Source organism: Xylanibacter sp. (assembly GCF_057607445.1).
Genome location: NZ_DBLZAX010000022.1, coordinates 1 through 48,182 on the forward strand (window position 1 = coordinate 1; position 48,182 = coordinate 48,182).

At 50.6% G+C, this 48,182-nt stretch carries 33 protein-coding genes, 1 tRNA gene and 1 pseudogene; 29 read left to right on the forward strand and 6 right to left on the reverse strand.

Features of this window, described 5'->3' with window-relative positions:
- Positions 1-532 precede the first annotated feature (532 nt).
- Positions 533-5,407 carry a RecQ family ATP-dependent DNA helicase gene (locus tag ACZMIG_RS13410; RefSeq protein WP_418874888.1) on the reverse strand — a complete coding sequence of 1,625 codons (4,875 nt, stop codon included), beginning with the start codon at positions 5,405-5,407 and terminating at the stop codon, positions 533-535.
- A gap of 400 nt (positions 5,408-5,807) precedes the next feature.
- On the reverse strand, positions 5,808-6,143 hold the full coding sequence (locus ACZMIG_RS13415) for a macro domain-containing protein (protein WP_302331166.1): 336 nt from the start codon (positions 6,141-6,143) through the stop codon (positions 5,808-5,810).
- A gap of 480 nt (positions 6,144-6,623) precedes the next feature.
- Between ACZMIG_RS13415 and ACZMIG_RS13420 the strand changes: the two genes are divergently transcribed.
- The 6 genes from ACZMIG_RS13420 to ACZMIG_RS13445 all read left to right on the forward strand — a co-directional run bounded on the left by ACZMIG_RS13420 (position 6,624) and on the right by ACZMIG_RS13445 (position 13,282).
- Positions 6,624-6,935, forward strand: coding sequence for a hypothetical protein (locus ACZMIG_RS13420; RefSeq protein ID WP_418874886.1), 312 nt, complete (start codon positions 6,624-6,626; stop codon positions 6,933-6,935).
- 260 nt (positions 6,936-7,195) lie between these two features.
- Positions 7,196-7,627 (forward strand): MarR family winged helix-turn-helix transcriptional regulator, encoded by a 432-nt coding sequence (locus tag ACZMIG_RS13425; RefSeq protein ID WP_053397969.1) that lies wholly within the window; start codon positions 7,196-7,198, stop codon positions 7,625-7,627.
- A 256-nt stretch (positions 7,628-7,883) separates the two neighbouring features.
- Positions 7,884-9,215 carry a TolC family protein gene (locus tag ACZMIG_RS13430; protein ID WP_418874885.1) on the forward strand — a complete coding sequence of 444 codons (1,332 nt, stop codon included), beginning with the start codon at positions 7,884-7,886 and terminating at the stop codon, positions 9,213-9,215.
- 12 nt (positions 9,216-9,227) lie between these two features.
- A complete protein-coding gene (locus tag ACZMIG_RS13435) occupies positions 9,228-10,262 on the forward strand; it encodes an HlyD family secretion protein (protein ID WP_418874884.1) in 1,035 nt (344 codons plus the stop codon).
- A 5-nt stretch (positions 10,263-10,267) separates the two neighbouring features.
- Positions 10,268-11,860: an MFS transporter gene (locus ACZMIG_RS13440; RefSeq protein WP_487889691.1), complete on the forward strand. Its 1,593-nt coding sequence runs from the start codon at positions 10,268-10,270 to the stop codon at positions 11,858-11,860.
- A 477-nt stretch (positions 11,861-12,337) separates the two neighbouring features.
- On the forward strand, positions 12,338-13,282 hold the full coding sequence (locus ACZMIG_RS13445) for an NAD(P)H-dependent flavin oxidoreductase (protein ID WP_125104820.1): 945 nt from the start codon (positions 12,338-12,340) through the stop codon (positions 13,280-13,282).
- Positions 13,283-13,479: 197 nt separating this feature from the next.
- Here ACZMIG_RS13445 and ACZMIG_RS13450 read toward each other — a convergent pair whose 3' ends face one another.
- The 3 genes from ACZMIG_RS13450 to ACZMIG_RS13460 form a co-directional block, all read right to left on the reverse strand.
- Positions 13,480-14,904, reverse strand: coding sequence for an MATE family efflux transporter (locus ACZMIG_RS13450; protein WP_021853408.1), 1,425 nt, complete (start codon positions 14,902-14,904; stop codon positions 13,480-13,482).
- An 888-nt stretch (positions 14,905-15,792) separates the two neighbouring features.
- The gene (bamJ, locus tag ACZMIG_RS13455; RefSeq protein WP_125104822.1) at positions 15,793-16,428 is read right to left on the reverse strand and encodes a BamJ family beta-barrel-assembly machinery protein; all 636 of its coding nucleotides are present in this window, start codon (positions 16,426-16,428) and stop codon (positions 15,793-15,795) included.
- The gene (locus tag ACZMIG_RS13460) at positions 16,429-17,970 is read right to left on the reverse strand and encodes a glycine--tRNA ligase (RefSeq protein ID WP_125104823.1); all 1,542 of its coding nucleotides are present in this window, start codon (positions 17,968-17,970) and stop codon (positions 16,429-16,431) included.
- A gap of 1,000 nt (positions 17,971-18,970) precedes the next feature.
- Between ACZMIG_RS13460 and ACZMIG_RS13465 the strand changes: the two genes are divergently transcribed.
- The 6 genes from ACZMIG_RS13465 to ACZMIG_RS13490 all read left to right on the forward strand — a co-directional run bounded on the left by ACZMIG_RS13465 (position 18,971) and on the right by ACZMIG_RS13490 (position 26,602).
- Entirely contained in the window at positions 18,971-21,706 is a 2,736-nt protein-coding gene (locus tag ACZMIG_RS13465) for a DNA gyrase/topoisomerase IV subunit A (protein ID WP_053397976.1), read from the forward strand.
- A gap of 79 nt (positions 21,707-21,785) precedes the next feature.
- Positions 21,786-22,577 carry a DUF3316 domain-containing protein gene (locus ACZMIG_RS13470; RefSeq protein WP_487889703.1) on the forward strand — a complete coding sequence of 264 codons (792 nt, stop codon included), beginning with the start codon at positions 21,786-21,788 and terminating at the stop codon, positions 22,575-22,577.
- Entirely contained in the window at positions 22,574-23,587 is a 1,014-nt protein-coding gene (locus tag ACZMIG_RS13475; protein WP_021853415.1) for a S41 family peptidase, read from the forward strand. The genes ACZMIG_RS13470 and ACZMIG_RS13475 overlap by 4 nt, the downstream gene beginning before the upstream one ends.
- On the forward strand, positions 23,584-24,393 hold the full coding sequence (locus ACZMIG_RS13480) for an ABC transporter ATP-binding protein (protein ID WP_482694052.1): 810 nt from the start codon (positions 23,584-23,586) through the stop codon (positions 24,391-24,393). Before ACZMIG_RS13475 ends, ACZMIG_RS13480 begins: the two co-directional genes overlap by 4 nt.
- A 155-nt stretch (positions 24,394-24,548) precedes the next feature.
- The gene (locus ACZMIG_RS13485) at positions 24,549-25,235 is read left to right on the forward strand and encodes a response regulator transcription factor (RefSeq protein ID WP_021853417.1); all 687 of its coding nucleotides are present in this window, start codon (positions 24,549-24,551) and stop codon (positions 25,233-25,235) included.
- Positions 25,232-26,602, forward strand: coding sequence for a HAMP domain-containing sensor histidine kinase (locus ACZMIG_RS13490; RefSeq protein WP_487889692.1), 1,371 nt, complete (start codon positions 25,232-25,234; stop codon positions 26,600-26,602). Before ACZMIG_RS13485 ends, ACZMIG_RS13490 begins: the two co-directional genes overlap by 4 nt.
- Positions 26,603-26,634: 32 nt before the next feature.
- Here the strand turns inward: ACZMIG_RS13490 and ACZMIG_RS13495 are convergent, their stop codons facing one another.
- Positions 26,635-27,327 (reverse strand): MgtC/SapB family protein, encoded by a 693-nt coding sequence (locus tag ACZMIG_RS13495; RefSeq protein WP_021853419.1) that lies wholly within the window; start codon positions 27,325-27,327, stop codon positions 26,635-26,637.
- A 201-nt stretch (positions 27,328-27,528) separates the two neighbouring features.
- On the opposite strand from ACZMIG_RS13495, the gene mgtA reads away from it, so the two are divergent.
- From mgtA to ACZMIG_RS13580, 17 genes and pseudogenes are all read left to right on the forward strand, one after another.
- Positions 27,529-30,174, forward strand: coding sequence for a magnesium-translocating P-type ATPase (gene mgtA / locus ACZMIG_RS13500; protein WP_418874880.1), 2,646 nt, complete (start codon positions 27,529-27,531; stop codon positions 30,172-30,174).
- Between the two features lie 4 nt (positions 30,175-30,178).
- The gene (locus ACZMIG_RS13505) at positions 30,179-31,228 is read left to right on the forward strand and encodes a carbohydrate porin (protein WP_487889693.1); all 1,050 of its coding nucleotides are present in this window, start codon (positions 30,179-30,181) and stop codon (positions 31,226-31,228) included.
- A gap of 809 nt (positions 31,229-32,037) precedes the next feature.
- Complete coding sequence (locus ACZMIG_RS13510; protein ID WP_021853422.1) at positions 32,038-32,982, forward strand: DUF362 domain-containing protein; 945 nt, start codon at positions 32,038-32,040, stop codon at positions 32,980-32,982.
- A 190-nt stretch (positions 32,983-33,172) separates the two neighbouring features.
- On the forward strand, positions 33,173-35,041 hold the full coding sequence (locus ACZMIG_RS13515; protein ID WP_443982604.1) for a TonB-dependent receptor plug domain-containing protein: 1,869 nt from the start codon (positions 33,173-33,175) through the stop codon (positions 35,039-35,041).
- A 165-nt stretch (positions 35,042-35,206) separates the two neighbouring features.
- Positions 35,207-35,383: a Sec-independent protein translocase subunit TatA/TatB gene (locus ACZMIG_RS13520; RefSeq protein WP_021853424.1), complete on the forward strand. Its 177-nt coding sequence runs from the start codon at positions 35,207-35,209 to the stop codon at positions 35,381-35,383.
- Positions 35,380-36,150, forward strand: coding sequence for a twin-arginine translocase subunit TatC (gene tatC / locus ACZMIG_RS13525; protein WP_484449207.1), 771 nt, complete (start codon positions 35,380-35,382; stop codon positions 36,148-36,150). Before ACZMIG_RS13520 ends, tatC begins: the two co-directional genes overlap by 4 nt.
- A gap of 26 nt (positions 36,151-36,176) precedes the next feature.
- Positions 36,177-37,682 (forward strand): 4Fe-4S dicluster domain-containing protein, encoded by a 1,506-nt coding sequence (locus ACZMIG_RS13530; RefSeq protein ID WP_487889694.1) that lies wholly within the window; start codon positions 36,177-36,179, stop codon positions 37,680-37,682.
- A 47-nt stretch (positions 37,683-37,729) separates the two neighbouring features.
- Positions 37,730-39,133, forward strand: coding sequence for an aldo/keto reductase (locus ACZMIG_RS13535; RefSeq protein WP_487889695.1), 1,404 nt, complete (start codon positions 37,730-37,732; stop codon positions 39,131-39,133).
- Entirely contained in the window at positions 39,126-39,539 is a 414-nt protein-coding gene (locus ACZMIG_RS13540; RefSeq protein WP_487889696.1) for a DUF1893 domain-containing protein, read from the forward strand. The genes ACZMIG_RS13535 and ACZMIG_RS13540 overlap by 8 nt, the downstream gene beginning before the upstream one ends.
- Before the next feature lie 52 nt (positions 39,540-39,591).
- Positions 39,592-40,110 (forward strand): ECF transporter S component, encoded by a 519-nt coding sequence (locus ACZMIG_RS13545; RefSeq protein WP_487889697.1) that lies wholly within the window; start codon positions 39,592-39,594, stop codon positions 40,108-40,110.
- Positions 40,111-40,766: 656 nt separating this feature from the next.
- On the forward strand, positions 40,767-41,159 hold the full coding sequence (locus ACZMIG_RS13550) for a hypothetical protein (RefSeq protein WP_487889698.1): 393 nt from the start codon (positions 40,767-40,769) through the stop codon (positions 41,157-41,159).
- 216 nt (positions 41,160-41,375) lie between these two features.
- On the forward strand, positions 41,376-43,424 hold the full coding sequence (locus ACZMIG_RS13555) for a TonB-dependent receptor plug domain-containing protein (protein WP_487889699.1): 2,049 nt from the start codon (positions 41,376-41,378) through the stop codon (positions 43,422-43,424).
- A gap of 67 nt (positions 43,425-43,491) precedes the next feature.
- Positions 43,492-43,764, forward strand: a pseudogene (locus ACZMIG_RS13560) (heavy-metal-associated domain-containing protein); the annotation flags it as partial.
- A gap of 431 nt (positions 43,765-44,195) precedes the next feature.
- Positions 44,196-45,698, forward strand: coding sequence for a cobyric acid synthase (locus ACZMIG_RS13565; RefSeq protein ID WP_487889700.1), 1,503 nt, complete (start codon positions 44,196-44,198; stop codon positions 45,696-45,698).
- Entirely contained in the window at positions 45,691-46,734 is a 1,044-nt protein-coding gene (locus tag ACZMIG_RS13570; protein WP_487889701.1) for an aminotransferase class I/II-fold pyridoxal phosphate-dependent enzyme, read from the forward strand. The genes ACZMIG_RS13565 and ACZMIG_RS13570 overlap by 8 nt, the downstream gene beginning before the upstream one ends.
- A gap of 21 nt (positions 46,735-46,755) precedes the next feature.
- Positions 46,756-47,688 (forward strand): adenosylcobinamide-phosphate synthase CbiB, encoded by a 933-nt coding sequence (gene cbiB, locus ACZMIG_RS13575; protein ID WP_487889702.1) that lies wholly within the window; start codon positions 46,756-46,758, stop codon positions 47,686-47,688.
- Between the two features lie 223 nt (positions 47,689-47,911).
- Positions 47,912-47,993: transfer RNA gene (locus ACZMIG_RS13580), tRNA-Leu, on the forward strand.
- Positions 47,994-48,182 lie beyond the last annotated feature (189 nt).

A 48,182-nucleotide genomic window follows, 5' to 3' on the forward strand; every position in this document is an offset into this window, starting at 1 on the left:
TTGGATGGCAGCATGAAGCTTACCAAAGACTCTAACATTGAATTTTCCATGATGCAAAGATAAGATTTTTTTTCTTTCCCCACTATTTATCGGGTGAGCCCTTTTTTTCATAGATAAAGTTTTTGTTGTTAACAATTATTGTTTTAATAAAGATTTCAAGCCATATCAAGCTTGATTTTGTTGAGAGGATGCCGCCTGCAGGTGTGTATGCAAAGAGGACTGTGAACTTAAACAATTACCGGTTGAAATGGGAATAAAACCTATTAAAAAAGGAATTTAAAATCAACTATAAAGCAGAAACAACTCCCTAAACCTGGGTAAAGATAAATACAATATTTCAAAGCTGAAATATTTTGCCTGGTAAATCTTATTATTTTAATGTTTTTTAAATTTAACATTTATAGCATTTTTAATTGCAATATGCTATACTTTGTACATATTTATTTACAAACTGAAAAAGGCATGAATAGGCTTTTCTGCCCATTTCTCAATACGACAGCACACATAAAATCGACAAATGGGGCACACAATATCACAAAGAAAGAATCATGTCCGCCAGCAGAACGGCAGTCTCAGCTTCATCCCTCGGAGCATCCTTCGGTTTCCATGCAACAATGAATCTTACCGATGCCGACCTGACACTGTAACCTCTGCTCTCCCACTCCGCAAGCGTCTTCTGCATATTGACAGACAACTTGGCCACAGGCATGCCGGCTGCATTATACAGAAAATGATTACCGTATGTAAGCCTGTCGCCGCTACGCAAGGCAAGAACTTCGCTTTTACGGCCTTTGAAGAACTGCAGATACACATCTTTGTGAGAAAGCTGCAAGACTATCTCCTCTGGCATGGCATACTGCTCTCGGTCTGTCATGTGGCGGTCAGCTCTCAAACGGTCAAAACAGTTGCCGTTGGTATAGACAAAGAGTCGCTGCTTAGCCCGCGTCATTCCTACATAATAGCGGCGCATCAGGCAGTCGTCTTTCGCATAATTGCCGGAGATAAGCATATACACATCGTCAAACTCACGGCCCTTTGCCTTGTGTATTGTCGATACAACGACATCGGCCCCTGACAGGTCGCAGAAATCTTCGACTGACGATTCAAACACAAACTCCTTGAAATCGCTTAGATATTTAGTCTTGCTGGTCTGCTCAAAAAGTTCGATGCAACGCTTCAGATACACCAAACTTTTACTTCTTTCATAAAACGAGAATGTTTTCTGTTTGGCATTTTCCCATAAGTCATCCTGAATCAGCGGTGAAGTAATATGCTTGCTTATGTATTTCATAAAGTATCTCACCTCTACCATGTTCCAAAAGAGCATGCCTTCCATCGACTGTATCAGTTTGCATCTTATGCCGTGTCTGCGCAGAATGGCAACAAGCGTAACCGTTTCTTCGTTTGTCTGTGTGAGTATGCACGACGAACCTTTGCCCTTATACGACATCAAGCAGTCCACGAGCGGCTTATACATATACAAAGAATTGCAGTGGACGACCTCTACCCTACCGTCGCTGTCTTTCATCGACTTTATAGGCGTTACCTTCATTCTCCGGCTTACGTTACGCAAAAAGTCATTAGAGAAATCTACCAAATGACGCTCACTGCGGTAATTCTCCGTCATTTCTATAAAACGGCTCCCCTCTTCCTTTGTCAACTGATACATATATTTAGAGTCAGACCCGCGAAACTCATAAATGTTCTGGTCGTCATCACCAACGGCTATCACGCGCATGTCATCATTGGCATCCATCAGTGCCTTTACAAGTTTATATTCGTCGCCACTCATATCCTGCGCCTCGTCTATAACAAGCACCGTCTTGCCTATCTTTGACGGCTCCACCTCACCGTCGACAATCATCTGGGCCGCACGCCCAACGACATTGTCAACATCATCAAGATTGCCGATACGTCCTAACAAGTCAAAGCAATAAGAATGGAATGTCTTTATCTCAACAAAGTGGGCTGCGTTGCCAATCAGCTGCATCAGCCGCTGCTTAAATTCTGTCGCCGCAGCCCTCGAGAAGGTCAGCATCAAGAGCTGCTCATGCTTCACATCTTCAAGCAACAAAAGCGATGCCAGCTTATGAACGAGCACACGCGTCTTGCCGCTACCCGGACCGGCAGCAACAACAATACAGCGCGACTCTTTATCAGAAATAATTTCCATCTGCCGTTCCGACAGCTGTCCGAAAAGTTGCTTGTATTTCTTTGGCGTAAGATTGCGCTGCAGATCGTTAACTCTCTCACCCTTGAAATATTTTGATATAAACTTTTTATAATCCATCCGGAAATAGTCGCTGACATACTGCAAAGCCGCGTCATAGTCTTTCACCATCAGGTTAGCATATTCGCCGACGATATGCACCTGCTGTATCTTCTGCTTGTAAAACTCATTGAGCATGCGGTAATCTTCCTGTTTGAACCTCGATTTGGTGTCCTTTATTCTTTGTATGTTCATCGCGTTATAAAGGACAAGAAATCCTCCTTCAAGCTTGAGCGCGCCTATCCTCGACAGATACAGCAATGCCTCTTCCACATCATCGAGCTTTACATTGTCTAATTCAGTGAAAAACGACTTTTGTTTTTGCTTTATATAATTAAGGAGTCCCACAACAGAGAACATAACCGGTTTGCAGCCCGACTTGTCGCCGTCTTTATCATCCACCTGTCCGTAAAGCCATTCTATCGCAACCTGGCATATCTCCATACGCTTTTCAAGACGCTTAATAGTCGACTCCATATCGCCCATGCGCCTCAACTCCATATTATGCTGTGCGTCCTCCTTTTTGCGCACATATCCCTTCACTGTCAGAAAATAAAGTAAGGTGCGTATGTCTTTCTCTTTAGACGTGGTTATGCCATAGTTCAAGGCATTGTCGTTAAACTGCTTGCACGATATGCGCAGCGGCTCATCGGGCAGACTGCTCAATATGTATTTCTCAAGTTTCTCAAATCTCGTCAGCAGCAACATTGCCTTACGCTCTGAGTCGCCTGCGTCAAGCAGGTATGCCGAAATATCCCTGCTGTCGGCCAAGATGCCGGCCTGCCGCATACGCTCAACCACAGACACCACTTCGCTCTTGTTCAGTCCTAATATGTCTGCCAGATAGTCAATGCGCGACTCGCCCTCAGCGTCTCCGGCCTTGGCTATGTTTTTCTGCGAAATCAGCGACTTTATTATTCTCACGGCGGTCTCCGTTTCGTCGCTGCCGAACAATACCGACGACGTTATGCGCTCTCTTGCCTCGTCCATGTTTTTCACGGTAATGCCTGTAGCATAAACATGCGGCACGTTGTTGCCCCTTATCAGATATCCGCTCTGCTCCAGCGTGGCGAGAGCCGTGCGCACGCGTGTTTCTATGTCATACACCGAATCGTCCCATCCGGCGCAACGAGCTATCTCCAATGCCGAACAGCTAACCTTAGTGCGGTGCTTTGTAAGATTCTTCACGGCTCTCCACACCTGCTGGATTTCGCTGATGCTCAGCTTTGTCTGATTAAGCAATATGAAATGCTTGTCCAGGTCGTTGTCATTATACAGCACGTAGCAGCGTGCCGTCAGTTCGGGGTCGCGCCCAGCCCTGCCGGCTTCCTGAACATAATTTTCAAGCGAGTCGGATATGTCGTAATGCACGACAAGCCCCACATCTTTCTTGTCAACTCCCATTCCGAAAGCCGAAGTTGCCACTATTATGCGCACCCTGCCGCTCATAAAGGCATCCTGATTGCTTATCTTCTCATCGGCATCCATCTTGCCGTAGAAAGGCAAAGCCTTCAGTCCGTCGGAAGTCAGCTTGCGCGCAAGGTCGACAGTGCGCTTTGTGCGCGACACATATACTATCGCAGGACAGTTGAATTCCGACACGAGCGACCTAAGCTTCAGATACTTGTCGTTGTCGGTTTCGGCATATATTACCGAATAGCGCAGGTTGGTTCTTGAGGCATTAGAGGCAAAAAGTTCAAGATTGATGTTAAGCGTCTTGCTGAAATAATCGCAGATGTCCTGTATCACTTTCTGCTTTGCCGTCGCAGTAAAACACGACACGGGTATAGGCGTCTTGCACCTTTTTCTTTTCTGATATTCGCTGATAAACTTGCCTATGTAGAGATAGTCAACCCTGAAGTCCTGCCCCCATGAAGAGAAGCAGTGGGCCTCATCAATGACAAACCTCACAACATTGCGCGCTGTCAATATCTTTTCGATTGTCTTCGACCTCAGAGTCTCGGGGGAAATATACAGGAGTGAAGCGTCGCCGTCCTGCACTCTTTTTATTGCCAGCGAGCGCGATATAGGGTCAAGCAGTCCGTTAATGGTAACGGCGTCAGTTATGCCACGGTCTGCAAGATTGTCCACCTGGTCTTTCATCAGCGACTGCAAAGGCGAAATTACTACAGTCAGTCCGTGAACGGAACGGCCCTGCATCAGTGCCGGCAACTGAAACGTAAGCGACTTGCCTCCGCCTGTAGGAAATATGGCAAGCAGCGACTTGCCGTCTATCGCAGCCTTGGCAGCCTGCTCCTGAAGCGGCACTCCGTCGTAAGTGCGAAAGCCGTCGTATCCAAAGAAAGTCTTCAGGTTATATCTCACGTTGAGCTTTGTGTTGCAGTAGTCGCAGCCTTCGCTGCAGCTTGTCTCACGCAGCAACTTCATGACAAACTCAACGGCAGGATAATTCTTAAGCACCCATCCGGGAGTAACCGAGCGGTAGTCTGTAGTATCTATCAGCGCCAGCGCATATGCCAGTTCACAGGGATATTGCCTTATCATTAAGTCCACATCTGCATGACCGCAAATCATTCCTTTATATATACTGCGCACAAGGTCAGCCAGTCTGTCGTCGACAGCCGTTGTACCTACCATCTTGAAAAATCCTTCAAACTCACGTTTATCTTTCAATAACGACGCAAACAAAATGCGCTTTTCGTCAGACAGCGAATTCCATTGTGCCACTTCGTCCATCAGCAAGTCTCTTGCCTTCTCGCAGTCGTTCACGGGATTGTTCATCTGATCGCTCACCAGCTTGTCGTCTTTCACAAGTCTGTGATACGGACGCTCGGGAAAGAGCAACGGCGAAACATAGAGCGTGTCTACCAAAATCCATGGGCACGGCTCGTCTTCAAACAGATATTTTATGTCATGGTGTATGATGTTATGGCCGCACAGATAATCGACATCTTTCAGAAAACCGAGCAGTTCGCTTTTGGATGACTTATGAAACACGCCACCGTCATGACGCAGCGCACCAATATCATGCACCTTATGGTCACTAAGCCCAATCTCAGTATCTATCACGGCATAACGCGGAGCATTATTATATGTGTCGGATGCAGTTTTTTGACTGAAGATTCCATTCTTATCCTCAGCCTTAATTCCCCGTATTAGTCTTTCCCATATTTTCATGCTTTCCAACCGTAAAAAATTTGTCAACGGTGCAGTCTGACGGCATCATCAATATGCCTCTATCTGCAAATATCCAATTATCAAGGTTACACTTATCTGATTGCAAGACTTGCAATAATTCTTTACAAAAATACAAAAAACTATTTTATTCACATTAATTCAACAAGATTTTATTCGAATTAATGCTACCAACGCAAATTAACCCAAGCTGCAGCAATAACAGCTAATAATACTTATTATAAAAACCTATGCGAATAAAAATCAACAGGAAACCATGTTGCGTTATCTGAATTTACGAAACATCATACTGCCATATCCTGCCTTTCGAGAAACAAGATATGGCAGTATTATTTATAGAAGAGAGATGCTTTATTGGTAATTTCCGAATCAATTATGCAACCTATTGCTCATTCTCCCCTTGGTAAGCCTCAACCACATATAAATCAACCATGGGATAACTACTTGCCACATGCTCGATACATCTCTTCACGTCATCCCACTTTAAGCCACCCAATCCGGCACCTATCGCCGGCATGGCTATTGCCTTAACATCATTACAGACGGCCAAGTAAAGCATTCTGTCTAACGAACCTTCAATATACTCAATTTCAGCCCGGGTACGCCATGTAACCTGAGTTCCGAGATTATATATGTGTCCACCGCCATAATCATAGTCGAACACATCTCCGGGACAAAATTCCCCTTCTTTACACAACTGCTTATACTTAACATACATATCCGGAAATTTAAAGCACAGAAAGCATGGCTAAAATGTTCACGCTTATTTCCTAAAAATAACTCTATGACTTACGCATAAAAAGTGGCCCACTTTTGAGTGAAAAGTGGCCGAGTTACGGGTCGTAAACAGGCCACTAACAGTTTAAAAGTGAATACACGTTATTTTGTTACACAAACACTATATAAAAAGAACGAAAATATCAACCTCAAACATAACAAGCCGAAAATGTTACGATTTTTACGCACTTTTTTCTTTATGATGAAATTCTGGGCTTGAAATGACGCAAAAATGATAAGGAGAAAGCAGTAAGATGATGTATTGAACGACGGTAAAAACCGACATACGGACATTACTTTCGGCAGGCAAAAAAAGCCATAATAAGAAGATGCTTTACCATAAAGCATGATTATGTTTTTTTACTAAAAAAATCAGAAAGCAATCAGAATTTATTCTATCTTTGCAAAAAAGCACAAGATTATGAAGAAACTCTATTTAATAACATTAATATTCAACGTCTGCATCCTGTCTGCTGCAGCACAAACGTCAGCTAAACAGAATGCACAACAGCCTGCTGACTCTATAAAAATAACAACGTGCAATGCCGGCATGACGACGATAAGAAATGTTCATCTTGGCAAGAAAGATTCTACGCTGCATAAACTAAAGGTGTATAAAATTGACAACAATGCCATAAAGACACCTAAATACGATGCATTCAAGGAGAGCATGAAAAGAAAGCCACAGGCCGTTGACTTGCTAAGAGACATTGCCGGACACATTATTAAATAATAGACAAACGCAGAATTAAATAACCGGTATACGCCGAAACACCAACATCACGGATAAGCCAACAACAGAATATGATGGCATAAAGCGTCGGCGCAAGACTCTTACAGATGATAAAATCCAAAGAAACATACCATGTGCCTATGAGCCGTTCTTGACTTAAGGCATGAAACATGGGCATGAAAGAATTATTTAACACAAAAATTAGTACGCAATAGCAACTAATTCAAAATATAATATTACCTTTGCAAAAAATTTAAATTATGCCAAAGGAACTGTTAGGAACAACAATAGGAAAACTGCGCAACAAGCTGCACCGCCTGATGAAACAGCGATATGCTGCCGAGGCAAGCATAAAACTTACCGTTGAAGAGTTTATACTCTTGACAATGATAAGGGCTAAGACCGACCAGATTCTGCAAAACATTGCCATAGCAACAGGCAAGAACAAGTCGGTTGTGATGCGCATGATAGACTCGCTCGAGAAGAAAGGCCTCGTGAAACGCACCGTAAACCCGGAAGACAGACGCGAGAATCTGCTCAGCACCACAGACATGGGCGAACAGGTTGTTGCCGAATACCACAAAATTGAGAAGAAGCTGTCTTACGAATTACTGAAGGGCATACCCGACGAAAAGGTGGAGGTATTCTTCGAGGTAGTAGAGGAAATATCAAGGCGCACAAACAGTCTTTAACGCGATAAAGGCAAACTATCCGGAAAATAAAGCTCACATCAGCCGTTATATCTCAAATTCAGTCACCTAGAAGTTTAAGTCGTCCACATTGCGCTGACCTCAGAAACGCCAAGGCATACCATGCTTTAACCTGCGGCACGAAAGGCAACAAAGACGGTAACATAAAAGGTGACCGAAACATAACCTTATGTTTGAGCTTATTATTTTATAGAGATAGTTGCTATTGTAAACTATTTATATTATCAATAAAAATCAGATGAAGAATATAATTAAAAATGTTATTACGTGCCTGTTGCTGATTTGCCCGGTATCATTACACGCACAGCAGACAGCACGCATCATGAGTTTGAATGAATTATTCTCACTGGCCGACACGCAGAGCAAGACGATAAAGATTTACGAGTCGGTTGTAAGCGGCGCCGAGAAGGACATCTCGGTAGCAAAGAATGCCTATCTGCCCAGCGTGGAGTTCTCGGCTTCGGCAACGTTCAACGGCAACGCATGGGTGGCCGACCGCGACTTTTCAAACGGACATTCATTTTCATCGCCTCATTTTGGCAACAACTTCGCAATAGAGGCCTCGCAGGTGGTGTTTGCCGGAGGTGCAATCCACTATAACATAAAGGCCCTGGAGATACAAAAGAGAATAAGGGAGTGGGAACTTGCCTCGCACAAGCAGGACGTTTACTTCCTGCTGACAGGCTATTATCTCGACTTGTACAAATACCGCAACCTGCTCACTGTGTATGACAGAAACATGGAACAGACGCGCCAGGTGATACGAGACATGCATGCACGCGAAGCTGCCGGAGTGGCACTGAACAACGATATCACCCGATATGAGGTGCAGTATCAGAATCTGCAATATAAGCGCACTGAGCTTGTAAGCTCGATAAACATCTGTAACGACAAACTGGTAACGATGCTCGAACTGCCTAAGGACACGGAGATATTCCCCGACACGACACTCCTGTCGAGTAACATGCCGAAACCCGGCGAAGCCGAATTTCAGGACATAGCCTACAAGAATTCGCCTATACTAAACAAGAACAGGCTTGCGCTCGACATGCTCAGCAAGAAGGAGAAAGTGATAAAATCGGGCTACATGCCGCAGATAAGCATCATAGCCGGCGACAATCTTAAAGGTCCCATCACATACGAAATACCTGTATTGGACAACAACATCAACACATGGTACGTAGGCGTAGGACTAAAATTCAACATAGGCAACATATACAAGCTGCCAAAAGACCTGTCGCGCCTGCGCTCTTCAGTGGAGCAGTCGCACAACGAACTTGCGTCGGCCGAAGAAAGCGTATCGCTCGACGTAAACGCCGCATATACAAGATATCTCGACTCGTTTGAACTTCTGAAGACACAGGAAAAGAGCCTTCAGCTTGCACGCGAGAACTATGACGTGATAGCAAACCGCTATGCCAACGACCTTGTGCTCGTGACCGACCTCGTAGACGCCGACAACCTCAGACTGTCGGCCGAGGTTCAGTATGTCAACGCACAGATAAACGTAATATACAATTATTACAAGCTCATTTACTCAACCGGTTCACTGAATACGATAATTAAATAATCAAAAATAATTATGAACAGAAAAAACAAAAAGATATTGCGCAACATCATCGTAATCGCAATAATTCTGAGCGGACTGACATGGGTCTGCTCAAAGTTCATACACTTCGGCAATGTTGAATACACCGACAATGCCCAGATAAGACGAAACATCATACCGATAAACTCGCGCGTGCAGGGCTTCATACAGAAAGTATGCTTCGATGATTTCCAGTTTGTACACAAAGGAGACACTCTCGTAATCATCGAAAGCTCTGAATATAAGCTGAAAGTAGAACAGGCAAAGGCAAACTATCAGAAAACACTCATGGAGAACACGGCCATGGGAACGGCAATATCTACCACGGCAAACAACCTTTCGGTTTCTGACGCAAGCATAGAGGAACTGAGAATAAGGATGAACCAGACCGAAACAGACTACCAAAGATATAAACAGCTGTATGCACAAAAGGCCGTTACACGTCAGCAATATGACAACGCAAAGGCCGACTATGAGGCTACGAAGGCCAAATATGACATGCTCGTTAGACAAAAGAAAAGTACATCGCTCGTAAAAGACGAACAAACACAGCGCCTTGAGCAGAACCAGACAAACATAGACGTAGCCAAGGCAGCAAAAAACCTGGCCGAACTGAATCTGTCGTACACCGTGATTGTTGCCCCGTGCGACGGTTACACATCACGCAAGGCCCTGCAGGAAGGACAGTTTATACAGCCGGGACAGACTCTGCTGTCAATAGTTGAATACGACAACGTGTGGATTATAGCCAACTATAAGGAAACACAGACGGCCAACATACGCGAAGGCATGCCCGTAAGCATAAAGGTAGACGCCGTGCCGGGCATTGAATATCACGGCAAGGTAGGCAAGCTGGCCAACGCCACAGGCGCACAGTATTCGATAATACCGCAGGACAACTCTGCCGGAAACTTTGTAAAGATTGAACAGCGCGTTCCAATAAAGATTGTATTCACAAAGGAGAACAGCAAGGAAGCTATAGAACGCCTGCGCTCGGGAATGAACGTAGAATGTGAGGTTAAATACTAAAGCCTATGCCAGCACCTTCACCACAAGAAGTAGCAGCCGCAAGGCGCATAATGGTATGGAAAGACTTTGTGCCCCAGCCTCTGCGCTTTCCGCTGATAATATTTATAATTGTTGTCTACATGTTCTCCGGCGGCATATACATGTCGGCCGTGGCCGAGATGACGGGAACATGGGGCTGGATCAACGAAGACGTAATGATGGCAGGCTATGCCTCAATGACGGGACTTACAATGGCCTTTCCGCTGCTGTTCAGGATACTGTTCAGATTCACAACGCGCGACGTTCTCCTGTTCTCTGGTGCAGTGTTTATCATATGCGACTACATCTGTATGATATGCGACTTTCTCCCGCTTGTTGTTGCCCTGTCATTCATTAGCGGTTTCTTTAGAATTGTAAGCACTTTTGTTTGTTGGAGCAGCATCCAGCTGAAGATTACGCCAAAAAGAGACTTTGCGGTGTTCTTTCCATTCCTGTTCACGTTTGTCCTCGGCAGCGTGCAGCTTGTCAACGTTGCCACAGGATACAGCATTTATGCATTCGACTGGCAGGCCATGCACCGCATAACCATTGGTGCATTCATACTTGTTTTCGCGCTGGTTTATTTATGCATGCGCAGCAAGTTCCGTCAGGGTCCCTACATCCCGTTCAAGGGCATCGACTATCTCGGCGGAATAATGTGGACTCTGTGGCTGTTCTGCATCATATTCATCTGCGTATACGGCGAACACTACGACTGGCTTGACGGCGAACCAATCCGCATAGCCATAGCGTTTGCGGTAATTCTGCTGCTGATGTGTCTGCAACGTGCTGCCACAATCAGGCATCCTTACATAAACATAAGGACGTTTTCGCAACACAACATGCTCTATATATTCATCCTGTTCGGGTGTATGACGCTGATGTCTGCCACGGCTACATCCACCCAGAACATATTTACCAGTTCGATTCTTGGATACGACGCACGCCACAATGCCGACCTCAACTGGGGCATAACGGCAGGAATAGCCGTAGGCACGGGCTTTTTCTTCATGGCTCTGACGAAGTGGAAATGGCGCATTAAGGACATCGTCTTAACCGGGTTCGTTTCTTTTCTGCTTTACCAGACGATGCTGTATTTCCTTATCGACCCTTCAACGGAGAAATACATGCTGTATCTGCCCATGCTGCTTAAGGGCGCCGGAGTGAGCATTGTGTACACATCGCTCACCTACGCCCTTGCCGGCTGCGTCACGTTTGAGTATTATTTCGAGGCCATGTGCGTCATCGGATTTATCCGAACGAGCTTCGGCGGACCGCTCAGTTCGGCCATAATGACCAGGATTTTCAACAACGTCAAACAGGCAAACACAGCCAATCTTGGCAGCTACATCGACCCGATGTACTACAACTGCGAATCGTTTCAGACTCTATACAGCGAATTTCAGCGGCAGATGCTCATGGTCAGCCTTAAAGAGGTCTACGGATGGGCCGTGATAATGGCCGTGATAATCCTGCTCGCCATACTGCTGTCTGACTATCGCGTACACCTTGGTGCAAGGGCTAGTCAGATGCTTAGGCTGTCGCAAATATGGAGGCAAGTGCGCCACAAGTCTGATTAAGGTGTCAAAAGCATAACGGCACGGAGCCTTACAGACGGCAGCACAAGACATGACAAACAAGCCGTCAGCCGGATATTTCTGCCACAAATTACAGGCATGCTCTGAAAATGGCCGAAAAACCGTAACTTTTTCGCCATATATAGTTAAAGATTAAGCATTGGCAACGTCAATAAGCATTATATATTAAGAAAACATCGCAGGTTTAGTTTCAAACCGTTAGTGGCCCGTTTACGACCTGTAAACGGCCCACTTTTCATACAAAAGTGGGCCACTTTTTATCCGCAAACGGCATACTAATTTCAGACTAAATGCAAGTTGATGAAACAAGGGAGACACAACGAGCGGCAAGGCACGCTGCACTATAAATGAAACAAGGACACCGTACACCTAAAAAATAACGGCAAACACACAAGAATATCGCTGCAAAATCTTATCTTTGCAGCGATATTTTTTATTTTAGAAAAACAGAAAATGCTTATGAAAAATAACAGAATAACCGAACTTTTCGGCATTGAATATCCCGTAGTTCAGGGCGGTATGGTGTGGTGCAGCGGCTGGCGACTGGCTTCTGCCGTGAGCAATGCGGGCGGTCTGGGACTGCTCGGAGCCGGATCAATGCACCCGGAGACGCTGCTTGAGCACATAAACAAGATGAAAGCTGCAACCGACAAGCCGTGGGGCGTGAACGTTCCGCTGATGTATCCCGAGATAGACAGACTCATGAAGATGATAATAGACGAGGGCGTAAAGGTTGTGTTCACGTCGGCAGGCAGTCCGAAGAAGTTCACCCCGATGCTTCACGAAGCCGGAATAAAGGTGGCACACGTGGTGTCGAGCAGCAAGTTTGCCGCAAAATGCGAGGAGGCAGGCGTCGACGCTATCGTTGCCGAAGGCTTTGAGGCAGGCGGACATAACGGACGCGAAGAGACAACCACGATGACTCTGATACCGCAGGTGCGCAAGGCAACCACAAAGCCGCTCATTGCCGCAGGCGGAATAGCATCGGGCGAGGCTATGCTAGCAGCCATGGCTCTCGGCGCAGAGGGCATACAGGCCGGCACATTGTTCGCACTCACAGAGGAGAGTTCGGCGTCTGAAGAGTTTAAGAAGAGATGCACAGAACTTGCCGAAGGCGACACCATGCTGTGTCTGAAGAAGATTGCCCCCACCCGACTCATCAAGAATGCCCTATACACCAAGCTGGCCGAAGCTGAAGACAAGGGAGCCACAGCCGACGAACTGCGCGAGATACTCGGCAGGGCAGCATCAAAACGAGGAATATTTGAGGGCGACATGGAGAGCGGCGAACTGGAGATAGGTCAGATTGCCTCAGCGATAAAGACGATAAAGCCTGTGAGCGAGGTGATGAAAGAACTTATCAGCGGCTTTGAAAAGGCAAAAGAAAGAGTTGCACTTCTGTAAGCCTCAACGCTTGTTTATCATCATTTTGCGGCAGAATAAAATGATTCTGCCACAAAATATTATACCCATAAAACAATTCGTCATCCGCAACATCCTTATAAAGCGGCAACAAAAGTCTGCCGCATGATGTTACGGATGACGAATATAATTATCAAACAATATCACGACGGACATCCGTCCGACATCACATATACATCTTATCCCAGCTTTACTTTGAGCCATCGCCCGCTGAACAGGCGCCATAAGAATATTGCGCCGCGGAACGTAAGCTCTATGGCCATCGCCATCCATACGCCGCGCAATCCGTAGATAGGCGCAAGATAAGCCGCAAGAGTAAGGCGCACGAGCCACATGCTGGCAAGGTTCATACAGGCAGGAACAAGCGTGTCGCCTGCACCGAGGCATACGCTGTAAGCCACTATCGAAGCGGCAAACATCGGTTCGGCAAAAGCCTCTATACGCAAGGCACCGATGCCCAGCTGGCGGATTTCTTCCACAGGCGTCATTATTCCAATCATCTGCGGTGCCGTGATATACATCACGACGCTTATGGCCGCCATGACAATCATGCCAAGAAATACGGTGCGGTAGGCAAAGCTGCGCGCCAGGCGCGGCTGACCTGCACCGATGCTCTGCCCCACAAGCGTAGTGGCAGCCTCGCCGATGCCGTATCCCGGCATGTAGCAAAGGCTCTCGGCGGCTATGGCAAACGTGTTGGCGGCTATGGCAAAGTTGCCAAGCGGGGCAACAATCATCGTACTTACTATCTGCGCACCGCTCATCATAATATACTGTGCGCCCATCGGCGTGCTTATCTTTGCTGCGTTGCGCAGATAATCCCACAGCGGTGCAAAGGTCCATTTCTCCTTTTTCAGCATCAGTTCCGACGACCTGAGCGTTGCAAACCATATCAGCATCACACCCGTAACGATGTATGCAAGAGCCGTTCCAAGGGCAGCTCCGGCCACGCCCATGCCCATTCCGGGCATCAGTATGTCGTAGCCAAGCACGGAGACGTGACGCGTGCTGAATATAAGAAAATAGTTGAACACCACGTCCAGAAGACACATCAACACGCTGACGGCACTGGGCACGCGCATGTTTCCCGAACTCTTAAGCATGCTCGACGACAGTATTCCAAGCTGATATACGGGCAGCGACATGCAGAATATGGCAAAATAGCGCGACGCGTCGGGAGCGATATCGGCTCCTCCGCCAAGCCACAGGGGCAACGGACCGGCTATGACAAGGCATATGGCGGTAAGGATGAGCGTGAAGAGCGCCGTGGCCATTATGCCCTGACGGAACACCTGGCGCGCCTTTACAAAGTCGTTGGCACCGATAAAGTGGGCAGCCTGCACCGAGAAGCCCATGGCAGCTGCCGATGTAAGACCACCAAAGAGCCACGTAGTTGACTGTACTATACCTATCGACGCCGAAGCCTTGGCACCAAGCGAGCCAACCATCGACGCATCGATATATACCATCAGGGTGTTTGTCAGCTGTGCCAGAATGGACGGCACGCTGAGCTGGGCTATCAGATTGAGCATCTGACTGCCGTTCATCGTCTGGCCGTTGCGTATCATGGCCAGCAAGTCTTTTCCTTTATTAGCTGAAAACATCGTGCGAAATTACTACTTTTAAGATGAATAAACAAATTACGCGGACAAAAAACACGCGGAAATCTTTTATTAAAGACTTCCGCGCACATTATTCAGTTAATTCAATTTTCTCAAAAAAATGGAGGCTCATGCAATTCGTTTATGCTTTCCCTTACCCCCAATACCTGTTGCTGTATTCACAGCAAACAGGGTTAACATCCGTTACCTTAAACAATCTTTTTTATTTACCTTAATTACCTATGAAAACTTTTTCATGCCTCGCGGCATCTTTGTTATCCTTTACCAAAACAATCTTTCTCTTTACCTTAGCTTTATACCTATGAATTATTAATACCTATTGTTTTGTTTTGACGATGCAAAGATACTGCTGTTTGCGCACACAACCAAACATTTCAAGCATTTTATGCATCAAAACGCATGTTTTTTGACATAAATCAAAATCAGTATACGGGATGTTGATTTTTACATATTATTTGATTACACAAAACGCCACGCTGCGTCAGCACTGCCATGCCGCAACACACATGCGGACAAGAAAGGCAAGGCACGGCAGGACATTGCAATACATAAAGCCGAAAAAGAAAAAGCATGAGAACAAAACGCAAAGACATATACATAATGGAATAAAGGCGCATACATAACAAATTCAAGGTATAGGCATAACCTTCGAACATACCAACGCTTACCAACCGTATATGTTTACATAATAGATTTAAGGTGCATGTATAACAGTAGAACGCACAAACGCTACCGACCATACGTGTTTACATTACAAATTTAAGGTGCATGCATAATAAAATTAAGGCATATACATATATAATATAATGTAAAAGGGACGGAAGCGGCATAATGCCGTCCGTCCCCAGGAACATTATCTTTACGTAAGTGTTATTCTGTTATCCACTTGCCTTTCTTGGCATACCACGGGTCTGGCGTAACTCCCGGACGATAGTAAGCCACGAGGGCTATATCGAACACCAGCGTGCTGTAAGCCGGAATACCGGTGCTTCCGGTTGATCCGTAGCCCAGCTGATAAGGGATATAAACGCGCCAGCGGTCGCCTATGTGCATATACTGCAGCGCTGTGGTGAAACCGTCTATAAGGCCACCAACATACAGCTGGCGAGGAAGAGCTGTCTGAGGATTGAACTCTCCCTCATAGCTCTCGTCGAACACATATCCCTCGGAATAAGAAGTTGAGGGCAGGAGGCGTCCGCGATAGTGCACCAACACAGAGTCGGTGAACATTGGGCATCCGCTGCCTGTTCCTTCCTCGAGCACCTCTACCACGATGTGATCGGCATATCCGGCCGGTATGGTGTCCTCAAGCGAGTAGTTTCTGATAATCTTCCAGCTGCCGTCCTCAATGCCCATAGCCTTCTCGTAGATATTGTCAAAATAGGCCTCGTTGCGGTTTTTCCAGTCGGGAAATTCCTCAACGGTGTCTTCGTTCTCGCTGCAGGCCATGAAGCACAGCGGTGCAATAAGCAGCATCAGAAGGGCAAAAATATTGTACTTCTTCATTTACTGTATCTTTTTAAGAAGACTTGCAATGCTTACCTTATCCTCAATAATGCCGTTGAGCTCGTCGATGCTGACTCTCTCCTGCTCCATTGTGTCGCGGAAGCGCAGCGTAACGGTGTTGTCCTTCAGCGTGTCGTGGTCAACGGTTACACAGTAAGGCGTACCTATTGCGTCCTGACGGCGGTAGCGCTTGCCGATAGAGTCTTTCTCGTCGTACTGGCAGTTGAAGTGGAACTTCAGGTTGTTGATTATCTCGCGTGCCTTCTCGGGCAGTCCGTCTTTCTTTACAAGAGGCATCACACAGAGCTTGACAGGAGCCAGGGCTGCGGGCAACTTGAGCACAACGCGTGTCTCGCCGTTCTCGAGTTTCTCCTCGCAGTAAGAGTGGCACATGATTGAGAGGAACATACGGTCAACGCCGATAGACGTCTCGATGTCATACGGAGTGTAGCTCTCGTTGGTCTGCGGGTCGAAGTATTTGATTGAGCGGCCTGAGAACTTCTCATGCTGCGACAGGTCGAAGTCGGTGCGGCTGTGTATACCCTCAACCTCCTTGAATCCGAACGGCATACGGAACTCGATGTCGGTAGCGGCGTTTGCATAGTGGGCCAGCTTCTCGTGGTCGTGGAAGCGGTAGTTCTCCTCGCCGAAGCCGAGAGCCTGATGCCACTTCATACGTGTCTCCTTCCACTTCTGGAACCATTCGATCTCTGTTCCGGGCTTAACGAAGAACTGCATCTCCATCTGCTCGAACTCGCGCATACGGAAGATAAACTGGCGTGCAACAATCTCGTTGCGGAAGGCCTTGCCTATCTGTGCTATGCCGAAAGGTATCTTCATGCGGCCTGTCTTCTGCACGTTAAGGTAGTTTACAAATATACCCTGTGCTGTCTCGGGGCGCAGATAAATCTTGCTTGCGCTGTCGGCTGTAGAGCCCATCTCGGTTGAGAACATGAGGTTAAACTGGCGCACGTCGGTCCAGTTCTTTGTTCCGCTGATCGGGTCGACGATGCCTTCGTCGAGTATTATCTGCTTCAGCTCGTTGAGGTCCATGGCGTTCATAGCCTCGCTGTAGCGCTCGTGCAGGGCGTCGCGCTTCTTCTGGTTGTCGAGCACGCGTGGGTTGGTCTCACGGAACTTAGCCTCGTCGAAAGCCTCGCCAAACTTTTTGCGGGCCTTCTCCACTTCCTTGTTTATCTTTTCCTCGTATTTTGCTATCTGGTCTTCAATAAGCACGTCGGCGCGGTAGCGCTTCTTTGAGTCGCGGTTGTCGATGAGCGGGTCGTTGAATGCGTCAACGTGTCCCGATGCCTTCCATATCGTTGGGTGCATAAAGATGGCCGAGTCGATGCCCACGATGTTCTCGTGAAGCAGCACCATGCTCTTCCACCAGTATTCCTTAATATTGTTTTTCAGTTCAACACCGTTCTGTCCGTAGTCGTAAACTGCGGCCAAGCCGTCATAGATGTCGCTGCTCGGGAACACGAATCCGTACTCCTTGCAGTGAGACACTATTTTCTTAAAAACATCTTCTTGTGCCATTGTTGTTTATTTACCTTAAATTTTTATTTCACAGAAAAGCCCTCTGCGAGGGCAACAAAAAGTTATCGTATAAACACTTTTGCGTGCAAAGATAATGCAAAGCTACCGAAACACAAAACTTTTTCACACACATTATTATATTTATTTCGTCCTTGGCCCGTGCCGGCGGGTGCCTGCCGCCATGCGGCGCGTTATGTTTATTTAACACGGAGACGGCTGCCGGTTTTTCGTTTTTCTTGACAATATAAATTTGTGAAATAGAAAACTTACGCCGAGAGATATGGGTTCGCGGACGGCATAAACGCCATGAAACGACCAAAAACCGGCATCCTGAAACATGAAATGCGGCCTTTCATGATGCAAAAGCATGCCTTTTGGCTACCGAAACATGGCCTTTTGCAGTGGAAAAAACAGTGTTTTACACCGCAATTTGCGGTATTTTACATTATCTCATGCCGCCGCAGACCGCACAAACAAGTATAAACAACTGACTATCAAATACTTACACAAAACACGATTTATGCCGGTTTTTCATGTCTGAAGCCTGATTCTTGAGCAGCACGGGCATTCTGAGAGCGTTAAACGGACGGCGACGGGCATTTCCGGTTAACTTTATTTAACCTCGCACAGACCGTCCTCAACGGCATCTCAGCATAAGGCCGCGCTGCCGCTCCTTATATAAAAAATAAAATATTTATTTTGCATTGTCTCCGATTTTAGCTATCTTTGCATAAGATAAGCGGCATCTCAGCATAACACTTAAACATGTTTCAGCAAACAAGTTTAGTGGTTCTGCGTTCGATTTGCATTATCTTTGCATAAGATAAGCGGCATCTCAGCATAACACTTAAACATGTTTCAACAAACAAGTTTAGTGGTTCTGCATTCGATTTGCATTATCTTTGCATAAGATAAGCCGCACGAAGGCATCAAGCTAAAACAAGCCGGGCTGCAAAAGCCACACCGATTTGCATTATCTTTTCTACAGACATACATCATCATGGACGACAATATTAAAGACCCCGAAAACATAGAAGAGCAGGACATGCCCGTTCAGGACGACAGCAACGACATCGAACCCGAAAGCCACTCTGACTATAAGCCGGCCAACAGGTTTGACGCCTCTGCCGTGCATCATCTGAGCGGAATGTACCAGAACTGGTTTCTCGACTACGCATCATACGTTATCCTTGAGCGTGCCGTGCCCCACATCGAAGACGGACTGAAGCCCGTTCAGCGACGCATACTGCACTCTATGAAGCGCATGGACGACGGACGCTACAACAAGGTGGCCAACATCGTGGGCCACACCATGCAGTTTCACCCTCACGGCGACGCATCTATAGGCGACGCGCTCGTGCAGCTCGGACAGAAAGACCTGCTCGTAGACTGCCAGGGTAACTGGGGAAACATACTCACGGGCGACCGTGCCGCCGCTCCGCGATACATCGAGGCGCGCCTGTCTAAATTTGCGCTCGACGTGGTGTTCAATCCTAAGACCACCGAATGGCAGCTGAGCTACGACGGCCGCAACAAGGAGCCTATCACGCTGCCGGCAAAGTTTCCGCTGCTGCTGGCACAGGGAGCCGAGGGCATAGCCGTGGGATTGTCGTCAAAGATTCTGCCGCACAACCTCAACGAGATATGCGACGCCGCCATAAGCTATCTGCACGGCGAGCCGTTTACGCTCTATCCCGACTTCCCGACGGGCGGAAGCATCGACGTGAGCAAATACAACGAGGGACAGCGCGGGGGCACGCTGAAGGTGAGGGCAAAGATAGAAAAGCTCGACAGCAAGACGCTCGTGATACGCGAGATACCCTTCGGCAAGACCACAACTACGCTTATCGACTCGATACTCAAGGCCATCGAGAAGGGCAAGATAAAGGCACGCAAGGTGGACGACAACACGGCCGCACAGGTCGAGATACAGGTGCACCTGGCTCCCGGCGTGTCGTCAGACAAGGCCATCGACGCCCTCTACGCCTTCTCCGACTGCGAGATAAACATCTCGCCCAACTGCTGCGTCATCGAAGACAACAAGCCGCAGTTCCTGACCGTGAACGACGTGCTGCGCCACTCTACCGACCGCACCATGGCCCTGCTGCGCAAGGAACTCGAGATACGCAAGCATGAGCTGCTCGAGCAGCTCCACTTCTCGTCGCTCGAAAAGATATTCATCGAGGAGCGCATCTACAAAGACCGCAAGTTTGAGCAGGCTCCCGACATGGACGCAGCATGCGAGCACATCGACAACAGGCTGACGCCGTTCTATCCGCAGATGATACGCGAGGTTACAAAGGACGACATCCTGCGCCTCATGGACATCAAGATGGCACGCATATTGAAGTTCAACAAGGACAAGGCCGAGGAGCTGATAGCCAAGATAAAGGCCGAAGTGGACGACATAAACCATAAGCTGAACAACATGGTTGAGGTTACGGCCGACTGGTTCAGATATCTGAAGGAGAAATACGGAGCCGCACATCCCCGACTGACCGAGATAAAGAACTTCGACACCATCGAGGCTACAAAGGTCATCGAGGCCAACGAGAAGCTGTATATCAACCGCAACGACGGCTTCATAGGCACCGGACTGAAGAAAGACGAGTTTGTGTGCAACTGCTCCGACATCGACGACATCATCATCTTCTACAAGGAAGGCAAGTATAAGGTGGTGCGCGTGGCCGACAAGATATTCGTGGGCAAGAACATTCTGCACGTGGCCGTGTTCAAGAAGAACGACCGCCGCACCGTCTACAACGTTGTCTACCGCGACGGAAAGCAGGGCAAATACTTCATGAAACGCTTCTGCGTGACCAGCATTACGCGCGACCGCGAATACGAGTTCACGCAAGGCACGCCCGGCTCACGCGTGGTTTACTTCACCGCCAACCCCAACGGCGAGGCCGAGGTGATAAAAATTACGCTCGACCCGGCACCGCGACTGAAGAACATCTTTAAGGAGAAAGACTTCTCTGAGGTTGCCATCAAGAGCCGCGGGGCAAAGGGCGTGGTGATGACACGCTTCAACGTGCACCGCATATCGCTCAAGAGCCACGGCCACAGCACGCTGGGCGGACGCAAGGTGTGGTTCGACCCCGACGTCAAACGACTCAACTACGACAGCCACGGACGCCTGCTCGGCGAGTTTAACGAGGACGACAGCATACTGGTGGTGCTCGACAACGGCGACTTCTATCTCACCAACTTCGACGCCAACAACCATTATGAAGACAACATAAAGATTATCGAGAAGTTCGACGAGCACAAGGTGTGGACCGCCGTGCTCTACGACGCCGACCAACAGGGCTATCCTTACCTGAAGCGATTCACCATGGAAGCCACCAAGCGCAAGCAGAACTACGTGAGCGACAACCCGGCAAGCCGGCTCGTGGCGCTCACCGACGAGCCTTATCCGCGCTTCCTCGTAACCTTCGGAGGACGCGACGCCTTCCGCGGCACGATGGAGATTGAGGCCGAACAGTTTGTAGGCGTAAAGGGATTCAAGGCCAAAGGCAAGCGCATAACCAACTGGGAGACGGAGAGCATAGAGCAGCTTGAGCCGGCACAACAGCCCGAACAGGAGCCTGAAGACATCACACCTGAAGAGCAGCCGGCTGAAGAGACACCGCAACAGGAGAACCTCGACCCCGATGCAGGCAAGAGCCAGCAGCAGGTGATAGACGAGATTACAGGACAGCTCAGCCTTTTCAACGACAATGAAGATAATTAAGCTATTAACGCTCGCGGCCATGCTTGCCTCCTCTGCGGCGGCATGTGCCCTGCCCTGCGGCAACGGGCCTGAAGACGGGATGGCGCTGCACGGCAGCCTCAACACAGGCAACGTATATGCCCCCGACACCATAAGAAACAACAAGATAATAACCAACGCCCAGATGATAGGCATCGGGGCGGTGAACATTCTCGACACTTACCTCTCGCCCGAGAAGTATCGCGGCACCGAGCTGCGCTACATTTCACACACGCTGCGCGAGCGCAGGGACAGCCGCTGGTCGCGCCTGATAGTACATCAGGGCAACATGTCCTACAGCGACAACCGCTCGGGCAACGGCGGCGAGATAGCCGGAGCCTACACGTTCAGCTACGGCGTACACTACAACTGGAACTTCTTCGACGGCAGCCTCAACGTCAAGGCCGGCGCACAGGCCGATGTCAACGTGGGCTTTCTCTACAACACGCGCAACAGCAACAACCCTGCGCAGGCACGCCTGTCGCTCAACATATCGCCGTCGGCAGCCGCCACATACCGCTTTCGCCTGTGGCAGCACAACTACTCGCTGCGCTATGAGCTGAGCGTTCCGCTCATCGGCATGATGTTCAGCCCCAACTACGGACAGTCGTACTACGAGATTTTCAGCCGCGGCAACTACGACCACAACATCGTGCCTACCACCTTCGGCAGCACGCCGTCGCTGCGCCAGATGCTCACCTTCGACTTCTCGCTCGGCCGCACCACGCTGCGCCTTGGCTACATGGGCGACTTCCAGCAGGCCAGGGTGAACAACCTGAAATATCATTCTTACTCTAACATGCTGCTCATCGGCATTGTCAGACAGTTCAACATAACTAAAATAGTACCATGAGAAGAGTCTTAAACTTTCTGCTTCCGCTCATCGTGGCACTTGCCGCCGTGTCGTGTGTCGACGAAGAGGAGTACAGCGACGACCCGCGCGGCAACTTCGAGGCGCTCTGGAAGATAATGAACGAACACTATTGCTTCTTCGACTATAAGAACAGCGAGTACGGACTCGACTGGAACGAGGTGTATGCGCGCTACAGCCGGCAGATAGACGACGGCATGACGAGCACCCAGCTGTTTGAGGTATTGGGCAACATGCTCGGCGAACTGCGCGACGGACACGTCAACATGTACGCCTCGTTCGACCAGTCGCGCTACTGGAGCTGGAAGGAAGACTATCCCGCCAACTTCAGCGACTCGCTGCAGCGGCGCTATCTCGGCACCGACTACAAGATTTCTTCGGGCATAAAATACCGCAAGCTCGACGACAACATAGGCTACATCTACTGCGGATCGTTCTCCAACGCGATAGGCAGCGGCAATCTTAACGACATACTGATGGACCTCGCCACGTGCAACGCTCTCATCGTTGACGTGAGAGACAACGGCGGAGGAATGCTTACCTCGGCCGAAACCCTGGCGTCGCGCTTCACCGACGAGGAGATTCTCGTGGGCTACATGCAGCACAAGACAGGCCCCGGCCACAACGATTTCTCCGAACCGGAGGAGCAGAAGCTGAAGCCTTCGAGCGGACTCAGATGGCACAAGCCCGTGGCCGTGCTTACCAACAGGGCCGTGTTCAGCGCCGCCAACGAGTTTGTCAAGTATATGAAATGCTGCCCCGGCGTAACCGTCATTGGCGACAAGACGGGCGGAGGCGCAGGCATGCCCTTCAGCAGCGAGCTGCCCAACGGCTGGTCGGTGCGCTTCAGCGCATGCCCCATGTACGACCGCGACATGAACTGCACCGAGTTTGGCATAGAGCCCGACCATAACGTACAGCTCACCGACAGCGACTTTGCCAAAGGCCGCGACACAATAATAGAATATGCACGCAACATCCTTAACCAATGAACAACAGCAACACTTCTGACACAATAAGGCTCGACAACCTTACCATAGGATACAAGACACACGACGGCATACGCACCGTGGCAAAGGACATCAACGCTTCTATAAAGAGCGGCAAGCTGACATGCCTCGTCGGAACCAACGGCATAGGCAAGTCTACGCTGCTCAGAACGCTGTCGGGCTTTCAGCCACGGCTTGGCGGAAGCATTGTCATCAACGGCAGCGAGCTGTCGGGCTACACGCCGCGCGACCTCTCGCGCATAGTCAGCGTGGTGCTTACGTCGAGGCCGTCGTCGATAAACTTCACCGTAGAGGAGATAGTGGCACTTGGCCGCACGCCCTACACCGGATTCTGGGGAACGCTCAATGATGCTGACAAAGAGATTGTAAGCGAGAGCATCAGGCTTGCCGGAATATCCCATCTGGCCAAGCGCAACGCCATGTCGCTAAGCGACGGAGAACGTCAGAAGATGATGATAGCCAAGGCACTTGCACAGCAGACGCCCGTGATAATGCTCGATGAGCCCACCGCCTTTCTCGACTATCCGAGCAAGGTGGAGACAATGCTCCTGCTGACACGCCTGTGCCGCGAGGAAGGCAAGACGATATTCATGTCGTCGCACGACCTCGAACTCGTCATTCAGCTTGCCGACATCTTATGGGTTATGGAGCAGGGCGGCACCATATCTGTAGGCACTCCCAAGGCTCTCGCCGACGAGGGAACGCTCAGCCGCTTCATCGAGCGCACCGGCATAATGTTCGACAAAGAGGCGATGCGCATAACCGTATGCAAGAGCGGCACCGACTGACATTTTAAGACGATACTAAAACTGCGGGCATACACATTAATATGAATATGTATGCCTTATTTAAAAAATTCCAAGAATTTATATTTTTTGTACACACCTGTGATAAGTCGTGATTAATTATTAAATTTGCATCAGAAACATAAAGTTCATAAGCCATGCAATCCATACTTATCATAGAAGATGACAAAAGAGTGGCCGACCTGCTGAAAGCCGGACTTGAGGAAAGCGGATACCATACGATGGTGGCATACGACGGTGCCATGGGGCTGCGGCTGTTTGCATCCAACAGCTTCAACCTTGTGCTTTCAGACGTTATTCTTCCAAAGCTGGACGGTTTTGAACTTTGCAAGGAGATACGCAAGACCAATGCATCTGTACCCATACTCATGCTGACAGCCCTTGGCTCTACTAACGACAAGCTCGACGGTTTCGATGCCGGAGCCGACGACTACATGGTTAAGCCTTTCGACTTCCGTGAGCTAAACGCACGTATCAAGGCGCTGCTTAAGCGCAACACCAACATCGCGACAGAGCAGCCCGAGGAGCTGAAATATGCCGATCTGACGATAAACCTCAAGAGAAAGGAAGTCTGGCGAAACGGGGTAATGATAAAGCTGTCGCCCAAGGAGTATAACCTGCTGCTGTATCTGACAGAAAATGCCGAGCGCGTTATAAGCCGCACGGAGATTGCGGAGAAAGTATGGAACACCCACTTCGACACGGGTACAAACTTTATCGACGTCTACATAAACTATCTCCGCAAGAAAGTTGACAAGGAATTTGAAATCAAACTAATACACACAAGGCCGGGAATAGGCTTTATCTTCACCGACAAGCCATGAAAATACGCACAGCCCTGACATTAAAGAACACATGCGCCACGGCAGCCGTTTTCCTGCTGTGCACAATATTAATCTATATTGTCAGCGAACATACCCGTAGCAAGACCTTCTTTCATGACCTGAGAAGCGAAGCCATAACAAAGGCACATCTGTTCCTGCAGAACAAGGTTGACCCAAAGACAATGCAGGACATCTACCTTAACAACAAGGAATTTATCAATGAAGTAGAGGTTGCCATTTACACGCCCGACTTCAAGATGCTGTATCACGACGCTGTGCAGAACGATATAATAAAGGAAAACCGCCAGATGATAAGCAGCATCCTGAACAAGAAGGAAATAGAGTTTTATATAGGCAAATATCAGGGCATAGGCATGCTCTACGCCCTCAACGGCAAGAACTACATCGTAACGGCTGCCGCCTACGACGGCTACGGATATGCCAACTTGACAAAACTGAAGAATGCGCTGCTCGTCTTGTTCATCATAGGTCTAACCCTGCTGTTCGCAACAGGCTACATACTCGCACGCACTGCGCTGCGCCCGATAAGGGAGATTGTAAAGGAAGCAGACATCATTACCGCGTCGCAAATATCAAGAAGGCTGCCCGTAAAGAACAGGAAAGACGAACTCGGCGAGCTTTCCACCACATTCAATGCCCTTCTGAACCGCCTAGAAGTTTCGTTCAACGCACAAAAGATGTTCGTCAGCAACGTATCGCACGAGCTGAGAACTCCGCTTGCAGCCCTGATTGCCGAGCTCGACATAGCATCTCAGAAAGAACGCAGCTGCCAGCAATACCGCACGACAATACTAAACGCACTTAACGACGCAAGACGCATGACCAAACTGATTGACGGACTTCTGAATCTTGCCAAGGCCGACTATCAGCAGGAACAGATAAAGATGGAGCACATACGCCTGGACGAACTGCTGCTCGACGTCAGAGAATTTATCCTGAGGGCACACCCTGACTACCATGTAGAAATAATATTCGAACAGGAAGAAGCCGAAGACGACAGTCTGATAACCGTAAACGGCAACCATTATCTGCTGTCAATAGCATTCTCAAACCTCATCGAGAACAACTGCAAATATTCGGCCGACCACTCCTCGTTCATACAAATATCCTATTGGGACAAATGCGCAGTGGTGCGCTGTTCTGACGACGGCATGGGAATGTCTGACACCGACAAGCAGCACCTTTTCAAGCTGTTCTACCGCGGCGAACAGGAGAAAGTGGCCGAAGGTCACGGAATAGGCATGGCACTTTCACAAAAGATTATACGTCTGCACAGAGGCGATATCGCCGTACATTCGGAAAAAGAAAAGGGCACAACCTTTATAGTTGAGCTTCCGCACATATAGCAGTAACCGGAGAAGGGCGCCAGCACGGACAATTACAATTCGCCGCCACGCAGTTCACGGCGATGCCAGCCTGCACTTATAACGCCGGCATGAGCCTGCAGCCGCCGTATTATCAGTTCTGACAAAGTCCTGTCATCACCACGTGCCTCAAAATCACAGAACACGACAAACACGCCATCAGCCTCCTTATAGAACAGTTCATTGACCCTTGCCTCGCCAAAAAGCAAGGTGTTCGTTATAATATTCCTTACGGCGTCAAGCGACTCCTTATCACATTCCACCTTTACGGTCAGCGACGCCGCCCCCTCAAACTTTGTTTCGATAAAATGGCATAAAGGCCTGAAAAGGCAATGAGTGACAAGCACACAGGCAACAAGGACCGCCAGCTCTGAGAAGAAGCCGACTCCGGCAAGAGTTCCGCATGCAGCAGAACACCATATCGTGGCAGCCGTATTGAGTCCTCTCACGTTGAATCCGTCTTTCAGAATAAGTCCTCCGCCCAAGAAGCCTATGCCCGAAACTATCTGCGCCGCAACTCTTGAAGGGTCGCCGTTTTGAGACGTTATGGCATACGACAACACCGTGAAAGCGGCAGACCCTACAGAAACAAGAATGTTGGTGCGCAGTCCGGCGTTGCGCTGCCTGCACTGACGCTCCAGCCCGATCAACGCTCCGGCCAGAAAAGCGCTGCCCATCCTTATCAGATAATCAACAAACAGAATCATAAGTTTTTTATGCAAAGTTAGCCCTGCGGCAGCAGAACGGCTGTTAGAAAATCATTAGACCCGGATTAAAATTTTATTAGAACTTTCTCTAATGATTTTCTAATACCGTTCTAATGACATTCTAACGGCCTTACAGAAAAACATTTCCGACTTTTGCAGCGCAAAAAAACAATAGTATTAATCTAAAAACACGGATACGCTATGTGGAAGAAAACGCGCAAGATGAAATTAGAATTCAATGCCGAGAAGATTTTTCTGGCATCAGAACTGCCTATGAGCTCTGTGTTCAGCTATTTCCAGACAGCCCCGCAGGGCCTGAGCAATGAGGAAGTGGAAAAAAGACAATCGCTTTACGGAAGAAACGAAGTGGAGCATGAAAAGAAGATGCATCCGCTGACAATGCTTATAAAGGCCTTTATAAATCCCTTCATCGGAGTGCTTACGGCTCTGATAATCATTTCGTATATTATTGATGTATATATCGCCGCTCCCGAGGAAAAAGACTTCACGTCGATAATTATCATAGCCTCGATGGTAATACTCAGCACCATTCTCCGCTTCTGGCAGGAATACAAGGCTAGCGTGTCGAGCGAGGCGCTGCAGAAGATGGTCACCAACACATGCACCGCTAAAAGAGACGACGGCACGGAACACGAGATCGGCATATCGTCGCTCGTGCCCGGAGACATCGTGAAACTGGCGGCAGGAGACATGATTCCGGCAGACATACGCATCATAGAGACGAAAGACCTCTTTGTAAGTCAGGGCACACTGACTGGAGAGTCGGAGGCTATAGAGAAGAGAGCGGAGGCAAGCGGAGGCGACAGCCGCGGGCGAAGCATAGTGGAACTTGAGAACATCTGCTTCATGGGCTCCAACGTGGTGAGCGGCTCTGCCACGGGCATCGTTGTGTCCACAGGCAACAACACGTATCTCGGCACCATAGCCCGGAGCATTGCCGGCCACCGTGCCTCTACCGCCTTCGACAAAGGCATTGCCAAGGTGAGCATGCTGCTGATACGCTTCATGCTGATAATGGTTCCGTTTGTATTTCTGGTGAACGGCCTGACAAAGGGCGAATGGCTCGACGCCTTCCTCTTTGCGGTGTCTGTAGCCGTGGGCCTTACGCCCGAGATGCTTCCGATGATCGTAACGGTCAACCTGTCGAAGGGTGCCGTTGCCATGTCGCGCAAGAAGACTATTGTGAAAGATCTCAACGCCATACAGAACTTCGGGGCCATGAACATACTGTGTACTGACAAGACCGGCACGCTGACCTGCGACCAGATTGTGCTCGAAAAGTATATAAACGCCGACGGCACAAGCGACAACAGCAGAAGGATACTGCGCCACGCCTACTTCAACAGTTTCTTCCAGACAGGACTGAAGAACCTTATGGACAAGGCCATACTGTCGCACGTAAGGGAGCTTGAGATGGAGTCTGTCAGGGAGAGCTACAAGAAGGTGGACGAGATACCCTTCGACTTCACGCGCCGCAGGATGTCGGTAGTGGTTGAAGACGTCAGCGGCAAGAGGCAGATAATAACCAAGGGTGCCGTAGAAGAGATGATGCAGATATGCTCGCACACCGAAGTGGGCAACTGTGTTGTGCCCTTCACGCCCGAACTAAGGGTAAAGGCATACGAGATAAGCAAGCGCATGAACCGCCAGGGACTGCGCGTGCTGGCCGTGGCACACAAGAGTTTTCTGAGCAAGGAGAACAACTTTGCCGTTGAAGACGAGAGCGGCATGGTGCTTATAGGCTTCCTGGCGTTTCTCGATCCGCCCAAGCAGTCGGCGGCCGGAGCCATAAGGCAGCTCCATGCCCACGGAATAGAGGTGAAGGTGGTGTCGGGAGACAACGACGCCGTTGTGCGCACGATATCAAGACAGGTGGGCATCGACACGACAAACGTGCTCACCGGTGCGGAGCTGAGCGCCATGAACGACGAAGAAAAGCGTGAGGCTGTGGCCAGGACAAGGGTGTTTGCCAAGGTTACGCCCATGCAGAAGACCGAGATTATAGCTCTGCTGCAGACTCAGGGCAACACGGTAGGCTTTCTGGGAGACGGCATCAACGACGCTGCAGCCCTGCGTCAGTCGGACATAGGCATATCTGTTGACTCTGCCGTAGACATAGCCAAGGAGAGCGCCGACATAATACTTCTGGAAAAAGACCTCATGGTGCTGGAGAACGGCGTGATAGAAGGACGCCGCACCTTCGGCAACATAATAAAGTATGTGAAGATGACCGCCGGCTCCAACTTCGGCAACATGTTCAGCGTGATGGCCGCAAGTGCCTTCCTGCCCTTCCTGCCTATGCTCCCGATACACCTGCTCGTGCAGAACCTTCTGTACGACATGTCGCAGACGGCCATACCGTTCGACCGCATGGACGACGACTATCTCAGCAAGCCGCGCCGCTGGGACGCCTCCGACCTGAGCCGCTTCATGATATACACGGGGCCCATAAGCTCCATATTCGACATCACCACCTATCTGCTCATGTGGCATGTGTTCGGGTGCAGCTCGCCCGGCGCACAGTCGCTGTTCCAGTCGGGATGGTTTGTAGAGGGCCTGCTGTCGCAGACACTCATCGTGCACATGATACGCACCAAGAAGATTCCGTTCATACAGAGCCGTGCGTCGTGGCCGGTGATGTGCATGACGCTGGCGATAATGGCGGCAGGAATAATAATACCCTTCACACGCTTCGGCTCGTGCATCGGCCTTACGCCCCTGCCTCTGTCCTACTTTCCCTGGCTGGCGGCAACGCTCATAGCCTACTGCGTGCTGACGCAGGTAGTGAAGGAATGGTATATCAGGCGGTTTAAGAGATGGCTCTGAGCAGATGAACAAGATTGCATGCCTCATCATCGCGGCGGCGGCATACGGCTGCTGCCGCGCCACGGCACAGGACATCAGCGCGCAACTTACAGCCGAGATGCAGGCCGACGCCGGGGGACACACCAACGTGTCGAGCCTGCTGCGCATTGACTTCACGCAGCCTTTATGCAAAGGCGTAAGGCTCGATATGGCTGTCATAAGCATAGCAAGGACGCGCAGCGGGGGCATAGACGGCAGCCGTCAGGGCTTCTCAAACATCGACGAAGACAACACCACGCTGGCTCCGGCCGTGGCCGGACTGACCTTTACATCGGGCGGCAGCATGCTGTTTGCCGGCATACGCAACATGAACGAAGACTACTTCACGTCGCACTTCATGTCTCTGTTCACCAACAGCTCGTGCGGCATATTCCCAACCATATCGGCCAACTACCGCATAGCCAACTATCCGCTGGCGTCCATGGGCATTCATCTTGAGCGGAAAATAAGGGAGCTGACCGTAATGGCATCGGTCTACAACGGCGTGGGATACAAGAGTTTTTCGGGCCGTCAGAATGTTTTCAGGCTTTGTCCTGAATCCGACGGACTGTTTTCAATATTATCCGTAAATTATCAAAACAATGGCAGCACTTTTAATATTGGAGCTAACCTGCATTATGGCAATAACGTGTCTTATGAGGAACTTGCAGGCACCGCGACGGCAGAAAAGGCGCAGAAAACGCAGAAGAAGACAGCAACAGGGGCTGTATGGGGATATGCCGAGCTGATGATTGCGCCACGGATGTGCGCCATCATGCAGTATTCGGCCAACCCGTCAAAGGGCGTCATCTGCCGGAGATATGCAGGCATAGGACTCGTAAGGACGATGCGCAATGCCGAACTGGGCGTCTTTGCCGACCGCGCCGTGTATAAGGACGAAACCGAATGGGCGGCGGAACTTACGTGCCGGATAAACTGCTTAGGCAGGGGATATCTGCAGCCTGCGATACATCTGATAAAGAACTCTGACGGGGCTTACTGCGCAGGACTGCTGCGGATGAGCTACACGATATGAACCGACGATGCTGACCGTGGCGGCGGAGCATGGCGGCTGTATAACGCCACGCATCATCAGCTGCATGTCAGCAACAGAAATGCGTGCCGTAGTGCATGTCTGAAATGCGAAAAAAACGTACAAAACGCCAACCGGTTAACGCTTCCAGAATAGCGATGCTCATCACGGCGCTGCTGTTTTGGCTAAAAAACGGCCAAAATAAGCATCTTCAGTTAAGTCGTTGATATATTGCGCTTTACATATTTTGCGCCGTCAACCGGCAGCTTTTAAAAGTGGAAATCAGGCATTTTTTATGCCAAAAGCTATGCTTTTGCAACACAAAATGTGCCCTTTGGGCATTCAAAACGTATGCTTTCATGGCGCGAAAAGTGCCTGTTCTGCATCATCATCACGCCAAAACGCAAACAGATGTTAACAAAGCAGCATCCTACGCCCTACCCGTTTAATCTTCATTAACTTTCAATTTTCCAGATAAGAAAAAACTTTTGTCCTGATATTTTACTTACGGACATGCCGGCGGCTGCATAAATCTGCAACGCGAATGCAACGGTCTGAAGCCGGCAGCGGCACACATATGCCATCAGCCGGTGAGGCAGACCGATGCATGCCGTTATCGGTAAAAACGACGCAAAAATAGGCATTTATGTAAAAATGGTACTTTTTTCTGTAATACGGATAGCGCGTCAACGGGATAATAAATATAACTTTGCAGAGCAAAGAGCAGCCGGAGCATGCACGGCAGACAGGCATACGGCGGCGCAACCGCTACCGGCAGGGACTGAAAAAACAACAAATAACACTATATGTATATGAAAACGTTAATAGCATTGGCAGCCGCGCTGCTGTTCAACTTGTGCGCGCAGGCTCAGCCTAAAGTTTACTTTACCAAAGAGATTTCGCCCGAAGCACTCGTGCGCATATACAAGGCCCTGGGCAAGGAGGCCAAAGGCCGAGTGGCCGTAAAGATAAGCACGGGCGAGGCCGGAGGCAACAATTATCTTAAGCCTACGCTCATACGCAACCTCGTAGACGAGGTGGGCGGCACCATCGTAGAGTGCAACACGGCATACGCCGGCAGCCGCAACACGTCAGAGGCTCACTGGAAAACGATACACGAGCACGGCTTCGACTCTATCTTTGCCGTCGACATCATGGACGAATACGGCGACATAAGGATTCCGGTGAAGGACAAGAAGCACATAAAATACGACATCGTGGGCGCACATCTGGCCAACTACGACTTCATGATAAACCTGGCCCACTTCAAGGGTCATGCCATGGGAGGCTTCGGCGGAGTGCTTAAAAACCAGTCGATAGGCGTGGCATCGAGCGCAGGCAAGGCGTACATACACACCGCAGGCAAAGTGCAGAGCCAGGAGGAGCTGTGGAACAATCTGCCCGCACAAGACTATTTTCTTGAGAGTATGGCGGCAGCTGCCCAGGCCGTGGCCGACTATTTCGACGGAAACATCATATACATCAACGTGATGAACAACATGAGCGTCGACTGCGACTGCGACAGTCATCCTGCCGCTCCGGCCATAAAGGACATGGGCATAATGGCATCGCTCGACCCCGTGGCACTCGACCAGGCATGCCTCGACAAGATTTTTAACCACAAAGCCTCTGCCGGCGACGACAACAAGCCGCTCATAGAGCGCATCAACCGCCAGCACGGCACCTACATAACCGACTATGCGGAGAAGATAGGGCTTGGCAGCAAGACCTACACTCTCGTAGATATAGACAATTAATAACTTCTTCTACAACTGAATGAGCCGGACGGGACCCGGCAGAACACCTGCTCCAATAGCCAGAATCGTTGAAATACCGACTGACAAGTCGAATCCTAATTTTGTCCTCCAACAACGGCTGACCGCAGGAGCCGGCATCTGCCTGTCCCACCGGCTTTTATCACAGACACATCATCAGCAAGACAAACTTATGAACAAGACATTTTTTTCAGCCTTATTCATCGCCTTAACTGTTACAACATCACACGCACAGACCGACTCGCTCACATATCAGCTCGACAACATTGTCGTAACGGGCACGCGCAGCACAGCCAGCATAGGACATCTGCCTGCCACGGTTACGGTGGTAGGCCGCGAGACTCTCACAGAGACTCAGCGCACAAGCGTGCTGCCCACCCTTGCCGAATATGTGCCCGGACTGTTTGTCACCTCGCGCGGAATGCTCGGCTATGGCGTAAGCGACGGTGCTGCCGGCACGATCTCTATGCGCGGACTCAGCAGCTCGCAGGGCCGCTTCATGGTGCTCATCGACGGCCATCCGCAATATCAGGGCATCTTCGGCCACTCCATAAGTGACTCTTATCAGACCATGCTGGCCGACCATGTCGAGGTGATGCGCGGCCCGGCCTCAACGCTCTACGGATCCAACGCCATGGGCGGAGTTATAAACATCGTAACCAGAAAGATGAAGTCAGACGGCGTAAAGACCGACGTACATCTCGGCGGAGGCTCTTACGGCACGTTCCAGGGCGAGCTGACCAACCGCATAAGGAGCGGCAGGTTTTACAGCGTTGCATCAGGACAATATGCCCGCACCGACAACAACAGGCCGCGCATGGGCTTCGAGCAATATGGCGGATACGTCAAGCTGGGCTACGACATGTCGCAACATTGGTCGGCATACGCTGACATCAACCTCACCCACTTCAACGCCTCTTATCCCGGAAGCGTGCAGGTGCCCGTCTATGACGCACGCCAATGGATTACGCGCGGCGTGGCATCTGTAGTTGTGAGCAACGACTACGGCAGCACATCGGGAGCCGTCAGCGCCTACTACAACTTCGGACGGCACAAGATCAACGACGGATATGAGGACGGCGAGCAGCCCAAGGACTATTACTTCAGGTCGGACGACGCCCTTGCCGGACTGTCTGTATACCAGAACATCAGGCTGCTGCGGGGCAACCTGACCACCATAGGACTCGACTATCAGCACATCTACGGCAAGGCCTGGAACCGCGACAGGGCTTCGGGCGAAACCACTTCAGTCATAGGTCATGAGAATGAGAACGAGATAGCAGGCTACGTTGACATAAGCCAAGACCTGCTTTCGTGGCTCACACTGAGTGCAGGAATACGCCTCGACCACCACTCGCAGTCGGGCACTGAGTGGATTCCGCGCGGCGGCATTGTGTCGAGAGTTATAAGAAACGGCGAGATAAAGGCCATGGTGAGCAAGGGTTTCCGCAATCCGTCGATACGCGAGATGTATTTCTGGAAGCCCGCCAACGACGAGCTGCGCCCCGAACGCATAATGAACTACGAGCTGTCGTGGTCTCACAAGCTGCCGTCGGCAGGCCTAAGCTACGGCGTCAACCTCTATTACATGAAGGGCAGCAACATCATCCAGCAGCAGATGGTGGACGGACGGCCAATGAACGTGAACACGGGAGCCATTGAAAACAGCGGCGCCGAACTCGACCTTAGCTGGAGAATAAACAGCTGCTGGCAGGTGAACGGCAACTACAGTCTGCTGCACATGCACAATCCTGTTGTGGGAGCGCCCGAGTCTAAGCTGTGGCTCGGAGCTAACTATAAGTCGGGACGATGGAACGTAAACGGCGGACTGCAGTATATCAGCGGCCTTTACACCCAGACCGGCGCCGACGAAGTGAAGGAAAACGTTGCCCTGCTCAACGCCACCGTAAGCTACAGAGCTTGCCGCATGATGCAGCTGTGGGTAAAGGGCGAGAACCTTCTGGCACAGAAATATGAAATCAACTACGGCTACCCTATGCCAAAGGCAACGTTCATGGCAGGCGTAAACCTGTCTTTCTGAATGTAGCCGCCAGCCCGGACGATATCCCAGACATTCACTGCCGGCTAAAAGCGGATTACAGAATAATAAAAAAAATATAAACTTACACCGCCTAATGGGCGCAAAGAGAGAGAATAAAAAGAATTTATATTATTTTTGCATTGCGAACAAAACAAGAAAAACATTATGATTGGAACACCTGAACTTATTTTAATCGTGCTGGCGCTGGTGCTGCTCTTCGGCGCAAAGAAGATACCCGAACTGATGAAGGGTCTCGGACAAGGCGTCAAGAGCTTTAAGGACGGCATGAACGGCAAGATAGACGACACTGCTGAAGACAAGGAGAAGAAGAAGGACGAATGAGCAACGCTGAAAGCAACAGCGGCACGCCGCAGACGTTCTGGGATCATCTCGAGGAGTTAAGGGGGTGCATCCTGCGCATGCTTGCGGCGGCAGCAGCGGCAGCGGCCGCAGCCTTCGGCTTCAAGGAAGAGCTGTTCGGCATAGTGCTTGCTCCTGCCGACCCTGACTTCATAACCTACAGGATACTGGGCGCGGAGCCGTTTAAGTTTCAACTGATAAACACGGGGCTGACAGAGCAGTTCATGATACATCTGAAGACGGCGCTGGCCGCAGGTCTGCTCATAGCCTCGCCCTACATTCTGTATCTGCTGTTCAGATTTGTGTCTCCGGCTCTGTATGACAACGAGCGGCGCTACTCTGTAAGCATCACCCTTTGGGCCTACGCCATGTTCCTCATGGGCGTTGCCGTCAACTATTTTGTAGTGTTTCCTCTCACCGTCCGTTTTCTCGGCACCTATCAGGTAAGCGCTGCAGTGATGAACATGCTCAGCATAAGCTCGTATATGGACACCCTCCTGGGCATGAGCCTCGTCATGGGCGCCGTGTTCGAGATACCGGTGATAAGCTGGCTTCTGGCCCGCTTCGGACTTCTGAAGGCCCGCTGGATGTCACACTATCGCCGCCACGCCATAATAGTGACACTCATCCTTGCCGCCGTGATAACGCCTACATCCGACATGTTCACCATGCTTATTGTCTCGCTGCCTATATGGCTGCTCTATGAGGCAAGCATAATGATAGTGAGAATTACCGAAAAGAAACAATAATAATCTGAAAACAATATCTATAAACCATGCTAAGGAAAATAAGAATCTTGCTGGCAGCAGTAACCTTCACTCTGATTACGCTGCTCTTTCTCGACCTGACAGGCTCGCTGCACGCATGGCTCGGATGGCTGGCCAAGATACAGTTCTGGCCTGCCGTGCTGGCATTGAACGTGGCTGTAGTGGCCGGTCTTCTGATTTTAACACTGATATTCGGGCGCATCTACTGCTCCGTAATATGTCCGCTGGGCATAATGCAGGACCTCATATCTGCCCTGCACGGCAGACGAAAGCGCAATCGCTTCAGCTTCTCGCCCGAAAAGCGCTGGCTGCGCTACGGCGTGCTGGTGGTGTTTCTTGCGTCATGCGTTGCCGGAATCAACGTAATCGTGTCGCTGCTTGCGCCCTACAGTTCTTACGGCCGTATGGTCAACAGCATCTTGCGCCCCGTATGGACGGCAGGCAACAACGTGCTGGCATCGCTTGCCGAGCGCATGGACAGCTACGCTTTCTACAGCGTTGACGTGTGGATGCGCAGTCTGCCTACGCTCATAATTGCCGCCGTAACGTTCGTGATAATTGCCGTGCTGGCATGGCGCGGGGGCAGAACTTACTGCAACACGATATGCCCCGTGGGCACAATTTTGAGTTTCTTTGCACGTTTCTCGTGGTTCAAGATCAGCATTGACGGCGACAAATGCGTAAGCTGCCGCCTCTGCGAGAAGAACTGCAAGGCGTCGGCCATCAACGTAAAAACCGGCCGCATTGACTATAGCCGCTGCGTGGTGTGCGGCAACTGCATAGGCAAATGTAATAAGGATGCCATAAGATATGTTCACCCGGCTAAAGCTGAGGCACGCAAAGCAGAAGCCAAGCATGAAGGAGGAGACGAAAGCAGCAGCGTTGACAGCGGCAGAAGATCGTTCCTGCTCGGTGCAGCAATGGCAACTACGGCTGCCGCGCTGGCTCAGGAGAAGAAGAAGGTGGACGGCGGACTGGCTGTTATTGAGGACAAGGTGCAGCCCGAACGCGCCACACCGATAACTCCTCCCGGCTCTATGTCTGCACGCCACATGGCCCAGCACTGCACGGCATGCCAGCTCTGCGTGTCGGCATGCCCCAACGACGTGTTGCGCCCGTCATCTGACTTGTCAAAACTGATGCAGCCTACAATGTCGTATGAGCGCGGCTACTGCCGTCCCGAATGCACCCGATGCAGCGATGTGTGCCCTACGGGTGCCATCAAGCCGATAACACGCGAGGACAAGTCGGCCACACAGATAGGACATGCCGTGTGGATAAAGAAAAACTGCGTGAGCGTTACTGACGGCGTTGCCTGCGGCAACTGTGCCCGCCACTGCCCCATGGGAGCAATAACGATGATACCGCTCCACCCCGGCACCGACTCAAAGCTGACCATTCCTGCCGTGAACGAGGCGAGATGCATCGGCTGCGGAGCGTGCGAAAACCTCTGTCCGGCACGTCCGTTCAGCGCCATATATGTTGAGGGACACGAAGTTCACCGCACAGTATAGCTTCACCCCGATGTCTCTTTATCAACAACTAAAAAACAATTACCGTTATGAGTAAAGACATAAACAGAAGAAGTTTTCTGAAACTTCTCGGAGGCGGAGCCGTGGCCACATCGGCACTGCTCACCGCCTGCAAGGGCAACGACAATAAATCCACTGCCGCCAAGGAACCGCCCAAGGGCAAGATGACCTACCGCACCAACCCCAAGACCGGCGAGAAGGTGTCTATCCTGGGTTACGGCATGATGCGCCTGCCGGTGGTGGGAGGCAACGCCAAGAAGAAAGGAGGCGAGATTACGCCCATAGACCAGGAAATGGTGAACCGTCAGATTGACTACGCGCTGGAGCACGGCGTCAACTACTTCGACACGTCACCAGCCTACTGCCAGGGACAGTCGGAGCGTGCCACGGGCATTGCCCTGAAGCGCCATCCGCGCAACAAATACTTCATTGCCACCAAGCTCTCCAACTTTAACCCCGAGACATGGACGCGCAAGGCATCTATCGAGATGTTTGAAAACTCACTGAAGGAGCTTCAGACCGACTATGTCGACTATATGCTGCTGCACGCCATCGGTGAAGGCAAAGACTCGCTTGCCACATTCAACGGCCGCTATATGGACAACGGCATACTCGACTGGCTCGTGGAGCAGCGCGAGAAGGGACGCATACGCAACCTCGGCTTCTCTTATCACGGCGATGTCAAGATATTCGACCTGATGCTAAAATGGCACGACGAAGGCAAGTATCATTGGGACTTCGTGCAGATAGAGCTTAACTATCTCGACTGGAACTACGCCAACGAAATCAATCCCGTGAACACTGATGCCGTATATCTATACAACGAACTGAAGAAACGCAACATACCGGCAATAATCATGGAGCCGCTGCTGGGCGGACGACTCGCCAACGTGCCCGACCCTATCGTGGCCAAGATGAAGGAGCGCGAGCCCGAGAACAGTGTGGCCAGCTGGGCATTCCGCTTTGCGGGCACTCCCGACGGCGTGCTAACCGTGCTGAGCGGCATGACGTATATGGAGCACCTGAAAGACAATCTCTGCACCTACTCGCCGCTGAAACCGCTCACAAAGGAGGAAGAGGCGTTCCTGATGGAGATTGCTAACGACATATACAACCTGGACACTATACCCTGCAACGCATGCAACTACTGCATGCCCTGCCCCTACGGCATAGACATACCGGCGGTGCTGTCTCACTATAACCGTTGCATTAATGAAGGCAACATACCCAACAAGGGCAGCCAGGACCCCGACTACCGCCGTGCGCGCCGCGCCTTCCTCATAGGCTACGACCGCAGCGTGCCGCGCCTGCGCCAGGCATCCCACTGCATTGGCTGCGGCCAGTGTGTTGAACATTGTCCGCAGGGCATCAAGATTCCGGAAGAGATGCACCGCATTGACAAATTCGTGGAGGAGCTGAAGCAGAATGGATAAGCTCATCAGCATGCTCGGCCATGACGGCTGCCGCGGAGTGATGCGCTCACCGGGCGGCAAGACCATTGTGTTCAGACGCAGGGGAGTGGTAGACCTCTTCGATGCCGTAACCTCTCATCCCGACCTTACACAGGGCGCCTCGGTGGCCGACAAGGTTATCGGACTTGGTGCGGCTTTCCTGCTCGTCAAGGGCGGCGTGGCCGAAGTATATGCCGAAGTCATTAGCCGGCCGGCTGTCAGCAAACTGCAAGATGCCGGAATAAGCCTTAGCTACGGCAAGACTGTAGACCACATAATCAACCGCGAAGGCACCGGAATATGCCCCGTTGAACAACTGACATCTACAGCCCAATCGGCCGACGAGGCATGGAAACTGATTAAAGAATTCATAAAGCGTAATTCATAATTCACAATTCATAATTAATAATTCATAATTAATAATTCACAATTCATAATTAATGGAAACAACAATATCACAGATACAACAGCTCAGCTACCGCGAGGGCAAGACCTACGCCCTGGCTGCTGCGTTCGTGGCAGGCAACATCCTGCTGCCTCAACTGTGCCACATGCTGCCGCAGGGCGGACTGGTGTGGCTGCCTATCTACTTTTTCACGCTCATTGCAGCCTACCGCTACGGCATCACCGCCGGACTGCTCACGGCCATAGCCTCGCCGTTGGTAAACAATATGATGTTCGGCATGCCGCCGGCACACATGCTGCCGATAATATTAATAAAGTCGGGCCTGCTCGCCCTTGCCGCTGCAGCCGTTGCTTCGCGCTGCAAGAAGGTAAGCATAGTAGCCGTGGCAGCAGCTATTGTGATATACCAGGCCATAGGCACAATGGCCGAATGGGGCATGACTGGCTCGATGGCTGCCGCCCTTCAGGACCTGCGCCTCGGCTGGCCCGGTCTGCTCGTTCAGCTGTTCGGCGGATTTGCCCTGCTGAAACTCATGGCACGCAAGGCCCGTTGACAAGACAACGCACAGCATATCGCAGACAAAAAGACAAGATAATAGGACAAGAAGTCTTTTTAGATAAAAACCTGCCACTCGCCACATCTGCAAGTAACTCCCCAAAAAGTTGCTTAAAGATGTGGCGAGTTGTTTTTTACTCCATCACGAAACACCAAAAAGACGCCTGCCAAAACAGCCTGTCATATAAAACGGCAAAAAATCATAAGAAAAACGCACCGTTTTCATTAACAAACACTCAAAACAAAAGCAAATAAAACGCCGACCGTAAGCAAAACAAAGTGTATTGCTTTCAAATCATTAACCTATCGTTTACGGGTCGGAAACGGGCCACTTTCACATCAAAAGTGGCCTGTTTTTTCATCAAAAACAAGTGCTTTATAACTCCCCAGACACACGTTCTCAAAATATGCCCGAGCTGCCTGCAATTAATACGCAATCTGCATATACCATTTTCTCACTGCATCCGCAATATTATCAGCACAAAACAGCTATACCGAAATCATTATTTTGTCTGTGAAGTTTATAAAAAAAATTAATTTGCTTTGCATTGTAAGGCTCATGCTATATATTTGCACAAAAAATTTTCATTAACGCAGCAAGGGCTGAAGCAACATCCCGGCTTGTTTAACACTGTCACATAACGCACAAAAGAAATGATGAAACGCCAAGGCAACATACTGATATGCATGCTGCTGTCACTGATGATGGTGGCCGGCGGGGCTGGTTTTGTGATTGTGAAATGCTGCTGCAAGGGCAACACGGTGCAGACCGAATGCCGCAGCACATGCTGCCGGCAGTGCGACAGGCTGCACATGGAAGCCAAGTCGTGTGCCGAAACAGTGGTGATGAAGCTGTGGCCGACAACCACGGGACAGCAAAAGCCGGCAAGCGTGCCTGACGCTCAGGCCACGATGCTGCCGCCATACAGCATTGCCTCATACTGTCAGGCGCCCGCTTCAACATATCTCATCTGCCGGTATGCGCCAAGACTGCTGCACGCTCCGCCACGGCTATATCTGGCCATGATAAGAGTGCTGATAATCTGATTTTATCCTGTTTTTTTATCATAATATTTTTTACTTACCCTTAAGTCAGGCGCCCAAGCATGCGCGCCTGACCATATCATGCCTGGCTGAAGCCTCTGCTGCTACGAGGCAGCACCAAGGCACGACGGGGCGACAAAGACATAACGGCTGAGGCACAGACAGCACGCAGCCGAAAACTAAAGAACAATAAAAAACGGATAAAAGCAAGAATTACAGATGAACATAAGACTTACAGCTGCAGGAGCCGCACTGGCAGCCTGCACCACAATATGCGCCGGCAACGGCACGGCCTCACTGGCCACAGACAGCATAAGCCATAATGACAGCATACACCGCGAAAGCTCGCTGGGCGAGGTGGCTGTGGTGGCGCGCCGCGCCGGAACGACACGTATGGGCGGAGCCGTAAACGGATTCAACCTGAACCGCGAGGAGCTGTTCCGCGCGGCATGCTGCAACCTTGGCGAGAGCTTCACCACCAACCCTGCCGTAGACGTGAGCTACAACGACGCCACGACGGGCGCAAGGCAGATAAAACTGCTGGGACTGGCCGGCACCTACGTGCAGATGATGACCGAAAACATGCCCAACTTCCGCGGTGCGGCAGCGCCCTATGCGCTGGGCTACGTGCCCGGCCCCTGGATGAAGGGCATACAGGTGTCTAAGGGTGCGGCGTCGGTGAAGAACGGCTACGAGGCCATAACAGGACAGATAAACGTAGACTACAAGAAACCCGAGGACGAAGAGGGCATAGAGGTAAACCTCTTCGGCGACACAAAGAGCCGCATAGAGGCCAACGCCGATGCCAACCTGCACATAAACAAGCAGTTGAGCACGGAGGTGCTGATGCACTACGAGAACAGCTTTGAGAATCACGACGACAACGGCGACGGCTTCTACGACAAGCCGAAAGTGGAGCAGTATAACCTGCAGAACAGATGGCTCTGGGCAGGAGAAAAGTATATATTCCACGGAGGCATAGGCGCACTGAAAGAGCACCGCAACGGCGGACAGACAGGCCACCGCGGCAACGACGGCGCCGAACTGTTCAGGATAGGGCTCGACACGGAGCGGTATGAAGCCTACATGAAGCACGCCTTCATCATAGACCGCCACAAGGGCACCAACATAGCCCTCATGGCATCGGGCTCGATGCACATGCTCGACGCCGGATACGGACACAAGACGTATGACGTGAACGAGAAGAACGTGTATGCGTCGCTGGTGTTTGAGACCAACTTCACAAAGATGCACAACTTGTCGGCCGGACTGAGCCTCAACCACGACTATCTGGGACAGACCGTGCGCATGGTGAACGACAAGGAGGCATCGCCCGTAAGGATGAACGAGAAGGAGACCGTGCCCGGCATATATGCCCAATATACATTCAACCTCGACCACCGGCTGACAGCCATGGCGGGCATAAGGGCCGACCACAGTTCAGTGTACGGCACATTCGTAACGCCGCGCCTGCACCTGAAATACATGCCCAGCGACATGCTTACGCTGCGCCTCTCGGCTGGCAAGGGCTACCGCACACCGCACGCTCTGGCCGAAAACAACTATCTGCTGGCGAGCGGACGCCGGCTCGTGATAGACGACCTTGAGCAGGAGGAGGCATGGAACTACGGGGCGAGTGCCGCACTGAACATTCCGCTGCTGGGCGAGACGCTGAAGCTCAACGCCGAATACTACTACACACGCTTCATGGCGCAGGCCGTAACCGACTATGACACCGACCCGGGCGTGATACACATAGGCAACCTGAACGGCAAGTCGTATTCGCACACGCTGCAGATAGACGCCACCTACCCCATATTCAAGGGCATGACGCTCACGGCAGCCTACCGTCTGAACGACGTGAAGACCACCTACGGCGGCCGACTGCTCGAAAAACCGCTGACAAGCAAATACAAGGGACTTATCACGGCATCATACAAGACGCCGCTCGGCCTGTGGCAGTTTGACGCCACGCTGCAGCTCAACGGCGGCGGACGGATGCCCGATCCTTACGAACTGCCGGACGGCACAATGTCGTGGAACAAGCGCTTCGGCTCATACGAGCAGCTCAGCGCACAGATAACGCGCTGGTTCCGCCACTGGTCGGTATACGTCGGAGGCGAAAACCTTACCGGCTTCACCCAGAAGACATCTATCTACGGTGCCGACAATCCCTGGGGCACGGGCTTCGAGCCTACGCTTGTATGGGGCCCCGTGCACGGCCGTATGTTCTATGCCGGAGTGAGGATAAACATCGGAAGGATGTAGTAAGCCGAACAAAGTACAGACAAATTATCATACAAAAAATAAAACCAAACAAATAAGACAGAAAGTTATGAAACGACATTTTTTATTATTGACCTTGGCGCTGTGCGCTATCACAAGTTTTGCCAAAGACATCAAGACCATCATCGTAACCACAAATCCGCAGATGCACTGCGAGGCATGCGAGAACAAGATTAAGAGCAACATGCGCTTCGAGAAGGGCATAAAGGCAATAGAGACAAACATTAGCCGGCAGGAGGTTACACTGACCTACGACGCCGACAAGACAACGCCCGAAAAACTGATGAAGGGCTTTGAGAAAATCGGATACACGGCCACCGTTAAGACCGGCTGCGACAAGAAGCAAACTTGCTGCGAGAAACAGCAGGCCAGTTGCGGACAAAAGCAGAATTGCTGCGACAAGGCACAGGCGGGCTGCAGCAAACAACAGACAAACTGTGAGAAGAAACAGAACTGCTGCGACAAGCAACAGACAGAATGTAAACAAGACTGCAAGAATTGCAGCAAAACCGAATGCTGTAAGAAGAAGTAAAACGCAGACAGGCTGATACATAAATAACTCAATGGGGGATGCAACTGCCGGATTAAACATCGGTAGACGCATCCCCCGATTATTTTATATTTGCCTGATTGACCGTATAAGTTACACGGCGGTTTTCAACAAAAAAGCGCAACACAGCAGTATGTTCTGATTTTTATCCGTAACTTTGCATTTTGGAACATAGATAAAAATCTTACTTAAGGAAAGTAAAAATGAAGAAACTTCACCCCATAATGTTCGCAGGAACAGGCAGCGACGTAGGCAAGAGCGTTGTGGCGGCCGGTTTCTGCCGCATATTCAAACAGGACGGATACTGTCCGGCACCATTTAAGGCGCAAAACATGGCGCTCAACTCTTATGCCACGCCCGACGGGCTGGAGATAGGAAGAGCGCAGGCCGTGCAGGCCGAGGCGGCAGGACTCAGTCCGCATACGGACATGAACCCGCTGCTGCTGAAACCTCAGACCGACAAGACGTGTCAGGTGGTGCTCAACGGACGGCCAATAGGCAACCGCGACGCCTACAGCTACTTCAACCCCAAGGGGCGCGACGTGCTGCGCAACGAGGTGAACGCCGCATTCGACAGACTCAACAGCCGCTACAATCCTGTTGTCATGGAGGGCGCCGGAAGCATATCGGAGATTAACCTGCGCGAGACTGACCTCGTGAACATGCCGATGGCAATGTATGCAGGAGCCGACGTGATACTCGTTGCAGACATCGACCGCGGGGGAGTGTTCGCCAGTGCCTACGGCTCGGTGATGCTTCAGCGTCCCGAAGAGCGCAAGCGCATAAAGGGCATACTGATAAACAAGTTCAGAGGCGACATCAGACTGTTTGAACCGGGCGTCAAGATGATTGAGGAACTGTGCGGAGTGCCCGTCATAGGTGTGCTGCCCTACTTCAAGGACATCTTCGTAGAGGAGGAAGACAACCTGCAGCTGGCGTCGAAGGCACGCCATGCATCCGGCAACGGCAAGGTGAGCGTGGCAGTGGTGCTGCTGCGCCACATAAGCAACTTCACTGACTTCAACATGCTTGAGCGTGACAGTCGTGTAAATCTTTATTATGCCGACAGCGCCGAAGACATAAGCAAGGCCGACATCATAATAATTCCGGGCAGCAAGAGCACCCTGGCCGACCTCAGCCTTCTGCGCAAGAGCGGCATGGCACAGGCCATAATCAAGGCTGCCGAAAACGGAAAGACCGTTGTGGGCATCTGCGGCGGCTACCAGATGATGGGCACAATGATAAGCGACCCCGAAGGCATTGAGGGCAGCATAAGCGGCATGCCCGGACTGGGACTGCTGCCCATGCACACCGTGATGAACCGCGAGAAGACAACAAAACAGGTAAGATTCGGCCTCAACGGCAGCGGCAGCTGCGACATGGAGGGCTACGAGATACACAACGGGCGCACCGAGGCCGACAGCGGCAGCAGCATAAGGCCGCTTTGCACACGGCAGGACGGCACGCACGACGGATGCATCGCAGGCGAAAGGTGCATGGGAACTTATATCCACGGCATATTGGACAACAGCGAATTTGTTGACTTTCTGCTGAGTCCCTACACACAGGAGGAACACTCAAAGAGCGAAACGGACAACTGGAAGGAGTTTAAAGACGAACAATACGACAAACTGGCCGAGCTGATACGCCGCAACGTGGACATGAAACTGGTTTACGAAATTCTGCAAAACGACAACGATGATTAACGGACACGGAGACGACCTGTATAAATATAATGTGGAAGTGAAGTCGAACTTCAGCTCTAACATCTACTCGCACGCCGACCTGAGCGGTCTGAAAAAGTATCTGGCCGGCCGCATGGACGTAATAGGCAGCTATCCCGAGCCTGAACCTTACTCGCTCGAAAAGGCTCTGGCTGAAGAATGTGGTATAAAGGCGAACGAGATTATGGTTACCAACGGAGCAACCGAAGCCATCTACCTGGCGGCAAGGCTCACTAACGAGAAACTTGCCGGCAGCGGCATCAATCTGATCAGCATGCCGACATTCAGCGAATATGCCGACGCATGCAGGATGGCCGGAGGCAAGACCATGAGCAGCGAAAGCGGATACAGAGGCGAGGCAACTCACTGGATGTGCAACCCGAACAACCCTACGGGCACCGTTATCAGCGGAAAAGAACTGCTGAACATAGCCGCAGAAAGCAAGGACGACATCTTCGTGATAGACCAGAGCTATGAACACTACACCACCCTCAGGCTGATTTCTGACCGCGAGGCTGCCGACGCTGGCAACATCATCCTGATACACTCCATGACAAAACAGTTCTGCATACCCGGACTGCGGCTCGGATACGTAACGGCAGCGCCGCAGCTAATCAGCCGGCTGAAGGCCCTGCGCCATCCGTGGAGCGTAAACGCACTGGCCATCGAGGCGGGACTTTACCTCATACAAAACAAAGAAAAGGCGATATCTGATGTCGGCGGTCTGCTCGACGAGGCGCAGAGACTGAGAAACGAGCTGAACAAGATTGACGGAGTGAGCGTCAGACCGACGATGACAAACTTTATGCTCGCAAGCCTTAAGGGGCGCAAGGCTGCCGACCTGAAGGAGTTTTTGGTGAACAGCTACGGCATACTGATACGCGACGCGTCTAACTTTGAAGGTCTCGACAGCTCGTATTTCAGGGTGGCGGCACAGACACGCACCGAAAACGACATGCTCGTAATGGCGATAAAAGACTTTATGAGTCACGACTGTTACAGACAACAAGACAAATAACGCAACTGCATAAGAAACAAAATGACACCTATAATATCAATAATAGCCGGATGGACGGCCGACCGTCTGCTTGGCGACCCAGAGCGTCTGCCCCACCCCGTCGTGTGGTTTGGCAAGGCCATAGCAGCAGGCGAACGCCGGCTAAACAAAGGCAACCACCGCAAAGCAAAGGGAGCCGCAATGTCTGTCTCGCTCACGATAATCACCTTTGCCGTTACGGCGGCGATAATAATGCTCGCCGAGATGCTGTCTCACACGGCAGCCATCATCATCCAGGCCTTGCTGATATTCTATTGTCTTGCCGGACAGACGCTGATAAAAGAAGTGAAGGGCGTGTTCGAGGCACTCGACACATCACTCGACTGCGGACGCAAGCAAGTGTCGAGGATTGTCGGACGCGACACATCACAGCTTACCGACAACGAGGTAAGAAAAGCAGCACTCGAAACTCTTGCCGAAAATCTCAGCGACGGAGTAATCGCTCCGGTGTTCTGGCTCATAGTTCTCGGCGTGCCGGGCATGATGGCGTATAAGATGATAAACACACTCGACTCGATGATAGGCTACCACACCGAGCGCTATAAAGACTTCGGTATGATGGCGGCGCGCACCGACGACGCAGCCAACTTCCTGCCGGCACGGCTCACGGCACTGCTCATGGTGCTCATGTCCGGAAGGCCTTCGCTGCTCAAGTTTGTTGCAACAAACGGACGCAAGCACGCAAGTCCGAACAGCGGCTACCCCGAAGCAGCCCTGGCAGGAATACTAAACTGCCGCTTCGGCGGAGGCCACACCTACTTCAACGAATATTTCTACAAGCCCTACATTGGCGACAACGAACGACAACTGACAACTGAAGACATGAGAAAAGCCGTAAAGATAAGCCGCAGGACAGAGCTGGCAATGCTGCTGATAACTCTTGCAGCGGAAATTGCACTTGTGGCAATAATATAAAGGCATTGGCCTCTCAATCCGGATAATTGCAACCGGCAAAACATCGGTAAAACGGCAACATACATAAGAAAAGGAACACCAGAAGAATAAAAAATAGTCAAAAACCCATAAATATCCTTGGTTTTTACACAAAAAGGATGTACCTTTGCAAAAGTTTTTGCGAAAAGCTCAAAACATGACGTAAACGCTCATGCTTTATGCCGCAGCAAAACATAAAAAGTCTGCGCCTGTGGCGGAATTGGTAGACGCGCTAGACTTAGGATCTAGTGTCCCGCGACGTGTAGGTTCGAGTCCTATCAGGCGCACAGATATAAAAAAGAGGTGAAATGTCTTCAACGACTTTTTACCTCTTTTATTTTTTATATATCACCCAAAACAACACTTCCGTTTATCAGGCTCACCCGATAAATAGTGGGGAAAGAAAAAAAATCTTATCTTTGCATCATGGAAAATTCAATGTTAGAGTCTTTGGTAAGCTTCATGCTGCCATCCAA

Excerpts from the sequence above, each read along its gene's own strand:
- ACZMIG_RS13460 (WP_125104823.1), bottom strand. The coding sequence starts at position 17,970 with ATGGCACAAGAAGATGTTTTTAAGAAAATAGTGTCTCACTGCAAGGAG.
- ACZMIG_RS13470 (WP_487889703.1), top strand. The coding sequence starts at position 21,786 with ATGGCGCTGCACGGCAGCCTCAACACAGGCAACGTATATGCCCCCGAC.
- ACZMIG_RS13440 (WP_487889691.1), top strand. The coding sequence starts at position 10,268 with ATGCCAGCACCTTCACCACAAGAAGTAGCAGCCGCAAGGCGCATAATG.
- ACZMIG_RS13465 (WP_053397976.1), top strand. The coding sequence starts at position 18,971 with ATGGACGACAATATTAAAGACCCCGAAAACATAGAAGAGCAGGACATG.
- ACZMIG_RS13430 (WP_418874885.1), top strand. The coding sequence starts at position 7,884 with ATGAAGAATATAATTAAAAATGTTATTACGTGCCTGTTGCTGATTTGC.
- ACZMIG_RS13520 (WP_021853424.1), top strand. The coding sequence starts at position 35,207 with ATGATTGGAACACCTGAACTTATTTTAATCGTGCTGGCGCTGGTGCTG.
- ACZMIG_RS13485 (WP_021853417.1), top strand. The coding sequence starts at position 24,549 with ATGCAATCCATACTTATCATAGAAGATGACAAAAGAGTGGCCGACCTG.
- ACZMIG_RS13545 (WP_487889697.1), top strand. The coding sequence starts at position 39,592 with ATGGAAACAACAATATCACAGATACAACAGCTCAGCTACCGCGAGGGC.
- ACZMIG_RS13565 (WP_487889700.1), top strand. The coding sequence starts at position 44,196 with ATGAAGAAACTTCACCCCATAATGTTCGCAGGAACAGGCAGCGACGTA.
- ACZMIG_RS13505 (WP_487889693.1), top strand. The coding sequence starts at position 30,179 with ATGAACAAGATTGCATGCCTCATCATCGCGGCGGCGGCATACGGCTGC.
- ACZMIG_RS13555 (WP_487889699.1), top strand. The coding sequence starts at position 41,376 with ATGAACATAAGACTTACAGCTGCAGGAGCCGCACTGGCAGCCTGCACC.
- ACZMIG_RS13530 (WP_487889694.1), top strand. The coding sequence starts at position 36,177 with ATGCTAAGGAAAATAAGAATCTTGCTGGCAGCAGTAACCTTCACTCTG.
- ACZMIG_RS13410 (WP_418874888.1), bottom strand. The coding sequence starts at position 5,407 with ATGAAAATATGGGAAAGACTAATACGGGGAATTAAGGCTGAGGATAAG.
- tatC (WP_484449207.1), top strand. The coding sequence starts at position 35,380 with ATGAGCAACGCTGAAAGCAACAGCGGCACGCCGCAGACGTTCTGGGAT.
- ACZMIG_RS13480 (WP_482694052.1), top strand. The coding sequence starts at position 23,584 with ATGAACAACAGCAACACTTCTGACACAATAAGGCTCGACAACCTTACC.
- ACZMIG_RS13450 (WP_021853408.1), bottom strand. The coding sequence starts at position 14,904 with ATGTTTTCAGCTAATAAAGGAAAAGACTTGCTGGCCATGATACGCAAC.
- ACZMIG_RS13540 (WP_487889696.1), top strand. The coding sequence starts at position 39,126 with ATGGATAAGCTCATCAGCATGCTCGGCCATGACGGCTGCCGCGGAGTG.
- ACZMIG_RS13515 (WP_443982604.1), top strand. The coding sequence starts at position 33,173 with ATGAACAAGACATTTTTTTCAGCCTTATTCATCGCCTTAACTGTTACA.
- ACZMIG_RS13535 (WP_487889695.1), top strand. The coding sequence starts at position 37,730 with ATGAGTAAAGACATAAACAGAAGAAGTTTTCTGAAACTTCTCGGAGGC.
- ACZMIG_RS13510 (WP_021853422.1), top strand. The coding sequence starts at position 32,038 with ATGAAAACGTTAATAGCATTGGCAGCCGCGCTGCTGTTCAACTTGTGC.
- ACZMIG_RS13425 (WP_053397969.1), top strand. The coding sequence starts at position 7,196 with ATGCCAAAGGAACTGTTAGGAACAACAATAGGAAAACTGCGCAACAAG.
- ACZMIG_RS13550 (WP_487889698.1), top strand. The coding sequence starts at position 40,767 with ATGATGAAACGCCAAGGCAACATACTGATATGCATGCTGCTGTCACTG.
- mgtA (WP_418874880.1), top strand. The coding sequence starts at position 27,529 with ATGTGGAAGAAAACGCGCAAGATGAAATTAGAATTCAATGCCGAGAAG.
- ACZMIG_RS13490 (WP_487889692.1), top strand. The coding sequence starts at position 25,232 with ATGAAAATACGCACAGCCCTGACATTAAAGAACACATGCGCCACGGCA.
- bamJ (WP_125104822.1), bottom strand. The coding sequence starts at position 16,428 with ATGAAGAAGTACAATATTTTTGCCCTTCTGATGCTGCTTATTGCACCG.
- ACZMIG_RS13420 (WP_418874886.1), top strand. The coding sequence starts at position 6,624 with ATGAAGAAACTCTATTTAATAACATTAATATTCAACGTCTGCATCCTG.
- ACZMIG_RS13435 (WP_418874884.1), top strand. The coding sequence starts at position 9,228 with ATGAACAGAAAAAACAAAAAGATATTGCGCAACATCATCGTAATCGCA.
- cbiB (WP_487889702.1), top strand. The coding sequence starts at position 46,756 with ATGACACCTATAATATCAATAATAGCCGGATGGACGGCCGACCGTCTG.
- ACZMIG_RS13495 (WP_021853419.1), bottom strand. The coding sequence starts at position 27,327 with ATGATTCTGTTTGTTGATTATCTGATAAGGATGGGCAGCGCTTTTCTG.
- ACZMIG_RS13475 (WP_021853415.1), top strand. The coding sequence starts at position 22,574 with ATGAGAAGAGTCTTAAACTTTCTGCTTCCGCTCATCGTGGCACTTGCC.
- ACZMIG_RS13570 (WP_487889701.1), top strand. The coding sequence starts at position 45,691 with ATGATTAACGGACACGGAGACGACCTGTATAAATATAATGTGGAAGTG.
- ACZMIG_RS13445 (WP_125104820.1), top strand. The coding sequence starts at position 12,338 with ATGAAAAATAACAGAATAACCGAACTTTTCGGCATTGAATATCCCGTA.
- ACZMIG_RS13415 (WP_302331166.1), bottom strand. The coding sequence starts at position 6,143 with ATGTATGTTAAGTATAAGCAGTTGTGTAAAGAAGGGGAATTTTGTCCC.